We start from the raw sequence: 57,671 nt of genomic DNA, 5'->3' as shown, positions 1-57,671 counted from the left end.
ACCATCACCGTCGGTGTGTACGCGCTGGTCGGCTTCGAGGTCACCCCGGGCACCGTGATCGGTCTGCTCACGATCCTCGGCTACTCGCTGTACGACACGGTCGTGGTCTTCGACTCCCTCAAGGAGGGGTCGAAGGACATCACCAAGCAGACCCGCTGGACCTACAGCGACGTCGCCAACCGCAGCATCAACAGCACCCTCGTGCGTTCGATCAACACCACGGTCGTGGCGCTGCTGCCGGTGGCCGGCCTGCTGTTCATCGGTGGCGGTGTCCTCGGCGCCGGCATGCTGAACGACATCTCCCTGTCGCTGTTCGTCGGTCTCGCGGCCGGTGCGTACTCCTCGATCTTCATCGCCACTCCGCTGGTCGCCGACCTCAAGGAGCGCGAGCCGCAGATGAAGGCCCTGAAGAAGCGGGTGCTCGCCAAGCGCGCTGCCGCCGCTGCCAAGGGCGAGCCGGCGCAGGACGGGACGGAGGACTCCGACGAGGATTTCGGCGGGGTGCCCGGTGACGCAGCCCCCGCGGGCGCGGTCGTCGGCCAGCGCGGCCGTGGCCGCGGGCGTCCGTCGGGCAGGCGTCGATGACCGACGCCGCCACCCAGGAGCTCCTGCTCAGCCGTATCCGTGATGTGGCCGACTACCCGAAGCCGGGAGTGATGTTCAAGGACATCACGCCCCTGCTCGCGGATCCGGTCGCCTTCACGGCGCTGACCGAGGCGCTCGCCGATGTATGCGTGCGGACGCAGGCCACCAAGATCGTCGGTCTGGAGGCCCGCGGCTTCATCCTGGCGGCGCCGGTGGCGGTGCGCGCCGGGCTCGGGTTCATCCCCGTACGCAAGGCGGGCAAGCTCCCCGGAGCGACGCTCTCCCAGGCGTACGAGCTGGAGTACGGCACCGCCGAGGTCGAGGTGCACGCCGAGGATCTGGCCGCGGGCGACCGGGTCATGATCATCGACGATGTCCTCGCCACCGGCGGCACGGCCGGGGCGTCGCTGGAGCTGATCCGCCGGGCCGGCGCGGAAGTGGTCGGCGTCACGGTCCTGATGGAACTGGCCTTCCTCGGCGGCCGTGCCCGCCTGGAGCCGACTCTCGGCGGGGCTCCGCTGGAGGCACTGATCACCATCTGAACGACATCCTGATCAGCTTCTGATCAGCGGATTCCCGGCGCCGGCCGGTGGGCTTCCGTAGCCTGTCGGCCGCCGCTCGGCACAGCGTTCACCATGAGGACGGGCACCTGGGAGCACCCAGGTGCCCGTCCTCGGTCGTGCCCGGGCCCCGGTCCGAGCGCGAGCCGAACGCGCGAGGTCGATACCATGGGCTTTCCGGGCCTGACCGGGGGACCCGGAACCGCACGAGGAGTGCCCTTGCCAGACGAGGCCCAGCCCGCCGCCGCGCAGCCCGACCAGAAGGCCGACAAGGCCGCGGCAGGCCCAGTCACGCCCGACCTCGGGCAGGCACAGCAGCAGAAGCCGGCCGGTGCCGAGCGTGCACACGGTCCAGCGCCTGTCTCCGCCCCCAAGCCCGCGCCCCCCGCCGTGGCGCGCAGCGGCGGCTCGTCGAACCGCGTCCGCGCCCGTCTCGCCCGCCTCGGCGTCCAGCGCTCCTCCCCGTACAACCCGGTCCTCGAACCGCTCCTGCGGATCGTGCGCAGCAACGACCCCAAGATCGAGACCTCCACACTCCGCCAGGTCGAGCGGGCCTACCAGGTCGCCGAGCGCTGGCACCGCGGCCAGAAGCGCAAGAGCGGCGACCCGTACATCACGCATCCCCTCGCCGTCACCACCATCCTTGCCGAGCTCGGCATGGACCCGGCGACCCTGATGGCGGGGCTGCTGCACGACACGGTCGAGGACACCGAGTACGGCCTGGACACCCTGCGCCGCGACTTCGGCGACCAGGTCGCCCTGCTCGTCGACGGCGTCACCAAGCTGGACAAGGTGAAGTTCGGCGAGGCCGCACAGGCCGAGACCGTGCGCAAGATGGTCGTCGCCATGGCCAAGGACCCGCGCGTCCTGGTCATCAAGCTCGCCGACCGGCTGCACAACATGCGCACCATGCGGTACCTGAAGCGGGAGAAGCAGGAGAAGAAGGCCCGCGAGACCCTCGAGATCTACGCGCCCCTGGCCCACCGCCTGGGCATGAACACCATCAAGTGGGAGCTCGAGGACCTCGCCTTCGCGATCCTCTATCCCAAGATGTACGACGAGATCGTGCGGCTCGTCGCCGAGCGCGCGCCCAAGCGCGACGAGTACCTCGCCATAGTGACCGACGAGGTCCAGTCCGATCTGCGCGCCGCCCGCATCAAGGCCACCGTCACCGGCCGGCCGAAGCACTACTACAGCGTCTACCAGAAGATGATCGTCCGCGGCCGGGACTTCGCGGAGATCTACGACCTGGTGGGTATCCGAGTCCTCGTCGACACCGTGCGGGACTGCTACGCGGCCCTCGGCACCGTGCACGCGCGCTGGAATCCGGTCCCGGGCCGGTTCAAGGACTACATCGCGATGCCCAAGTTCAACATGTACCAGTCGCTGCACACGACGGTCATCGGACCCAACGGCAAGCCGGTCGAACTGCAGATCCGCACCTTCGACATGCACCGCCGCGCCGAGTACGGCATCGCCGCCCACTGGAAGTACAAGCAGGAGACCGTCGCCGGCACCTCCAAGGTGCGCACCGACGTGCCCCGCGCCGCCAAGGGCAGCGCAGGCCAGGACACCGTCAACGACATGGCGTGGCTGCGGCAGCTGCTGGACTGGCAGAAGGAGACCGAGGACCCGGGCGAGTTCCTGGAGTCGCTCCGCTTCGACCTGTCCCGCAACGAGGTCTTCGTCTTCACCCCCAAGGGCGATGTCATAGCGCTCCCCGCGGGCGCCACCCCCGTCGACTTCGCCTATGCCGTCCACACCGAGGTCGGCCACCGCACCATAGGCGCTCGGGTCAACGGACGGCTCGTCCCGCTCGAATCGACCCTCGACAACGGCGATCTGGTGGAGGTCTTCACCTCCAAGGCCGAAGGCGCCGGCCCCTCACGTGACTGGCTGGGCTTCGTCAAGTCCCCCCGGGCGCGCAACAAGATCCGGGCCTGGTTCTCCAAGGAGCGCCGCGACGAGGCCATCGAGCAGGGCAAGGACGCCATCGCGCGGGCCATGCGCAAGCAGAACCTGCCGATCCAGCGCATCCTGACCGGCGATTCCCTGGTCACGCTCGCGCACGAGATGCGCTACCCCGACATCTCGTCCCTGTACGCGGCGATCGGCGAGGGGCATGTGGCCGCGCAGGGCGTCGTACAGAAGCTGGTGCAGGCCCTCGGCGGCGAGGAGGCCGCCAACGAGGACATCGCCGAGTCCGTCCCGCCCTCGCGCAGCCGCGGCAAGCGCCGCTCCAGCGCCGACCCCGGTGTGGTCGTCAAGGGTGTCGAGGACGTGTGGGTCAAGCTGGCCCGCTGCTGTACGCCGGTGCCCGGCGATCCGATCATCGGTTTCGTCACGCGCGGAAGTGGCGTATCGGTTCACCGCGCGGACTGCGTCAACGTCGACTCGCTCTCGCAGCAGCCCGAACGGATTCTTGAGGTCGAGTGGGCCCCGACCCAGTCGTCCGTCTTCCTCGTCGCCATCCAGGTGGAGGCGCTGGACCGCTCCCGGCTGCTGTCGGACGTCACACGGGTCCTGTCCGACCAGCACGTCAACATCCTGTCGGCGGCGGTGCAGACCTCCCGCGACCGGGTGGCCACCTCACGCTTCACCTTCGAGATGGGCGACCCCAAGCACCTCGGGCACGTGCTGAAGGCGGTACGGGGCGTGGAGGGCGTGTACGACGTGTACCGCGTGACCTCGGCCCGCCGTCCCTGACCGGGCAGACGCCCTGCCCGGGCAGACGAAGGGGGCTCCCGGACCGAGGTCCGGCAGCCCCCTTCACCGCGACGATCAGCCGCCGAACTCCTCCAGGCCCTTCAGCGCCTGGTCCAGCAGCGCCTGCCGGCCCTCGAGCTCCTTCGCCAGCTTGTCCGCCCTGGCGTTGTTGCCCGCGGCACGCGCGGCGTCGATCTGCCCACGCAGCTTGTCCACGGCCGCCTGCAGCTGACCCGTCAGACCCGCGGCACGCGCACGCGCCTCCGGGTTCGTACGGCGCCACTCGTTGTCCTCGGACTCCTGGATCGCCCGCTCCACCGCGTGCATCCGTCCCTCGACCTTGGGACGGGCGTCGCGCGGCACGTGGCCGATGGCCTCCCAGCGCTCGTTGATGGACCGGAAGGCGGCACGCGCCGCCTTGAGGTCCGTCACCGGCACCAGCTTCTCGGCCTCGGCCGCGAGCTCCTCCTTGAGCTTCAGGTTCTCGGCCTGCTCGGCATCCCGCTCCGCGAAGACACCGCTGCGCGCGGCGAAGAAGACGTCCTGGGCACCGCGGAAGCGGTTCCACAGATCATCCTCGGCCTCGCGCTGCGCCCGGCCCGCGGCCTTCCACTGCGCCATCAGCTCGCGGTAGCGGGCGGCCGTGACACCCCAGTCCGTCGAGGCGGACAGCGACTCGGCCTCGGCGACCAGCTTCTCCTTGGTCTTCCGGGCCTCCTCGCGCTGCGCGTCCAGCGAGGCGAAGTGCGCCTTGCGGCGCTTGGAGAACGCCGAGCGCGCGTGCGAGAAGCGGTGCCACAGCTCGTCGTCGGACTTCCGGTCGAGCCGGGGCAGGCCCTTCCAGGTGTCCACCAGGGCGCGCAGCCGCTCACCGGCCGCCCGCCACTGCTCGCTCTGCGCCAGCTCCTCCGCCTCGGCGACCAGCGCCTCCTTGGCGTGCCGGGCCTCGTCGTGCTGCTTCGCCTTCTGGACCTTGCGCTCCTCGCGACGCTTGTCGACCGTCGCGACGAGCGCGTCGAGCCGGGTCCTCAGCGCGTCGAGGTCACCCACAGCGTGATGCTCGTCCACCTGCGTACGCAGGTGGTCGATGGCGGTCTGGGCGTCCTTGGCCGACAGGTCGGTGGTCTTCACCCTCCGCTCGAGGAGGCCGATCTCGACCACCAGGCCCTCGTACTTGCGCTCGAAGTAGGCCAGCGCCTCCTCGGGAGTCCCGGCCTGCCACGAGCCGACGACCTTCTCGCCATCGGCAGTACGCACGTACACGGTGCCCGTCTCATCGACGCGGCCCCACGGGTCGCTGCTCACAGCGCCTCCTCCACCTGATGCCAGTGAGGGGGTTCGCCCCCCGGGCATCGTCCACAGTTTCCTGGACGGGCCTCGCCCGCCCTTCACAACGCGAACCCGGTCCGCGCTGCACAACGCCAATCTAGGCGAACGGCCGCCCGGCTGTCCGCACCCAGCGCGGCCGAAATTGCCCGGCTCACACCTTCGGGACGGTGGCCTTCTCGATGGTGACGGCCTTCTTCGGGGCGCCGTCGCCCGCGCCGCCCTCGACTCCGGCCTTCGACACCTCGAGCACCGTGTTCAGGCCCTTGTCGTCCATGGTGCCGAACGGCGTGTACCCAGGGGCCAGTTTGGTGTCCTTGTACACGAGGAAGAACTGGCTGCCGCCGGAGTTCGGGGCACCGGTGTTGGCCATCGCCACCGTGCCGGCCGGGTAGGTGACCGTGCCGTCCGCGCCCGCCTTGCCGAGGCTCGTCAGATTCTCGTCAGGGATCGTGTAGCCGGGGTCGCCCGTGCCGTCGCCCTTGGGGTCGCCGCACTGCAGCACGAAAATGCCCTGCGTGGTCAGACGGTGACACTTCGTGCCGTCGAAGTACCCCTTGTCCGCCAACGACTTGAACGAGTTCACCGTGTGCGGGGTCTTGGCCGCGTCCATCGCGACCGTGATGTCGCCCGCGTTGGTCTTGAGCGTCAGCGAGTACTTCGCCTTCGTGTCGATCGACATGGCCGGCTCGGGGTTGTCGCTCTTCGACGGGGTGGGCTCCGGCGATGTGCTCTCGCCCGGCACGGCGCTGTTCTCCTTGTCGCCGTCCGACATGCCGATCGAGACATAGGCGGCCGCGCCGGCGAGCAGTACGACGGCCAGTGCCGAGGCGATGACGGTGTTGCGGCGCTTCGCCTTGATCTGCGCCTGTTCCCGCCGCTGCTGCTGTCGGACGAACTTCTCCCTGGCGAGCTGCCGCCGCCGCTGATCGCTGGTGACCACCGAGGTCTTCTCCTTGTACGTCGTGATGTCACATCAATGCTGACCGCCGAGCTTGCCCGTACCGTATACGGGTTGGCTGTGGGACAAGCAGCGCCGGTAGGCTCTGATCTGCTGCAATCAGCTGCGCCAGCTGCCCTTTCGACGACCGAACCGAGGACGATCGTGCTTATTGCCGGGTTCCCTGCCGGGGCCTGGGGGACCAACTGCTATCTGGTCGCCCCTGCCGCAGGCGAGGAGTGCGTGATCATCGACCCGGGCCACCAGGCCACCGAAGGCGTCGAGGAAGCGCTGAAGAAGCACCGGCTCAAGCCTGTCGCCGTCGTCCTCACCCACGGCCACATCGACCATGTCGCCTCGGTCGTCCCCGTGTGCGGCGCTCACGACGTGCCTGCCTGGATCCACCCCGCCGACCGGTTCATGATGAGCGACCCGGAGAAGGCGCTCGGACGGTCCATCGGAATGCCGCTCATGGGTGAGCTGACCGTCGGTGAGCCCGACGACGTCAAGGAGCTGACCGACGGCGCCGCGCTGAAGCTGGCCGGCCTCGACTTCTCCGTCGCGCATGCGCCCGGGCATACCAAGGGGTCGGTGACCTTCCGGATGCCCGAGTCCGCGGACGTTCCGTCCGTCTTCTTCTCGGGCGACCTGCTGTTCGCCGGCTCCATCGGACGCACGGACCTGCCCGGTGGCGACCACGCCGAGATGCTCGAGTCGCTGGCGCGTGTGTGCCTGCCGCTCGACGACTCGACCGTGGTGCTGTCCGGCCACGGTCCCCAGACGACCATCGGCCGTGAGCGCGCCAGCAATCCCTACCTGAGGGAAGTGGCCGCCGGCCTCGGGAGCGCACAGGCCGCTCCCCGACGAGGAATGTGACGAGACCTTCCGTGAGCACTTTTCAGGCCCCCAGGGGCACGTACGACCTGATTCCGCCGCGCTCCGCCAAGTTCCTGGCGGTGCGCGAGGCGATCTCCACGCCGTTGAAGAACTCCGGCTACGGCTATGTCGAGACGCCCGGCTTCGAGAACGTCGAGCTGTTCGCGCGCGGCGTCGGCGAGTCCACCGACATCGTGTCCAAGGAGATGTACGCCTTCGAGACCAAGGGGGGCGACAAGCTCGCCCTGCGCCCCGAGGGCACCGCGTCCGTGCTGCGCGCGGCGCTGGAGGCCAACCTCCACAAGGCGGGCAACCTGCCCGTGAAGCTCTGGTACTCGGGCTCGTACTACCGCTACGAGAAGCCGCAGGCGGGCCGCTACAGGCACTTCTCCCAGGTCGGTGCCGAGGCGATCGGCGCAGAGGACCCGGCGCTGGACGCCGAGCTGATCATCCTGGCCGATCAGGCCTACCGCTCGCTCGGCCTGCGCGCCTTCCGCATCCTGCTGAACTCGCTCGGGGACAAGGAGTGCCGTCCCGTCTACCGTGACGCGCTCCAGGGCTTCCTGCGGGGGCTGGATCTGGACGAGGACACGCGCCGCCGGGTCGACATCAACCCGCTGCGGGTCCTCGACGACAAGCGCGACAGCGTCCAGAAGCAGCTGGTGGGCGTGCCGCTGCTGCGTGATTACCTCTGCGACGCCTGCAAGGCGTACCACGAGGAGGTGCGCGCGCTGCTGACCGCGGCCGGTGTCCTCTTCGAGGACGACGAGAAGCTGGTGCGCGGACTGGACTACTACACGCGCACGACCTTCGAGTTCGTCCACGACGGCCTCGGCTCGCAGTCCGCGGTGGGCGGCGGCGGCCGCTACGACGGTCTGTCCGAGATGATCGGCGGCCCGGCGCTCCCGTCGGTGGGCTGGGCACTCGGCGTCGACCGCACGGTGCTTGCGCTGGAGGCCGAGGGCATCGAGCTCGAACTGCCCGCCAGCACCAGTGTGTTCGCGGTACCGCTGGGCGACGAGGCGCGCCGCGTGCTGTTCGGTGTGGTCACCGAGCTGCGCAAGGCGGGCGTCGCCGCGGACTTCAGTTACGGCGGCAAGGGCCTCAAGGGCGCGATGAAGAACGCCAACCGCAGCGGCGCGCGGTACGCGATCGTCGCGGGCGAGCGTGACCTCGCCGAGGGCGTGGTGCAGCTCAAGGACATGGAGTCCGGCGAGCAGCAGGCCGTCGCCCTGGATGTGCTGATCGAGGAGATCCGGACGAAGCTCGTCTGAGTACGGCAGTGAGCGCGGGGCCCGGGCCGGATGAACGGCCCGGGCCCCGCGGCGTCCGGCCACCGTCCGGTCCGGCCCAACGTGCCGAACCCGCACGGCAGATGGGTCGTCTCGTCGACTCGTGGCCCACCTGCATCGCCGGTTGCGTTTCCCGCCGGTCTCCGACAGGGACGACCGGGGGGACTCCTTATGTCCCTCGAACGGCGGATGCCGAGGTGCGTGGGGCAGAATGGCCGGGCCCCCACAGGCATCGAGCGATGGAAGCGATATGACGACTGCAGCGGCCGGCGATGTGTCCTCCGACCACGGGGCGCGTGATGCGCGCGGCACGGTCGGCGGCGGCAGGGCGTTCGCCTGGCTGCTGGTGATCACGGGCGCGGCCGGACTCCTCGCCGCCTGGGTCATCACGATCGACAAGTTCAAGATCCTCGAGGCCAAGATCGCCGGGACGACCTTCACCCCCGGCTGCAGCCTCAACCCCGTGGTCTCCTGCGGCAACGTGATGGAGAGCGACCAGGCGTCCGCGCTCGGGTTCCCCAACCCGATGCTCGGACTGGTCGCCTACGGGATGGTGATCTGCGTCGGCATGAGCCTGCTGGCGGGCGCTCGCTTCCGCCGCTGGTACTGGCTCACCTTCAACGCGGGCACGTTCTTCGGCGTCGGCTTCTGCACCTGGCTCCAGTACCAGTCGCTGTACACGATCAACGCACTGTGCCTGTGGTGCTGCCTGGCCTGGGTCGCCACGATCTTCATGTTCTGGTACGTGACCTCGCACAACATCCGCCAAGGGCTGCTGCCCGCCCCGGCGTGGCTGCGCGGATTCCTCGACGAGTTCACCTGGGTGCTGCCGGTCCTGCACACCGGCATCATCGGCATGCTGATCCTGACCCGCTGGTGGGACTTCTGGACCGGCTGACCGCGTTGTCAGTGGGCTGACCTAGGCTTCATGAAGTGGAGCCCGATCTCTTTACCGCAGCCGCCGAGGAACGCCAGGAGAAGGACCCGTCCGCGAGTCCCCTGGCCGTCCGGATGCGCCCGCGCACCCTCGACGAGGTCGTGGGCCAGCAGCATCTGCTGAAGCCCGGGTCGCCCCTGCGCCGTCTCGTCGGGGAGGGCAACGGCGGGCCCGCAGGCGCGTCCTCGGTGATCCTCTGGGGCCCGCCGGGCACCGGCAAGACGACCCTCGCGTATGTCGTGTCGAAGGCGACCAACAAGCGTTTCGTGGAGCTCTCCGCGATCACCGCGGGCGTCAAGGAGGTCCGGGCGGTCATCGACGGTGCCCGGCGCGCCGCCGGCGGCTTCGGCAAGGAGACCGTCCTCTTCCTCGACGAGATCCACCGCTTCTCGAAGGCCCAGCAGGACTCCCTGCTGCCCGCCGTGGAGAACCGCTGGGTGACCCTGATCGCGGCCACCACGGAGAACCCGTACTTCTCGGTGATCTCCCCGCTGCTGTCCCGCTCCCTGCTGCTCACCCTGGAGCCGCTCGGCGACGAGGACATCGGCGGGCTGCTGCAGCGGGCACTCACGGAGACGCGCGGACTGGGCGGCGCGGTCACGCTTCCGGAGGACGCCAGGGCGCACCTGCTGCGGATCGCGGGCGGTGACGCGCGCCGTGCGCTGACCGCGCTGGAGGCTGCCGCGGGCGCCGCGCTGGACAAGGGCGAGCCGGAGATCACCCTGGCGACGCTCGAGGAGACGGTCGACCGTGCGGCGGTGAAGTACGACCGCGACGGCGACCAGCACTACGACGTGGCCAGCGCACTCATCAAGTCGATCCGAGGCTCCGACGTGGACGCGGCACTGCACTATCTGGCGCGCATGATCGAGGCGGGGGAGGACCCGCGGTTCATCGCCCGCCGGCTGATGATCTCGGCGAGCGAGGACATCGGCCTCGCGGACCCCACGGCGCTGCCGACAGCGGTGGCGGCCGCGCAGGCCGTGGCGATGATCGGCTTCCCGGAGGCTGCCCTCACCCTCAGCCACGCCACCATCGCCCTCGCGCTCGCCCCCAAGTCGAATGCCGCGACGACCGCGATCTCCGCCGCCCGGCAGGACGTGCGGAACGGGCTTGCGGGCCCGGTGCCGGCCCATCTGCGCGACGGCCACTACAAGGGCGCGGCCAAGCTCGGCCATGCGCAGGGTTACGTGTATCCGCACGACGTGGCGGGCGGTATCGCGGCCCAGCAGTACGCACCGGACGCGGTCCACGGCCGCCGCTACTACGAGCCGACCCGCTACGGGGCGGAAGCGCGGTACGCCGACGTGGTGGAGAAGGTGCGCGAGCGGCTGCGCGGGGAAGGCCCGGGCGAGCAGCAGGGCTGACCGCCACGCGTCGAGTCGAGCCGCCTCGAAGCGTCAGTGCGAGGCCGCCCCGAAGAGCGTGTGCATCGCGCGGCGCAGTTCGGTGATGTCCCGCACCGGGGTGGGGAAGTCGAACCGCGCGTCGAAGCACCGCTCACCCGTGAACCGCACTCGCAGGCCGAACCGGTCCAGCGCCAGCGGCACCGCCCGCAGTCGCGGCGTGACCGCCTCCTGCGCGTCCGCCCGCCGTTCGGCCGGCGGGACCACCGTCCCGCTGCGCTCGCCGAGCAGCCCGCACAGCGCCTGCACCTGATCGTCGTGCGCGGCGTGCAGATGCTGGAGCAGTTCGGCCTCGTGCGCGACGAGCGGATCGACCGACGCGTTCGCGAAAGCCTCCGGGTCGACGCTCTCGGCGCCCCACAGATCGTCGACGCTTGCCTCGCCGACCTCCAGGCGGAGCATCATCGACCCGGGCTCGGCGAGGTCCGGCACGCAGGTCAGCCAGCCGGAGACCCAGGCGCGGCCGCGAATACGCTGGGGGACCGAGATCGGCGCGACATCGGTGATCTCCAGAACCGCGGACAGTTCGTCGTCCTGCGCGTGCGTCGCGGCGCGTACGGTCGGTGCGTCGGCGGGGAAGAGCAGGAACACCTCGCCGTCCGTCCCCACCACACGGGCCTGCGGCATCAGCTGCTCGGGCCGGGCCGACTCCAGGCCGGGGACGAGCAGCAGTGCGGAGCATGTACTCTGTACGAGAGTTCGTGTGCGCTCGGCTGCTGACGGCATCCGAGTGATTTCAAGCCCGCTGGGACGCGGCTGACCATGAGCTGATCGGACCTCCGTCACCTCGACGCCATGAGATGCGTCGGTGTTTGTTGTGCTGTCCGTGATGCGCTTGGTGTTCCCAGGGCGAGACATGCGATCTCCTTGAGTAAGGTGAGCCTAACCTAACCCACAACGGAGGTCTGGAGAACGTGCCTAACCAGTCGCGTCCCAAGGTCAAGAAGTCGCGTGCGCTCGGTATCGCCCTGACGCCGAAGGCCGTCAAGTACTTCGAGGCCCGCCCCTACCCGCCGGGCGAGCACGGCCGTGGCCGCAAGCAGAACTCGGACTACAAGGTCCGTCTGCTCGAGAAGCAGCGTCTGCGTGCCCAGTACGACATCAGCGAGCGCCAGATGGCGCGTGCCTACGACCGCGCCAAGAAGGCCGAGGGCAAGACCGGTGACGCGCTCGTCATCGAGCTCGAGCGCCGCCTCGACGCCCTGGTCCTGCGTTCGGGCATCGCCCGCACCATCTACCAGGCCCGTCAGATGGTCGTCCACGGCCACATCCAGGTCAACGGTGGCAAGGTCGACAAGCCGTCGTTCCGCGTCCGTCCCGACGACGTCGTGACCGTCCGCGAGCGCAGCCGCGACAAGCACCCCTTCCAGGTCGCGCGTGAGGGTGGCTACGCCCCCGACGGCGAGACCCCGCGCTACCTGCAGGTCAACCTGAAGGCCCTGGCGTTCCGCCTGGACCGTGACCCGCAGCGCAAGGAGATCCCGGTGATCTGCGACGAGCAGCTGGTCGTCGAGTACTACGCCCGCTGATCTGGGGGCCTCCCCGCGGTAGCCGGGGGAGTAGCTCACAGCGCTTCTGCCCGCCGCTTCCCCACCTCACCGGTGGGGAAGCCGGCGGGCTCTCGCGTTCCTGGGGTCCACCGGCGGCGGGGCCTGCATGCTGCGCCGGGGGGCCATGTGCCGTTGCGGTGGCTCCGGCACGGCCAGCGCACGCCGCACGGCCGCGTCCAGCGACAGCTCGCGCCCCTCCCGCAGACACTCCTCGAAGCGCTCGGCCCCCAGGAGCCGGCCCGCCTGCTCCGCGCACAGCGCGCGTGGTGCGCCGAAGTGGCCGGAACCGAACAGCGGCAGGCCCACCGCGTCCCACACGGGCGCCGCCGCCCCCTGCAGCACGGCGGCCTCCGCCGGATCGCCCTCGGTCGCGGTGACCAGTGCCAGCAGCTCGATCGCCAGCACCAGGCCCACCAGGTCGTTGAACCGGTGGCCGACATCGATGCACTCGGCCAGCAGTGTCCGCGCCGGACCCGGGTCACCGGCCGTCCAGGCGGCGTACGCCAGGACGTACAGCGCGTACGACCGGGTCCAGCGCTCTCCGCGTTCCTCGCAGATCTCCCGGACCTCTTCGCACAGCGCCACGGCCGCGTCCAGCCGGTCCTGGAACACCAGGGTCATCGCCAGTTCGACCCGGGCCATCAGCACATTGTTGTTGAACTCCCCGGCCTGCTCGTACGCGATCAGCGCCGATCGCAGCAGCCGTTCGGCGCGCGGCATGTCATCGCTGACCAGCGACAGACAGCCGATGCGATGGACGGCGTACGCGGCGGCCATGCGGTTGCCGGACAGTTCCGCGGCATCCCGGCACTCGTACAGCGCGCCCGCGGCCGAGGCGTTGTCACCCTGCAGCACCGCCACGTACCCGAGCACCCACAGCGCCTTCAGGCGGGACTCCTCGTGACCCGACTGGAGCTCCAGCGACCGGTCCAGCCAGTGTCTGCCCTCGGCGAGCCGGCCGCAGCCGACCCAGTAGAACCACAGCGTGCCCGCCAGATACTGGCCCAGGTGGACCTCGTCGGGGTGCTCGAGGCACAGCTCGATCGCCGCCCGCAGATTGGGCAGTGCACTGTCGGCGCAGGCGGCGACCTCCGCCTGACGCGGGCTGAACCACTCCAGCTCGCACCAGGTGGCCAGACCGATGTACCAGTCACGGTGGCGTCTGCGCAGCCGCTCGTCGTCGCCGAGGGCCTCCAGCCATTCGGCGCCGTAGGCCCGGACGGTGTCGAGCATGCGGTAGCGGACGCCTGCGCGCGTCTCCTCGCGGCCGACCACGGACTGGGCCAGCAGCTCACCGAGTACGTCGAGCACCCGGTCCGCGGGCAGCTCGGGTCCGCTGCAGATGTACTCGGCAGCCTCCAGGTCGAACTGTCCGGCGAACACCGACAGCCGCGCCCACAGCAGCCGCTCCTCGGGCGTGCACAGCTCATGGCTCCAGCCGACCGCCGTACGCAGCGTCCGATGGCGCGGCAGCGCGCCCCGGCAGCCGCCGGTGAGCAGCCCGAACCGGTCGTCGAGCCGGTCCAGCAGCTGGCCGAGGGAGAGCACGGGCAGCCGCCCGGCGGCCAGCTCCAGCGCGAGCGGGATCCGATCGAGGCGGCGGCAGATCTCCTCGACCGGATGACGGTCGGCGCCGGTGAGCCGGAACGTCGGGCAGGTACGTCTCGCCCGGTCGGTGAAGAGCTCCGCGGCGTCGTCCTCGGTCATCGCCGCCAGCGTGAAGACCTGCTCACCGGAGAGGCGCAGCGGCCTGCGGCCCACGGCGAGGACCTGGACGGCGGGGGCACGGCGCAGGATGTCCCGTACCAGCGCCGCGCACTCGTCGACGAGATGCTCGAAACCGTCCAGGACGAGCAGCAACCGGCGTCGTGCGAGATGTGCGAGCAGAACCTCGCGGGGCGGCCGGCGAGTGTGGTCGGTGATCCCCAGCGACTCCGCCACGGTATGGGCCATCAGATCGGCGTCGTGCAGCAGCGAGAGCTCGGTCAGCCACACGCCGTCGGCGTACCGATTCTGCGCTGCGGCCGCAGCGTGTGCCGCGAGCCTCGACTTCCCGGCCCCGCCGGGTCCGACCACGGTCACCAGGCGGGCGCGCGTGTCGTCCAGCGCCCGGTCGAGGGCTGCCAGCTCGTCGGCCCGCCCCACGAAGCGGTTCAGCTCGGCGGGGAGATTGCCCTGACGGGGCGGGCGGTCGCCGACGGGGGGTAAGGAGCGAGAGGAGCGTCGCATGAGACACGCAGCGTACCCACCCGTAAGCACTCCGTACAATCTGCCCGGGGCAACTGCCGTCCCGTGCACCGCTAATGCGGTATGGGGTGCCACCCCGGGCGCGATAGGGTCGGAGGGAGATTTTCTACAAGCAGGGAGCGGTGCACAGTGACCGGTGGAGAGGTTGCCGGGCTTCTGGTGGCCGTCTTCTGGGCGATCCTGGTCTCCTTCCTCGCCGTGGTGCTGGTGAGGCTGGCGCAGACGCTCAGGGCGACCACCAAGCTGGTTGCGGACGTGACCGAACAGGCCGTTCCGCTGCTGGCAGACGCCTCCGTGACGGTACGCGCGGCGCAGACCCAGCTCGACCGGGTCGATGCCATCGCATCCGACGTCCAGGAAGTCACCTCCAACGCCTCCGCGCTCTCCACGACGGTCGCATCGACCTTCGGTGGCCCCCTGGTCAAGGTCGCCGCCTTCGGGTACGGCGTACGCCGGGCGCTGGGCCGCACGAGCGACGACACCCCCGCCGCGCCGACCCGTCGCACGCTGATCGTCGGACGCACGGTGCCGGCCGCGAGGCGCGGAAAGCGGAAAGGCTGACGAACGATGTTCCGCCGCACGTTCTGGTTCACCGCCGGCGCAGCAGCCGGAGTGTGGGCCACCACCAAGGTCAACCGCAAGCTCAAGCAGCTCACCCCTGAAAGCCTTGCCGCGCAGGCCGCGAACAGGGCGGTCGAGGCGGGCCACCGCCTCAAGGACTTCGCCCTTGACGTCCGGTCGGGGATGCTGCAGCGCGAGGCGGAGCTCGGCGAGGTGCTGGGCCTGAACACATCGCCGGACCGCGAGCTCCCCGCCCAGCCGAGGCTGGGCGCGGTCGAACGCAGTGGGCCCGCGCCCATCGCCTACCTGCACAGCAAGCACGCACCGGCGAAGCCGCCGAAGGCGAAGCGCCCGCAGACCAACGATTCACCCACCGAGCACTCGTACAACCGGAATGAGGACCACTGATGGAGTCGGCTGAAATCCGCCGCCGCTGGCTGAGCTTCTTCGAGGAGCGCGGGCACACCGTCGTCCCTTCGGCGTCGCTCATCGCGGACGACCCGACTCTGCTGCTGGTCAACGCGGGCATGGTGCCCTTCAAGCCGTACTTCCTCGGTGAGACCAAGCCGCCCGCCCCGCGGGCCACCAGCGTGCAGAAGTGCGTCCGCACGCCGGACATCGAAGAGGTCGGCAAGACCACCCGGCACGGCACGTTCTTCCAGATGTGCGGCAACTTCTCCTTCGGCGACTACTTCAAGGAAGGCGCCATCAAGTACGCCTGGGAGCTGCTCACCAGCTCCGTGGCGGACGGCGGCTACGGCCTGGAGCCCGAGAAGCTCTGGATCACCGTCTACCTCGACGACGACGAGGCCGAGACGATCTGGCGCGACGTGATCGGCGTGCCTGCCGAGCGGATCCAACGCCTGGGCAAGAAGGACAACTTCTGGTCCATGGGCGTCCCCGGCCCCTGCGGACCCTGCTCCGAGATCAACTACGACCGCGGCCCGGAGTTCGGCGCCGAGGGCGGCCCCGCCGTCAACGACGAGCGGTACGTGGAGATCTGGAACCTGGTCTTCATGCAGTACGAGCGCGGCGCCGGCGAGGGCAAGGAGGAGTTCCCGATCCTCGGTGACCTGCCCTCCAAGAACATCGACACCGGTCTCGGCCTCGAACGCCTCGCCATGATCCTGCAAGGCGTACAGAACATGTACGAGACCGACACCCTGCGCGTCGTGATGGACAAGGCCACCGGGCTCACCGGTGTCCGCTACGGCGACAAGCACGACACGGACGTCTCGATGCGCGTGGTCGCCGACCACATGCGCACCTCCGTCATGCTCATCGGCGACGGCGTCACCCCGGGCAACGAGGGCCGGGGCTATGTGCTGCGCCGCATCATGCGCCGTGCCATCCGCAACATGCGCCTCATGGGCGCCTCCGGTCCGGTCGTCAAGGACCTCATCGACGTCGTGATCGACACGATGGGGCAGCAGTACCCGGAGCTCATCACCGACCGCCGGCGCATCGAGACCGTCGCGCTCGCCGAAGAGGCCGCCTTCCTCAAGGCCCTCAAGGGCGGCACGAACATCCTCGACACCGCCGTGACGGAGACCAAGGCCGCCGGCGGCACCGTCCTGGCCGGCGACAAGGCGTTCCTGCTCCACGACACCTGGGGCTTCCCGATCGACCTCACCCTCGAGATGGCCGCCGAGCAGGGCCTGTCCGTGGACGAGGACGGCTTCCGCCGTCTGATGACGGAGCAGCGCGACCGCGCCAAGGCCGACGCCAGGGCCAAGAAGACCGGTCACGCCGACGTCTCCGCCTACCGCGAGATCGCCGACGGCGCCGGTGCCACCGAGTTCACCGGATACACGGCCAACGAGGGCGAGTCCACGGTCGTCGGCCTGCTCGTCAACGGTGTCCCGTCGCCCGCCGCCTCCGAGGGAGACGATGTCGAGGTCGTCCTCGACCGCACCCCGTTCTACGCCGAGGGCGGTGGCCAGCTCGCCGACCAGGGCCGTATCAAGCTCGACTCGGGCGCAGTCATCGAGGTGCGCGACGTCCAGCAGCCGGTCCCCGGTGTCTCCGTGCACAAGGGCTCCGTCCAGGTCGGCGAGGTGACGGTCGGCGCCTCCGCCTACGCCGCCATCGACGTCAAGCGCCGCCGTGCCATCGCCCGCGCCCACAGCGCCACCCACTTGACCCACCAGGCGCTGCGCGACGCCCTCGGCCCGACGGCCGCCCAGGCCGGTTCGGAGAACTCGCCGGGCCGTTTCCGCTTCGACTTCGGCTCGCCCAACGCCGTTCCCGGCACGGTCCTCACCGATGTCGAGCAGCGGATCAACGAGGTCCTCTCGCGTGAGCTCGATGTGCACGCCGAGATCATGAGCATCGACGAGGCCAAGAAGCAGGGCGCCATCGCCGAGTTCGGCGAGAAGTACGGCGAGCGCGTACGCGTCGTGACCATCGGCGACTTCTCCAAGGAGCTGTGCGGCGGCACGCATGTGCACAACACCGCCCAGCTGGGCCTGGTGAAGCTGCTCGGCGAATCGTCGATCGGTTCCGGTGTGCGCCGCGTCGAGGCTCTGGTCGGAGTGGACGCCTACAACTTCCTCGCCAAGGAGCACACGGTCGTCGCCCAGCTCCAGGAGCTGGTCAAGGGCCGTCCCGAGGAGCTCCCGGAGAAGATCGCCGCGATGCTCGGCAAGCTCAAGGACGCCGAGAAGGAGATCGAGAAGTTCCGTGCGGAGAAGGTGCTCGGCGCCGCTGCCGGTCTCGCCTCGGGTGCCAAGGACGTCCGCGGTGTCGCGCTGGTGACGGGCACGGTGCCGGACGGCACCGCGGCCGACGATCTGCGCAAGCTGGTCCTCGACGTCCGCGGCCGGATCCCTGGCGACCGTCCTGCCGTTGTGGCCCTGTTCACCACGGCGGGTGGCCGTCCGCTGACCGTCATCGCCACCAACGAGGCCGCCCGCGAGCGCGGTCTCAAGGCCGGCGACCTGGTCCGTGCGGCCGCCAAGACCCTCGGCGGCGGCGGTGGCGGCAAGCCGGACGTCGCCCAGGGCGGCGGCCAGAACCCGCAGGCCATCGGCGAAGCCGTGGCCGCCGTCGAGCGCCTCGTCGCCGAGACCGCGTGACGGTGGGCATGCGCCGCGGCCGACGCCTCGCGATCGATGTCGGGGACGCCCGTATCGGGGTCGCCTCGTGCGACCCCGACGGGGTCCTCGCGACGCCGGTGGAGACCGTGCCGGGACGTGATGTCCCGGCCGCCCACCGGCGGCTGCGGCAGCTGGTCGAGGAGTACGAGCCGATCGAGGTCGTGGTCGGCCTGCCCCGCTCGCTCAGCGGCGGGGAGGGCCCGGCCGCGGCCAAGGTCCGTGTCTTCGCCCAGGAGTTGGCGCGGGGCGTCACCCCGGTTCCGGTACGACTGGTCGACGAGAGGATGACCACAGTGACGGCCGGCCAGGGGCTGCGCGCCTCGGGCGTGAAGTCGAAAAAGGGCAGGTCGGTCATCGATCAGGCGGCCGCTGTGATCATCCTTCAGAATGCTCTTGAGTCTGAACGGGTATCCGGTAATCCGCCCGGCGAGGGCGTCGAAGTGGTCATCTGATCGCGATACGGTAACGTTCCGCGCGGTGCGGCGGTTCGAACAGCTGCCGCACAGCAGAGAGAGGCGGGACCGACACGCGCCCTGTCTCGCGGCCGCTAGGGGATCGATGACTGAGTATGGCCGGGGCCCGGGCTCCGAACCGTGGCATCCCGAGGATCCCTTGTACGGGGACCAGGGGTGGAGAGGGCAGCAGGCCGACGGCCATGCCCCGTACGGCGGCCAGCCGCAGCAGCAGTACCCGCAGCAGCCGCAGCAGTACGGCACGCCTCAGGACCCGCATCAGCAGAGCTACGGCCACCAGCAGTACGGCCAGGATCCGTACGGTCAGGGTCAGCAGCAGTACGGTCAGCAGCCCGGGCAGCAGTACCCCCAGCAGGCCCCGCAGCAGTACGGTCAGGGCCAGCAGCAGTACCACCCGCAGGCGCCGCAGTCGTACGGCCAGGGCCAGGGCCAGGGCCAGCAGCAGTATCAGCAGCAGCAGTACACCGGCGCCTGGGACACGGGACAGCACCCGGTCATGCCGTACGGCGCCGATCCGACGGGCACCTACGCGGGACAGCCGGCACCCGGCTACGGCAGCCCGCAGGAGGCCGACTACTACGGCACTCCCCAGGCCTATCCGCCACCGGAGCCCCCGAACCGCAGGCGGCAGCCCGAACCCGACCCCGCGCCGGACTGGGACGCGGAGGACTCGCAGGCGGAGAACCACCCCTTCTTCACCGGCGCCGGCGGCCGCGACGATGACGATGACGACGAGTACGAGTACGACGACGACTCGGGCGATCGGCGTCGCGACGACGGCGGACGCGAGCGCGGGGGCAAGGGCAAGAAAAAGGGCCGCAACGGCATGGCCTGCCTCCTCGTCGCCACGGTCCTCGTCGGCGGCCTCGGCGGTGCCGCCTACTTCGGCTACCAGTTCTGGCAGGAGCAGTTCGGCGGGGCACCGGACTACGACGGCAGCGGCAGCGGTTCCGCAGCCGTGACGATTCCCAAGGGAGCCACCGGCTACGAGATCGGCAACATTCTCAAGGCCGCCGGTGTGGTCAAGAGCGTCGACGCGTTCGTGTCCGCCCAGAGCCAGAACCCTGACGGGAACTCCATCCAGGACGGTGCCTACCTCCTGAAGAAGGGCATGTCGGCGAAGAGCGCGGTCGCCCTGATGCTCAACCCGGAGAGCCGTAACGTCCTGATCATTCCCGAGGGCCAGCGCAACAGTCAGATCTACGAACAGATCGACAAGGAGCTCGAGCTCAAGGCAGGCACCACGAAATCGGTCGCGACCGCCAAGGCCAAGAACCTGGGCCTGCCCAAGTGGGCGACCGGCCACCGCGACGTCAAGGACCCGCTGGAAGGTTTCCTCTTCCCGGCCAGCTATCCGCTCCCCAAGGGAACCAAGCCCGAGGCCCTCCTCAAGGAGATGGTCGCCCGGGCCGACAAGGAGTACGAGAAGGCCGGCCTGGAGAAGAAGGCAAAGGGCCTGGGGCTCAAGAACCCGTGGGAGCTGCTCACGCTCGCGAGCCTGGTCCAGGTCGAGGGCAAGACGCACGACGACTTCCGCAAGATGTCCGAGGTCGTCTACAACCGCCTGAAGCCCACCAACACCGAGACGAACCAACTGCTCCAGTTCGACTCGGCGTTCAACTACCTCAAGGGTCAGAGCAAGATCGACCTCACCGAGGACGAGGTCAACAACAACCAGGACCCGTACAACACGTACACGCAGAGGGGTCTGACCCCCGGGCCCATCAGCAATCCGGGCAATGATGCGCTCGCGGCGGCGCTGAACCCGACGAAGGACGGCTGGCTGTACTTCGTGGCCACCGATGGCCAGAAGAAGACCGAGTTCGCCAAGACGTATGCCGAGTTCCAGCGGCTGAGGGACAAGTTCAATGACCGGAAGAACTGACGTCCGGCGAGCGGCGGTCCTCGGCTCTCCCATCACGCACTCCCTGTCGCCTGTGCTGCACCGCGCCGCCTACGCGGAGCTGGGCCTCACCGACTGGTCGTACGAGCGGTTCGAGGTGGACGAGTTCCGGCTCGCCGACTTCATGAAGAAGCTCGACAGCACATGGGCCGGGCTGTCGCTGACCATGCCGCTCAAGCGGGCGGTCATTCCGCTCCTGGACGGCATCAGCGACACCGCTGCCTCCGTGGAGGCCGTCAACACCGTCGTCATCACCGAGGACGGCAGGCGCCTCGGCGACAACACGGACATCCCCGGTATGGTCGCCGCCCTGCGCGAGCGGGGTGTGGGGAAGGTGGAGTCGGCCGCCGTCCTCGGGTCGGGCGCCACCGCCGCATCGGCGCTCGCCGCACTGTCCCGTATCTGTACGGGGCCGGTCACTGCCTACGTCCGCAGCGAGGCGCGCGCTCAGGAGATGCGTGGGTGGGGCGAGCGCCTGGGCCTCGACGTGCGCACCGCCGACTGGGCCGAGGCGCCCGGCGCCTTCGCGGCGCCGCTGGTGATCGCGACGACTCCGGCGGGGACGACCGACGCTCTCGCCACCGCCGTGCCCGACGGGCCGGGGACGCTCTTCGACGTGCTGTACGAACCCTGGCCCACCCCGCTCGCGGCCGCCTGGTCGCGGCGCGGCGGTGCGGTGGTAGGAGGACTCGACCTTCTGGTCCACCAGGCGGTGCTCCAGGTCGAGCAGATGACGGGCCGTTCGCCTGCCCCGCTGCAGGCGATGCGTATTGCTGGTGAACAAGCGCTCGAATCCCGCTAGTATCTGCGCGTTCATGCAGGAGCACGTCAACAGCACAGGGGGAGCCCGGCCATGGAAACCGGTCAGCCGCAGGCATCGATCGCCAAGAACATCTTCGAGGGCCTGATCTCGTTCCTGCCCGACTGGCTGGAGATCCCGCTGCTCTGCCTGATCGTCCTCCTCGTCGTGTTCGGCTGGATCCAATCGCTCCGGAAGAAGATCGCCGAGCGGCGGGCGGCACGGACCGGGCAGCCCGTCGTCGTGCCGTCGGCCGGCCAGGGCAGCGGAGCCGACTACCTCGGCCCGTACGCGCCGGCTTCGCCGGCGCAGGACCCGCAGCCCGCCCGCCAGGAGCCGAGCGGCGCGAACTTCCTCGGCTCGTATGCTCCGCAGCAGCGTCGCGACGGCGACTGAGACCGGGTCCCGAAGGCCGGTCCCCGGGCCCCGGGGACCGGCCTTCGGGCTGTCCACGCCCCGTCCGCCTGATGGACCGGTGGCCGGGCGATCCGCCCGGACGTGGGAGGATCGAGTCAGGCGGGGCAGGGCCGCGCTCCCCAGCTACCGCTGGGAGGTGCCCCCAGGCCGCGCCGTCGCAGTTGCAGGCGCGAGCATGAGGAGCACCGTTGAGCAGGTTGCGTTGGCTGACCGCGGGCGAGTCGCACGGACCCGCACTGGTGGCGACGCTGGAGGGTCTTCCCGCCGGTGTCCCCGTCACCACCGAAATGGTGGCGGACCACCTCGCCCGGCGCCGCCTCGGCTATGGACGCGGTGCCCGGATGAAGTTCGAGCGCGACGAGGTCACCTTCCTCGGCGGTGTGCGGCACGGTCTGACCATGGGATCGCCGGTCGCGGTCATGGTGGGCAACACGGAGTGGCCCAAGTGGGAGAAGGTCATGGCGGCCGACCCCGTCGACCCCGACGAGCTGGCCCAGCTCGCCCGTAACGCGCCGCTGACCCGGCCCCGGCCCGGCCACGCCGACCTGGCCGGTATGCAGAAGTACGCGCTGGAGGAGGCCCGGCCGATCCTGGAGCGCGCCAGCGCCCGCGAGACCGCGGCCAGGGTCGCGCTCGGCGCGGTCGCCCGCTCCTACCTGAAGGAGACGGCCGGCATCGAGATCGTCTCCCACGTCGTGGAGCTGGCCGCGGCCAGGGCCCCGTACGGCGTCTACCCGACGCCCGCCGACGTGGAGAAGCTGGACGCGGATCCGGTCCGCTGCCTGGACGCGGACGCCTCGAAGGCGATGGTCGCGGAGATCGACCAGGCCCACAAGGACGGCGACACCCTCGGTGGTGTGGTCGAGGTGCTCGCCTACGGGGTGCCCGTAGGCCTCGGCTCGCACGTCCACTGGGACCGCCGCCTGGACGCCCGGCTCGCTGCCGCCCTGATGGGCATTCAGGCGATCAAGGGCGTCGAGGTCGGCGACGGCTTCGAGCTCGCCCGGGTGCCCGGCTCCAAGGCGCATGACGAGATCGTCCCGACCGAGGACGGCATCAAGCGGACCTCCGGCCGCTCGGGAGGCACCGAAGGCGGGATGTCCACCGGTGAGCTGCTGCGCGTGCGCGCCGCGATGAAGCCGATCGCGACCGTGCCGCGGGCCCTGCGGACCGTCGACGTCGAGACGGGCGAGCCTGCCGCGGCCCACCACCAGCGTTCCGACGTCTGTGCGGTGCCCGCTGCCGGAATCGTCGCCGAGGCCATGGTCGCGCTGGTGCTCGCGGACGCCGTCGCGGAGAAGTTCGGCGGCGACAGCGTCACCGAGACCCGGCGCAACGTCCGGTCCTACCTCGACCACCTGCACATCCGGTGAGCGCGCCGCTGATCGTCCTGATCGGGCCGATGGGCTCGGGCAAGTCCACGGTCGGCGAGCTGCTCGCCGGCCGGCTCCGCGTGCCCTACCGGGACACCGACGCCGACATCGTCGCGGCCGAGGGCCGGGAGATCTCGGACATCTTCATCGAGGACGGCGAGCCCCACTTCCGTGCGCTGGAGCGCGCCGCGGTGCGGACCGCGGTCGCCGAGCACACGGGCGTGCTCGCCCTCGGCGGCGGCGCCATCCTCGACGAAGGAACCCGGGAACTGCTCGCGGGGCTGCCCGTCGCCTATCTCTCGATGGACGTCGAGGAGGCCGTCAGGCGCGTCGGGCTGAACACGGCCCGCCCGCTACTCGCCGTCAACCCGCGCCGCCAGTGGCGCGAGCTGATGGAGGCCCGGCGTCATCTGTACACCGAGGTGGCCCGGGTCGTGGTGGCCACCGACGACCGCACCCCTGAAGAGGTCGCCCAGGCGGTCCTCGACGCACTGGAGTTGCCGCATTCCCCGGGGGACGCCCCCCGGACCCCCGGCAAGGAAGAGACATCATGACGGAGCAGGCAGTGACGCGTATCCAGGTCGGCGGCACCGCGGGCACCGACCCGTACGACGTGCTCGTCGGCCGGCGGCTGCTCGGCGAGCTGCCCGGCCTGATCGGGACCAGGGCCCAGCGTGTGGCCGTCATCCACCCCGAGGCGCTCGCCGAGACCGGTGAGGCGCTGCGCGGTGACCTCGCCGCGCAGGGGTACGAGGCCGTTGCCATCCAGGTGCCCAATGCCGAGGAGGCCAAGACCGCCGAGGTCGCCGCGTACTGCTGGAAGGCGCTCGGCCAGACCGGCTTCACCCGCACCGATGTCGTCGTGGGTGTCGGTGGTGGCGCCACGACCGACCTCGCCGGGTTCGTCGCGGCGACCTGGCTGCGCGGAGTGCGCTGGATCACCGTGCCGACCACCGTGCTCGGCATGGTGGACGCGGCGGTCGGCGGCAAGACCGGGATCAACACCGCCGAGGGCAAGAACCTCGTCGGCGCGTTCCACCCGCCGGCCGGAGTGCTGTGCGACCTGGCCGCGCTCGACTCGCTTCCGGTCAACGACTACGTCAGCGGAATGGCCGAGATCATCAAGGCCGGGTTCATCGCCGACCCGGTGATCCTCGATCTCGTCGAGGCGGACCCGCAGGGGGCGCGTACGCCCGCCGGGCCGCACACCGCCGAGCTGATCGAGCGTGCGATCCAGGTCAAGGCCGAGGTCGTCTCGAGCGACCTCAAGGAGTCCGGACTGCGCGAGATCCTCAACTACGGGCACACCCTCGCCCACGCCATCGAGAAGAACGAGCGCTACAAGTGGCGCCACGGCGCGGCGGTGTCCGTCGGCATGGTCTTCGCCGCCGAGCTCGGCCGGCTGGCCGGGCGGCTCGACGACGCCACCGCGGACCGGCACCGCAGCGTCCTTGCATCCGTCGGGCTGCCGCTGACCTACCGCGGCGACCAGTGGCCCAAGCTGCTGGAGACCATGAAGGTCGACAAGAAGTCCCGCGGCAGCCTGCTGCGTTTCATCGTCCTCGACGGCCTTGCCAAGCCGACCGTCCTCGAAGGCCCCGACCCGGCCGTGCTCCTCGCCGCGTACGGGGAGGTCTCCGCGTGACCCGCCAGGTGCTCGTGCTGAACGGTCCCAACCTGGGCCGGCTCGGATCCCGCGAGCCCGATGTGTACGGCTCGACGTCCTACGCCGGCCTGGTCGAGGCGTGCCGTCAGCTCGGCAAGGAGCTCGGCTTCGACGTCGACGTGCGCGAGACCAACGACGAGGGAGAGCTGATCCGCTGGCTGCACGAGGCGGCGGACGGTTCAATTCCGGTCGTTCTCAACCCCGGTGCCTTCACGCACTATTCGTACGGGATGCGCGACGCCGCCGCTCAGCGGACCGCCCCGCTGATCGAGGTGCACATCTCGAACCCGTACGCCCGGGAGTCGTTCCGGCACACGTCGGTGGTCGCCGCGGTGGCCAGCGGCACGGTCGCCGGTTTCGGGATCGGCTCCTACCGGCTCGCTCTGCGCGCGCTGGCGGAGGAACTCGGCGGCTGACCGGCCCCCTGGCACTTTGTGCCGTTCCCGGTCGTTGCCGCAGTGGCGGCCGGGAACGGGCCGCGTGCGAGCGGTGATCCAGGGGGTACCGTTCGGGAACAAGGCGGCCGATGCCGCCCTGACCAGCGTCAGTCGCACGAGACGGAGTGGCACCGGATGCAGCACGCAGTGGGGGCTCCGCTGCCGCCGCCCCACGGACCGGGGCAGGGACCGGCCGGATGGACACACAGCGCCCAGCACCCGGGGCCGGTTCCCCACCTTCCCGCAGGGCCACCGCCGCCCGCGCCCGGCGCTCCCGCAGGGCCTTTGCCTCCGCGGCCGGCCGGGGCTCCCTCCGGACCACCGCCCCCTCCGGCACCGCCGCAGGGGCAGCCGCCGGGCCCCGGCTGGAGCGCCCCCGCCCCGTACCACCCCTCCGCGCCCTCCCGCGAGCACACGGGCCACATCCAACTGCCGCCGGGCGGGCCGGTTCCCATGCCGGCACCACCGCCCGCCGACACCGGCACCGGTGCGACCATGCTGGCCGTACTGCTCATCGGCCCGGCCGGCGCGGGCAAGACGACCGTGGCCCGGCACTGGGCCGGTACGCGCCGGGTGCCCACCGCCCACATCAGCCTCGACGACGTGCGCGAATGGGTCTGCTCGGGCTTCGCCGACCCCCAGTCCGGGTGGAACGAGAACTCCGAGGCGCAGTACCGGCTCGCACGCCGAACCTGCGGCTTCGCCGCCCGCAACTTCCTTGCCAACGGCATCTCGTGCATCCTCGACGACGCCGTGTTCCCGGACCGCCCCGTCGTGGGCCTCGGCGGCTGGAAGCGCCATGTCGGCCCCGGCCTGCTGCCCGTCGTCCTGCTCCCGGGCCTCGAGATCGTGCTGGAGCGCAATGCCGAGCGCAGCGGCAACCGCCGCCTGTCGGACGAGGAGGTGGCGGGTATCCACGGCCGGATGGCGGGCTGGTACGGATCGGGCCTGCCGATCATCGACAACTCCACGTACGACGTGGAGACCACGGCCCGCGTCCTGGACGACGTCCTGGCGCGCGCGATAGCGAGCCCTCCGAGCTGGTAGCCGCGCCCCGCTGCCGGAAAGGTGCGGGCAGGGGCACGTCCGACGCCGAGGCGCACCCCGTCCGGACGCGCTGACCGGGCCGAGCCGCCGCATCGCTCGTACGCTCGGAGAATGTCAGAGGTGTATGGCGTCCGCCGTAGCCGGCTGCGTGACCGGTGCGCCGCGACCGGTAGTGCCGCGGCCCTCGTCTCCCGGCCCGCCAACGTCCGCTACCTCGCGGGCGCTGCCCCGCCCGGTGCCGTGCTGCTGCTCGGGCCCGACGAGGACATGCTGCTGTGTCCCCGTACGCCCAGCGGCGATCCCGCCGACGGGCGGCTCGACGAGGAGGTGCGGCTGACCGCCCTGCCCACCTCGGCCAGTGACGCGGCCGTCGCCGCCGCCGAGATGGCGCGCGGCACCGGGGTGGAGTCGCTGGCCGTCGAGGAGCACCATCTGACCGTCGCCCGGCATCGCGCGCTGCGCTCCGTGGCGCCGCGGCTGCGCCTCGACGACCTCGCGCTCGCGGTCGAACAGCAGCGGATCGTCAAGGACGAGGACGAGATCGCCTGCCTGCGCATCGCCGCGGAGATCACCGACCAGGCCCTCGGCGAGCTGCTCGAATCCATCCTCGTCGGCCGTACCGAGCGGCATCTGGCGCTCGAGCTCGAACGGCGGCTCGTCGACCACGGCGCGGACGGGCCCGCCTTCGCGACCTCCGTGGCCACGGGGCCGAACGCCGGGCGGGCGGGGCACCGTCCCACCGACAGGAGGGTCGAGGAGGGTGACTTCCTCTCCGTCTGTCTCGGCGCGAACTACCGCGGCTACCGCTGTGAGATCGGCCGTACCTTCGTGATCGGCACGACGCCGGCGGACTGGCAGATCGAGCTGTACGAACTCGTCTTCGCCGCTCAGCGGGCCGGCCGCGAAGCTCTGGTACCCGGCGCGGCATACCGCGATGTGGACCGCGCCGCCCGCCAGATCCTCGACGGGGCCGGTCAAGGGGTGGCCCTCGCGGCCCGCACGGGGCACGGCGTCGGGCTCGAAATCGACGAGGACCCGCAGCTGGCCCCTGCGGCCATGGGTAAACTGGACACTTGTGTGCCGGTCACCGTCGAACCGGGGGTTCACCTCCCGGGCCGGGGCGGCGTCCGGATCGATGACACGCTCGTCGTGCGCCAGGAGGCGGACGGCGGACCCGAGCTACTCACCATCACGACCAAGGAGCTGCTCGCGCTGTAGCGCGCCACAGGCAGCCACTGGGTCGTCCACCAGCGTCAGTCCAGGAGATTCCGCAACCGTGGCTTCCACGAACGACCTCAAGAACGGCATGGTGCTCAAGCTCGACAACGACCAGCTGTGGTCCGTCGTCGAGTTCCAGCACGTCAAGCCCGGCAAGGGCCCGGCCTTCGTGCGCACCAAGCTCAAGAACGTGCTCTCCGGCAAGATCGTCGACAAGACGTTCAACGCCGGTGTGAAGGTCGAGACGGCCACCGTCGACCGCCGCGACATGCAGTTCTCGTACATGGACGGCGAATACTTCGTCTTCATGGACATGCAGACCTACGACCAGCTGCATGTCTCGCGCGCCTCCGTCGGTGACGCCGCCAACTTCCTGATCGAGGGCTTCACCGCCACCGTCGCCACGCACGAGGGCGAGGTGCTCTACGTCGAGCTCCCGGCCGCCGTCGAGCTGGTCATCCAGGAGACCGAGCCGGGTGTCCAGGGCGACCGTTCCACCGGTGGCACCAAGCCGGCCACGCTGGAGACCGGTCACCAGATCCAGGTCCCGCTCTTCATCACCACCGGCGAGAAGATCAAGGTCGACACCCGTACGAGCGACTACCTCGGCCGGGTGAACAGCTAACCGTGGCTGCCCGCAACAAGGCCCGTAAGCGTGCCTTCCAGATCCTCTTCGAGGCCGATCAGCGCGGGGCGTCCGTGCAGACCGTCCTCGCGGACTGGGTCAGGCACTCGCGGTCCGACGACCGGCAGCCACCGGTCGCCGAATACACGATGGAGCTCGTCGAGGGGTACGCGCAGCACGCGGACCGCATCGACGAACTCATCAGCACCTACTCGGTCGGCTGGACGCTCGACCGGATGCCGGTCGTCGACCGGAACATCATCCGGCTCGGCGCGTTCGAGCTGGTGTGGATGGACGAGACCCCGGACGCTGTCGTGATCGACGAGGCGGTCCAGCTCGCCAAGGAGTTCTCCACCGACGAGTCTCCGTCGTTCGTGAACGGTCTGCTGGGCCGGTTCAAGGACCTCAAGCCGAGCCTGCGCCGCGACTAGCGGTGGCCGGTCTCATCAGGCCCGAAGCAGAAGGTTGTTCGCCTTCTGCTTCGGGCCTGATGCATGCCAGGAGGCTCCGGCCGCAGCGCCCCCGGCACACCCGGAAGCGAGAGGCGAACCGTCCCGGCGTGCTCGCCCGAGCCGTGGCCAAAGCTCGGCCGCCAGAGCCCCGGCCGAGGACGGTCCCGCGATCGCTGCCGCTCCTGCGGCCGCTGCGGCGCAGCCGGACGCCGGACGGCGCCGGCGCCCGACGAGGTCGCCGTGGCGCCACGCCGGGGGAGAGGGTGCGCCTCACGACGGGGGTGGCGCCGGTGCTCGCCGTACTCCGCGGACCCGCCCGGGAAAGCCTGCTTCCCGAGGCGCTCGGCCGTCTTTACCGCGTCCGGGGACGGTCTGCAAACGGGACAGACGTCGGAGGGCGGACCCGGTCAGACCAGGCCCGCCCTCGGAGGTGACGTTTTTTCTGAAGTGATGGCGGCTGCTTCTCAGCTCTCCTCATGAGCCACGGCGCGGCGCGCGTCCGCGTCCAGCACGCCCCAGCTGATCAGCTGCTCGGTCAGGACCGAGGGCGACTGGTCGTAGATCACGGCCAGGGTGCGCAGGTCGTCCTGGCGGATCGACAGCACCTTGCCGTTGTAGTCACCACGCTGGGACTGGATCGTGGCCGCATAGCGCTGCAGCGGGCCGGCCTTCTCCTGGGGCACGTGCGCCAGGCGCTCCAGGTCCAGGACGAGCTTCGGCGGCGGCTCGGCGGCCCCGCCCGGCGTGGTGCCGGGAAGCAGTTCCTGTACCGGGACGCCGTAGAAGTCCGCCAGCTCGGCGAGCCGCTGCACGGTCACGGCACGGTCGCCGCGCTCGTACGAACCGACCACCACGGCCTTCCAGCGGCCCTGCGACTTCTCTTCCACACCGTGGAGGGAAAGGCCCTGCTGGGTGCGGATGGCGCGGAGCTTGGCCCCGAGCTGTTTTGCGTATTCGCTGGACATATAGCTCCCCGGACACTGTGTCGACGTGCGGCTCCGCCGCGCGGCTGGTCACTCACTGTGAGGTTACGCAGCGTGACTTGGGTGAGTCAAGCCGAACGGTCCGGACCGCTTTCGGCCGGCCGGGGTACCGGGGGCGGATCAGGAGCCGGCAGCGGGCCCTGGTAACGTGGAGGCCGCAATTTCCGACGTCCTTTAAGGTCCGTCCCGTGAGGCGGAGAAGGAGGTCCGTTTCATATGGACACGCACAACAGCTCCGATGTGGCCCGCCCCGTCCTCGAGGCGCCCGACATCGCGCGGGTACTGACCCGCATCGCCCACGAGATCGTCGAACGCGCCAAGGGCGCCGACGACGTGGTGCTCCTCGGCATCCCGACCCGCGGGGTCCATCTCGCCCGCCGGCTCGCCGACAAGCTCGAATCGATCACCGGCCGCAAGACGGCAGTCGGCTCGCTCGACACCACGATGTACCGGGACGACCTGCGTATGCGGCCCGCCCGCGCGCTCGCCCGCACCGACATCCCCGGTGACGGCATCGACGGCCGCCTGGTCGTCCTCGTCGACGACGTTCTCTTCTCCGGCCGCACCATCCGCGCCGCCCTCGACGCGCTCGGCGACATCGGCCGCCCCCGCGCGGTGCAGCTCGCCGTCCTCGTCGACCGCGGCCACCGTGAGCTGCCCATCCGCGCCGACTACGTCGGCAAGAACCTCCCCACGTCGCTGCGGGAGACGGTCATGGTCCAGCTCGCCGAGGAGGACGGTCGCGACACCGTGCTGCTCGGTGTGAAGGAGACCGCCCCGGCAGGCGGGCAGTAGCGCCCCCGTACGACCCACCCCTTGCGTACGGCGGGTCGCCCTGCGTGCCCGCATGTCGTCACAACCTCCACAGACCTGGAGAAAACTCCCAGATGATGCGCCACCTCATCTCGGCCGCCGACCTCACCCGCGACGAAGCCGTCCTCATCCTCGACACCGCCGAGGAGATGGCCCGGGTCGCCGACCGGCCGATCAAGAAGCTTCCGACCCTGCGCGGCCGTACCGTCGTCAACCTCTTCTTCGAGGACTCGACCCGGACCCGGATCTCGTTCGAGGCTGCCGAGAAGCGCCTGTCCGCCGATGTGATCAACTTCAGCGCCAAGGGATCCTCGGTCTCCAAGGGCGAGTCCCTCAAGGACACCGCCCAGACCCTGGAGGCGATGGGCGTCGACGCCGTCGTCATCCGGCACGGCGCCTCCGGAGCCCCCTTCCGCCTCGCCACCTCCGGCTGGATCGACGCCGCCGTCATCAACGCGGGCGACGGCACCCACCAGCACCCCACGCAGGCCCTGCTCGACGCCTTCACCATGCGCCGCCGCCTGGTCGGCAAGGACGACGGCATCGGCCGGGACCTGGACGGCAAGCGGATCACGATCGTCGGCGACATCCTGCACAGCCGCGTCGCCCGGTCCAATGTCGACCTGCTGCACACCCTCGGCGCCGAGGTCACCCTCGTCGCCCCGCCCACGCTGGTGCCGGTCGGAGTCGAGACCTGGCCCTGCGAGGTCTCGTACGACCTGGACAGCACACTGCCCAAGTCCGACGCCGTCATGATGCTGCGCGTCCAGCGCGAGCGGATGAACGCCGCCTTCTTCCCGACCGAGCGCGAGTACTCGCGCCGCTACGGCCTGGACGGCGATCGCATGGCGCGGATGCCCGAGCACGCCATCGTGATGCACCCCGGGCCCATGGTCCGCGGCATGGAGATCACCGCCGAGGTCGCCGACTCCGACCGGTGCACGGTCGTCGAGCAGGTCGCCAACGGTGTCTCCATCCGCATGGCCGTCCTGTACCTGCTTCTGGGCGGCAACGAGCCGGCCACCACCACCCGTACCGAGGAGAAGTAAGAACCATGAGCAAGATCCTTATCCGTGGTGCGAAGGTGCTCGGGGGCGACGCCCAGGACGTCCTGATCGACGGCGAGACCATCGCTCAGGTCGGGACGGGCATCAAGGCCGGCGATGCGACGGTGGTCGAGGCCGAGGGCAGGATCCTGCTGCCCGGCCTCGTCGACCTGCACACCCACCTCCGTGAGCCCGGTCGCGAGGACTCCGAGACCGTCCTCACCGGTACGCGCGCGGCCGCAAGCGGCGGCTACACGGCCGTGTTCGCCATGGCCAACACCTTCCCGGTCGCCGACACCGCCGGCGTGGTCGAGCAGGTCTTCCGGCTCGGCAAGGAGTCCGGCTACTGCGACGTCCAGCCCATCGGGGCCGTCACCGTGGGACTTGAGGGCAAGAAGCTCGCCGAGCTCGGCGCGATGCACGACTCGGCTGCCGGCGTCACCGTCTTCTCCGACGACGGCAAGTGCGTCGACGACGCCGTGATCATGCGCCGCGCTCTGGAGTACGTGAAGGCCTTCGGCGGCGTGGTCGCCCAGCACGCGCAGGAACCCCGTCTCACCGAGGGCGCCCAGATGAACGAGGGCATCGTCTCCGCAGAGCTGGGACTCGGCGGCTGGCCCGCCGTCGCCGAGGAGTCGATCATCGCCCGTGACGTCCTGCTCGCCGAGCACGTCGGCTCCCGGGTGCACATCTGCCACCTGTCGACGGCCGGCTCGGTCGAGATCGTGCGCTGGGCCAAGTCCCGCGGGATCGACGTCACCGCCGAGGTCACCCCGCACCACCTGCTGCTGACCGACGAACTGGTCCGCTCGTACAACCCCGTCTACAAGGTCAACCCGCCGCTGCGCACCGAGCGCGACGTCCTGGCGCTGCGCGAGGCGCTCGCCGACGGCACGATCGACATCGTCGCCACGGACCACGCCCCGCACCCGCACGAGGACAAGGACTGCGAGTGGGCCGCGGCCGCCATGGGCATGGTCGGCCTGGAGACGGCGCTGTCCGTCGTCCAGCAGACGATGGTCGAGACCGGGCTCCTGGACTGGGCCGGCGTCGCCGACCGGATGTCGTTCAAGCCCGCGCAGATCGGACAGGCCAAGGGGCACGGCCGTCCCGTCTCGGCAGGTGAGCCCGCGAACCTCACCCTGGTCGATCCGGCATACCGTGGAGTGGTGGACCCCGCGGGCTTCGCCTCCCGCAGCCGCAACACCCCCTACGAGGGCCGCGAGCTGCCCGGGCGCGTCACCCACACCTTCCTGCGGGGCCGGGCAACGGTCGTGGACGGGAAGCTGGCGTGACACCTGCACTGATCAATCTGGCCGCCGAGCAGAAGTCGGCGGAGGTGACCGACTGGGCCGCCCGCCTCTCCTGGGTCGCCGGACTCCTGCTCTTCATCGCCTTCGTCTACTGGCTGATGCGCCAGGGCTGGAAGTGGCGCGGCAGCCTCCAGTCGGACCTGCCCGAGCTGCCCGGCGCGCCGGAAGAGCCGGGCGAGGCGAAACTGACGATGAGCGGCCGCTACCACGGCTCGACGACCGCGGGGCAGTGGCTCGACCGGATCGTCGCCCACGGCCTGGGCGTCCGCAGCCGCGTCGAGCTCCGGCTCACCGACGCGGGCCTGGATGTCGTACGGCCCGGCGCGCAGGACTTCTTCGTACCGAGTCATGCGCTGCGCGAGGCCCGCCTCGACAAGGGCATCGCGGGCAAGGTCCTCGCCGAAGGCGGACTGCTCGTCATCACCTGGGCGCACGGCGACAAGCTGATCGACTCCGGGTTCCGCTCCGACCATGCGGCGGAGCACATCGCCTGGGTCGAGGCCCTGGCCGCCCTCATTCCGGGGACGACCCCCGGCACCCCCGAAGCCATGACCCACACGACGGAAGGCACCGCACGATGACGATCTCCACCCGGGGAGCCGGCAAAGCTCCCGCCGTACTCGTCCTGGAGGACGGCCGCACCTTCCGCGGCCGTGCCTACGGGGCCGTGGGGGAGACCTTCGGCGAGGCGGTGTTCAACACCGGTATGACCGGCTACCAGGAAACGCTCACCGACCCCTCCTACCACCGCCAGGTGGTCGTGATGACCGCGCCGCACATCGGCAACACCGGCGTCAACGACGAGGACGACGAGTCGAAGAAGATCTGGGTCGCCGGATACGTCGTTCGCGACCCCGCCCGGGTCCGCTCCAACTGGCGCTCCCGGCGCACCCTCGACGACGAACTCGTCGCCCAGTCCATCGTCGGCATCAGCGGCATCGACACGCGGGCGCTCACGCGCCATCTGCGTGAGCGCGGCGCGATGCGCGTCGGCATCTTCTCCGGCGAGGCGCTCGCCGACGACGCGACCCTGCTCGCGAGGGTGCTCGAAGCCCCCGAGATGAAGGGCGCCGACCTCTCCTCCGAGGTCGCCACCACCGAGCCGTACGTCGTCCCCGCGATCGGTGAGAAGAAGTTCACCGTCGCCGCCATCGACCTCGGCATCAAGGGCATGACGCCGCACCGCATGGCCGAGCGCGGCATCGAGGTGCACGTCCTTCCCGCCACCGCCACCGCCGACGACGTGTACGCGGTGAACCCGGACGGCGTCTTCCTCTCCAACGGCCCCGGCGACCCCGCCACCGCCGATGTGAGCGTCGTCAGGGCGGTCCTGGAGCGCAGGACCCCGCTGTTCGGCATCTGTTTCGGCAACCAGCTGCTCGGCCGCGCGCTCGGCTTCGGCACCTACAAGCTCAAGTACGGCCACCGCGGCATCAACCAGCCCGTGCAGGACCGCACGACGGGCAAGGTCGAGGTCACCGCGCACAACCACGGCTTCGCCGTCGAGGCCCCCCTCGACAAGGTCTCCGACACCCCCTACGGCCGCGCCGAGGTCTCCCACGTCTGCCTGAACGACAACGTGGTGGAGGGCCTCCGGCTCCTCGACCAGCCGGCCTTCAGCGTCCAGTACCACCCCGAGGCGGCCGCGGGCCCGCACGACGCCGCGTACCTCTTCGACCGCTTCGTATCCCTGATGGAGGCCGAGCGTGCCTAAGCGCACCGATATCCAGTCCGTCCTGGTCATCGGCTCCGGCCCGATCGTCATCGGCCAGGCCGCCGAGTTCGACTACTCCGGCACCCAGGCCTGCCGCGTCCTCAAGTCCGAGGGCCTGCGGGTCATCCTGGTCAACTCCAACCCGGCCACGATCATGACCGACCCGGAGATCGCCGACGCCACCTACGTCGAGCCGATCACCCCCGAGTTCGTCGAGAAGATCATCGCCAAGGAGCGCCCCGACGCCCTGCTGCCCACCCTCGGCGGCCAGACCGCGCTCAACACCGCCATCTCCATGCACGAGCAGGGCGTGCTGGAGAAGTACGGCGTCGAGCTGATCGGCGCCAATGTCGAGGCGATCAACAAGGGCGAGGACCGCGACCTGTTCAAGGGCGTCGTCGAAGCCGTCAACGCCAAGATCGGCCACGGCGAGTCCGCCCGCTCGGTCATCTGCCACTCCATGGACGACGTGCTCGGGGGCGTCGAGACCCTCGGCGGCTACCCCGTCGTCGTCCGCCCCTCCTTCACGATGGGCGGCGCCGGCTCCGGCTTCGCCCACGACGAGGGCGAGCTGCGCCGCATCGCCGGCCAGGGACTGACGCTCTCCCCGACCACCGAGGTGCTCCTGGAGGAGTCCATCCTCGGCTGGAAGGAGTACGAGCTGGAGCTGATGCGCGACAAGCACGACAACGTCGTGGTCGTCTGCTCCATCGAGAACTTCGACCCGATGGGCGTGCACACCGGCGACTCGATCACCGTCGCCCCCGCGATGACGCTGACCGACCGCGAGTACCAGCGGCTGCGTGACATCGGTATCGCGATCATCCGTGAGGTCGGTGTCGACACCGGCGGCTGCAACATCCAGTTCGCGGTCAACCCGGACGACGGCCGGATCATCGTCATCGAGATGAACCCCCGCGTCTCGCGGTCCTCGGCGCTCGCGTCCAAGGCCACCGGCTTCCCGATCGCCAAGATCGCCGCGAAGCTCGCCGTCGGCTACACGCTGGACGAGATCCCGAACGACATCACCGAGAAGACCCCGGCCTCCTTCGAGCCGACCCTCGACTATGTCGTGGTCAAGGCCCCGCGGTTCGCCTTCGAGAAGTTCCCGTCCGCGGACGCCACCCTCACCACCACCATGAAGTCGGTCGGCGAGGCCATGGCCATCGGCCGCAACTTCACCGAGGCACTGCAGAAGGCCCTGCGTTCCCTGGAGAAGAAGGGCAGCCCGTTCTCCTTCACCGGGGAGGCGGGCGACAAGGACGAGCTGCTGCGCGAGGCCGTGCGCCCCACGGACGGCCGTATCAACACCGTCATGCAGGCCATCCGCGCGGGCGCGAGTCCCGAAGAGGTTTTCGAGGCGACGAAGATCGACCCGTGGTTCGTCGACCAGCTCTTCCTGATCAAGGAGTACGCGGACGAGCTCGCCGCAGCCGAGAAGCTCGACCCCGAGCTGCTCGCCGAGGCCAAGCGCCACGGCTTCTCCGACGCCCAGATCGGCGAGATCCGCGGACTGCGCGAGGACGTGGTGCGCGAGGTACGGCACGCGCTCGGCATCCGCCCGGTCTACAAGACGGTCGACACCTGTGCCGCCGAGTTCGCCGCCAAAACGCCGTACTTCTACTCCTCCTACGACGAGGAGAGCGAGGTCGCGCCGCGCACCAAGCCCGCCGTGATCATCCTCGGCTCGGGTCCGAACCGTATCGGCCAGGGCATCGAGTTCGACTACTCCTGTGTCCACGCCTCCTTCGCGCTGAGCGACGCGGGCTACGAGACCGTGATGGTCAACTGCAACCCGGAGACCGTCTCCACCGACTACGACACCTCCGACCGGCTCTACTTCGAGCCGCTCACCCTGGAGGACGTGCTGGAGATCGTCCACGCGGAGTCGCTCGCCGGGCCGATCGCCGGTGTCGTCGTCCAGCTCGGCGGCCAGACCCCGCTCGGCCTCGCCCAGGCCCTCAAGGACAACGGCGTACCGGTCGTCGGCACGCCCCCGGAGGCCATCCACGCCGCCGAGGACCGCGGCGCCTTCGGCCGGGTGCTCGCCGAGGCAGGACTGCCCGCCCCCAAGCACGGCACCGCCACCACCTTCGCCGGTGCCAAGGCCATCGCCGACGAGATCGGCTACCCCGTGCTCGTACGCCCGTCGTACGTGCTCGGCGGCCGCGGTATGGAGATCGTGTACGACGAGGCGCGTCTGGAGACGTACATCGCCGAGTCCACCGAGATCTCCCCGAGCCGCCCGGTCCTCGTCGACCGCTTCCTCGACGACGCGATCGAGATCGACGTCGACGCGCTCTACGACGGCACCGAGCTCTACCTCGGCGGCGTGATGGAGCACATCGAGGAGGCCGGTATCCACTCCGGTGACTCCGCCTGTGCGCTGCCCCCGATCACGCTGGGCGGCTTCGACGTCAAGCGCCTGCGCGCCTCCACCGAGGCGATCGCCAAGGGCGTCGGCGTCCGCGGGCTGATCAACATCCAGTTCGCGATGGCCGGCGACATCCTCTACGTCCTCGAGGCCAACCCGCGCGCCTCCCGGACCGTCCCCTTCACCTCGAAGGCGACCGCGGTGCCGCTGGCCAAGGCCGCCGCCCGCATCTCGCTGGGCGCGACCATCGCGGAACTGCGTGCCGAGGGCCTCCTCCCGGCGCACGGCGACGGCGGCACGCTCCCCATGGACGCCCCGATCTCCGTCAAGGAGGCGGTCATGCCGTGGTCGCGCTTCCGCGACATCCACGGCCGCGGCGTCGACACCATCCTCGGCCCGGAGATGCGCTCCACCGGCGAGGTCATGGGCATCGACTCGGTCTTCGGCACGGCGTACGCCAAGTCGCAGGCCGGTGCGTACGGCCCGCTGCCCACGAAGGGCCGCGCGTTCATCTCGGTCGCCAACCGCGACAAGCGCTCGATGATCTTCCCGGCCCGTGAGCTGGTCGCCCACGGCTTCGAGCTGCTCGCCACCTCAGGCACGGCCGAGGTGCTCAAGCGCAACGGCATCCACGCCACCATCGTGCGCAAGCAGTCCGAGGGCGAGGGCCCGAACGGCGAGCGGACCATCGTCCAGCTGATCCACGACGGCGATGTCGACCTCATCGTCAACACCCCGTACGGCACCGGAGGCCGCCTCGACGGCTACGACATCCGTACGGCTGCGGTGGCCCGCTCCGTACCGTGCCTGACGACGGTCCAGGCGCTCGCCGCCGCCGTCCAGGGCATCGACGCGCTCAACCACGGCGACGTGGGCGTGCGTTCACTCCAGGAACACGCCGAACACCTGACCGCGGCCCGCGACTAGCAACCGAGAGGGGGACACCGGAAACGGTGTCCCCCTCCTCATGAGGACACCGCTGAGATGTACAAATTCTTCTTCAACCTGGTCTTCAAGCGGATGGACCCCGAGGAGGCCCACTACCTGGCCTTCCGCTGGATCCGGCTCGCGGTCCGCATCCCCGTGCTGCGCACCTTCGTCGCCGCCGCCCTCGCCCCCCGCTACAAGGAGCTGCGCACCGAGGCACTCGGCCTGCGGATGCACGGCCCCTTCGGGCTGGCGGCCGGCTTCGACAAGAACGCCGTCGCCATCGACGGCATGGCGATGCTCGGCTTCGACCACATCGAGATCGGCACGGTCACGGCGCAGCCCCAGCCCGGCAACCCCAAGAAGCGCCTCTTCCGGCTGGTACCGGACCGTGCGCTGATCAACCGCATGGGCTTCAACAACGAGGGTTCGGCAGCCGTCGCCGCGCGCCTCGCCGCCCGCAAGGCGGCCCTCGGCAAGAAGCACAGCCGGACCATCGTCGGTGTCAACATCGGCAAGACCAAGGTCGTCCCGGAGGCCGAGGCCGTCGGCGACTACGTCACCTCCACCGAGCGCCTGGCCGCCCACGCCGACTATCTCGTCGTCAACGTCAGCTCACCCAACACCCCAGGGCTGCGCAACCTCCAGGCGACCGAGTCGCTGCGCCCCCTGCTCACCGCCGTACGCGAGGCCGCCGACCGCGCGGTCACCGACCGCCGGGTCCCGCTGCTCGTCAAGATCGCCCCCGATCTCGCCGACGAGGACGTCGACGCCGTCGCCGATCTCGCGGTCGAGCTGGGCCTGGACGGCATCATCGCCACCAACACCACGATCGCGCGCGACGGACTGGGCCTGAAGTCCTCGCCCGAGCTGATCAAGGAGACCGGTGGCCTGTCCGGCGCTCCCGTCAAGGCACGCTCTCTGGCGGTGCTGGGCCGTCTGTACGCCCGCGTCGGGGACCGGATCACGCTCGTCGGCGTGGGCGGCATCGAGAACGCCGAGGACGCCTGGCAGCGCATCCTGGCCGGGGCCACGCTCGTCCAGGGCTACAGCGCCTTCGTCTACGAGGGCCCGTTCTACGCCCGCGCGATCCACAAGGGCCTCGCCGTCCGCCTGGCGGCCAGCCCGTACGCCACCCTCGCCGAGGCGGTAGGGGCCGCCGCCCCGAAGAACCACGCGTGAGCGGACCGGGAGGCGTCCTGCGGCTGCCGCCGGCGGCGCCCCCGGCAAGGCCGCCGCTTCACCGCGCGCGTGCGCGACCATCCACGGAGGAACTGCCATGACCGACATCACCGAGCCCTTCGGCGCCCGCCTGCGCCGTGCCATGGACACCCGCGGCCCGCTGTGCGTGGGCATCGACCCGCATGCGTCCCTCCTGTCCGCCTGGGGCCTGAGCGACGACATCGCGGGCCTGGAGACGTTCACGCGTACGGTCGTGGACGCACTGGCCGACCACGTCGCCGTCTTCAAGCCGCAGAGCGCGTTCTTCGAGCGCTTCGGCTCGAAGGGCATCGCCGTGCTGGAACGGGCTGTCGCGGATCTCCGCGCGGCCGGCGGGCTGGTCGTCATGGACGCCAAGCGCGGGGACATCGGCTCGACCATGGCCGCATACGCCGAGACCTTCCTGCGCAAGGACGCGCCGCTGTTCTCGGACGCCCTGACGGTCTCCCCGTATCTCGGGTACGGCTCGCTGAAGCCGGCCGTGGAGCTGGCCCGGGAGAGCGGCGCCGGTCTGTTCGTGCTGGCCCTGACCTCCAACCCGGAGGGCGCGGAGGTCCAGCGGGCGGTGCGTGAGGACGGCCGTTCGGTCGGCGCGACCATGCTGGGTCACCTCGCCGCCGAGAACGCCGGCCGGACCCCTATGGGCTCGTTCGGCGCGGTGGTCGGCGCGACGCTCGGGGACCTTGCCTCCTTCGATCTGGACATCAACGGCCCGCTGCTGGCCCCGGGGATCGGAGCTCAGGGCGCGAATGCCGCGGATCTTCCGGCGGTGTTCGGCCCGGCGGTGCGCAATGTCGTTCCGAATGTCAGCCGTGGCGTCCTGCGCCACGGTCCGGACGCGGCGGCGCTGCGCGATGCGGCTCTGCGGTTCGCGGACGAGGTGCGCGAGGCCGTCGCCTCCGCGTGATCCAGGGGCGGGATCCGGCGCCCTTGACGGAATCTTGGCTCAAATGTCGGTCGTTATGGCGGAAATGTCCTGGTCGGTCGATGCTGACCAGGACTTTTCGTCTGTTCTCGCTGACGAGAGCGGTCATGGCCGCTAGTCTCCGACCAGAGCGAACATGCAGCGCAGGTGATCTGCGTTGTTCGTTGCTCGCCTGGTGCGGGGCTACCCAGCTTCCTCACCGGTCCGTATCCGACAGTTCGACATCCGAGGTGACGTAGGCGTGGCTCTTCCGCCCCTTACCCCTGAACAGCGCGCAGCCGCGCTCGAAAAGGCCGCCGCGGCTCGCCGGGAGCGGGCCGAGGTCAAGAATCGACTCAAGCACTCCGGCGCCTCGCTCCACGAGGTCATCAAGCAGGGCCAGGAGAACGACGTCATCGGCAAGATGAAGGTCTCCGCCCTGCTCGAGTCCCTGCCGGGCGTGGGCAAGGTCCGCGCCAAGCAGATCATGGAGCGGCTCGGCATCTCCGAGAGCCGCCGCGTGCGGGGTCTCGGCTCCAACCAGATCGCCTCCCTCGAGCGCGAGTTCGGCGGCGGCGCCGCCTGACGTTCCCGGGCACTCCCGAGAACCTGGATAATCGCTGCATGGCAGCAGAGGTACGTCCGCGGCTGACCGTGCTCTCCGGCCCCTCCGGGGTCGGTAAGAGCACGGTCGTCGCCCATATGCGCAAGGTCCACCCCGAGGTCTGGCTCTCGGTGTCGGCCACCACCCGTAAGCCGCGCCCAGGCGAGCGCCACGGCGTCCAGTACTTCTTCGTGACCGACGACGAGTTCGACAAGCTCGTCGCCAACGGAGAGCTTCTGGAGTGGGCCGAATTCGCGGGCAACCGCTACGGCACGCCGCGCCGTGCGGTTCTCGACCGCCTGGAGGCGGGCGAACCCGTGCTGCTGGAGATCGATCTCCAGGGTGCCCGCCAGGTCAAGGAGTCCATGGCGGACTCCCAGCTGGTCTTCCTGGCCCCGCCGAGCTGGGACGAACTGGTCCGCAGGCTCACCGGTCGGGGTACCGAGTCCCCCGAGGTCATCGAGCGCCGGCTGGCGGCCGCCAAGGTGGAGCTCGCCGCCGAAGCCGAGTTCGATACGACCCTGGTCAACACCTCCGTCGAGGACGTAGCCCGTGAGCTGCTAGCCTTGATGGCAGTTGTTTGATCTTTTGTCCGATCTTTTTTGCAAGTTCTTCGGAAGGCTAGAGCGTGTCCTCTTCCATCACTGCGCCCGAGGGCATCATCAACCCGCCGATCGACGAGCTGCTCGAGGCCACTGACTCGAAGTACAGCCTCGTGATCTACGCGGCCAAGCGCGCGCGTCAGATCAATGCGTACTACTCGCAGCTCGGGGAGGGCCTGCTCGAGTACGTCGGTCCGCTCGTGGACACCCACGTCCACGAGAAGCCCCTCTCGATCGCCCTGCGTGAGATCAACGCGGGTCTGCTGACCTCCGAGGCCATCGAGGGCCCGGCCCAGTAGGCGTCAACAGTTCTTCACCACAGGCCCGGCGGAACATCCGCCGGGCCTGTGGTGCGTACCGGGGGGTCCCGGGGAGCCTTCCCCCAGGGTGATGCAGCATGGAGTCGTACGGAACGTGTCGTACGCATCCGAGTGCGGGGAGACGCAGTGGACAAGCCGAAGGTCGTTCTGGGTGTCAGCGGAGGCATCGCCGCGTACAAGGCCTGCGAGCTGCTGCGGCGGTTGACCGAGTCCGGCCATGACGTCCAGGTCGTCCCGACCGCGTCGGCGCTGCAGTTCGTCGGTGCCGCCACCTGGTCGGCGCTGTCCGGCCGCCCCGTCTCGACCGAGGTCTGGACCGATGTGCACGAGGTCCCGCATGTGCGCATCGGTCAGGGCGCCGATCTCGTCGTGGTCGCCCCCGCCACCGCCGACATGCTGGCCAAGGCCGCTCACGGCCTCGCTGACGACCTGCTGACGAATACGCTGCTCACCGCGCGGTGTCCGGTCGTCTTCGCGCCGGCGATGCACACCGAGATGTGGGAGCACCCCGCCACCCAGGAGAACGTCGCCACGCTGCGCAGCCGCGGCGCCCTGGTCGTGGAGCCCGCCAGCGGCCGCCTCACCGGCGTCGACACCGGCAAGGGCCGGCTTCCCGAGCCGGGCGAGCTGTTCGAGGTCTGCCGCCGGGTCCTCGCCCGCGGCGTCACCGACCCCGACCTCGCCGGCCGCCATGTCGTCGTCAGCGCCGGCGGCACCCGCGAGCCGCTCGACCCTGTCCGGTACCTGGGCAACCGCTCCTCCGGCAAGCAGGGCTACGCCCTGGCCCGTACCGCGGCCGCTCGTGGCGCGCGCGTCACCCTGATCGAGGCGAACACCGGCATCCCGGACCCGGCGGGCGTCGATGTCGTCCATGTCGGCACCGCCGTGCAGCTGCGCGAGGCCGTGCTCAAGGCGGCCGCGGACGCCGATGCCGTGGTGATGGCCGCGGCGGTGGCGGACTTCCGCCCGGCCGCGTACGCCGAGGGCAAGATCAAGAAGAAGGACGGGCAGGAGCCCGCGCCCGTCGCCCTGGTCCGCAACCCGGACATCCTCGCCGAGATCTCCGCCGATCGCGCCCACCCCGGCCAGATCGTCGTCGGCTTCGCCGCCGAGACCGACGATGTGCTGGCCAACGGCCGGGACAAGCTGCGCCGCAAGGGCTGTGATCTGCTCGTCGTCAACGAGGTGGGCGAGCGCAAGACTTTCGGGTCCGAGGAGAACGAAGCCGTCGTGCTCGCCGCCGACGGCGCCGAGACCCCGGTGCCCTACGGCCCGAAGGAGTCACTGGCCGACACGGTCTGGGATCTGGTCGCACCACGGCTCGGATGAACTCTGGGTGTCGTCCCGGCGCTGAAGAAATTCGGAGAAAACTGGCGAATTGCTCCCGGAACCGGCGTCGGCCACGTACCGTTTGCCATTGGACCGCAGGCAGATGCCCTTCCAAGCCGCGAGACGGGTTGTCCGGTGGCGGAGCGCGACCCGTAAACTGGTCGCGGAACGTCGTGGGGCGCAGCCCCCTGCCGGTCCGCCAATGATCAGCCAGCAGCCGCTGCAACCCCAGGGAGCGATGTGTCCCGCCGTCTCTTCACCTCGGAGTCCGTGACCGAGGGTCACCCCGACAAGATCGCCGACCAGATCAGCGACACCATTCTCGACGCGCTTCTGCGCGAGGACCCGACCTCCCGGGTCGCCGTGGAGACCCTCATCACCACCGGCCTCGTGCATGTCGCCGGTGAGGTCACCACCAAGGCGTACGCCGACATCCCCACGCTCGTGCGGAACAAGATCCTCGAGATCGGGTACGACTCCTCGAAGAAGGGCTTCGACGGCGCGTCCTGCGGCGTCTCGGTCTCCATCGGCGCCCAGTCGCCCGACATCGCCCAGGGTGTCGACACGGCGTACGAGAACCGGGTCGAGGGTGACGACGACGAGCTCGACCGGCAGGGCGCGGGCGACCAGGGCCTGATGTTCGGCTACGCGTGCGACGAGACGCCCGAGCTGATGCCGCTTCCCATCTACCTGGCGCACCGGCTCTCCCGTCGCCTGTCCGAGGTCCGCAAGAACGGGACCATCCCGTACCTGCGCCCCGACGGCAAGACCCAGGTCACCATCGAGTACGACGGCGAGAAGGCCGTCCGCCTCGACACGGTCGTCGTCTCCTCCCAGCACGCCTCCGACATCGACCTGGACTCGCTGCTCGCCCCGGACATCCGCGAGTTCGTCGTCGAGTACGTGCTCAAGGAGCTCGTCGACGACGGCATCAAGCTCGACACCGAGGGCTACCGTCTGCTGGTGAACCCGACCGGCCGCTTCGAGATCGGCGGCCCGATGGGCGACGCCGGCCTCACCGGCCGCAAGATCATCATCGACACGTACGGCGGCATGGCCCGCCACGGCGGCGGCGCGTTCTCCGGCAAGGACCCGTCCAAGGTGGACCGTTCGGCCGCCTACGCCATGCGCTGGGTCGCCAAGAACGTGGTGGCCGCCGGTCTCGCCGCCCGCTGCGAGGTCCAGGTCGCGTACGCGATCGGCAAGGCCGAGCCCGTGGGTCTGTTCGTGGAGACCTTCGGCACCGCGACGGTGGACGTCGACAGGATCGAGCAGGCCATCGCGGACGTCTTCGACCTCCGCCCGGCCGCGATCATCCGCGACCTCGACCTGCTGCGCCCGATCTACGCCCAGACCGCGGCGTACGGCCACTTCGGCCGCGAGCTCCCCGACTTCACCTGGGAGCGCACGGACCGCGTGGACGCGCTGCGCCAGGCCGCCGGCCTCTGAGCCGTACCGCTTCGTACGAGGGCCCCGGACCACCTGGTCCGGGGCCCTCGCGCGCAGGCCGCTCAGGCCCTGTCCGGGCGATCTTGTCGGGCCCGCGACGACAGCTGCGGCACCTCGCCGTGTTGTCGGCGCCCATGTACGTCCAGTACGAGGGTGATCTCCCCCGGCCTCCGGCCGGGCGGTGCCCCTGCCGCCTTGCGATGCGTCCCCTCGGCCCTGGGGGGCCTGGGGAGACCCCATGCCTCGGCCCTGGGGGGCCTGGGGAGACCCCATGCCTCGGCCCTGGGGGGCCTGGGGAGACCTCACGCATCTGACGCCGCAGGCTGGTCCTCGAAGATCGCCCGGACAGGGCCTAGAGCCAGCCGCGGCGCTTGAACAGGCGGTAGAGGCCGTAGACCGCGGTGGCCATCAGCAGGATGACCGCCGGATACGCCCAGGGCTGCTTCAGCTCCGGCATGTACTCGAAGTTCATTCCGTAGATCCCCGCGACCATCGTGGGAACCGCCGCCATCGCAGCCCAGGCCGAGATCTTGCGCATGTCGTCGTTCTGCCGCACGCCCATCTGCGCGAGATGGGCGGAGAGGATGTCCGACAGCAGCCGGTCCAACCCGTCCACCTGCTCGTTCGCCCGCGTCAGATGGTCGCTGACATCGCGGAAGAACGGCTGCGCGTGCTCGTGCACGAACGGCACGCCCGCACTCGCCAGACGGACCATCGGCGCCGCCAGCGGACCGGACGCCCGGCGGAACTCCAGCAGCTGGCGCTTGAACGTGTAGATCCGCGCCGCTGTGTTGCGCAGCTCCCCGCCCGTCGGGGCGAAGACGTCCGCCTCCATCTCCTCCAGGTCCACCTGGAGCTCGTTCGCCACGTCGATGTAGTGGTCGACGATGGCGTCGCTGACCGCGTACAGGACAGCCGTGGGGCCGTGTCGGAGCACCATCGGATCGGCCTCCATCCGCAGCCGCACCGAATGCAGCGGCGTGCCCTCGCCGTGCCGGACCGTCACCACGAAGGAGTCACCGATGAACACCATCACCTCCTCGCTGGTGACCGTGTCGCTCTCCGGCTCGTACACGACGGGCTTCAGGACCACGAACAGCGAGTCGTCGTACACCTCCAACTTGGGGCGCTGATGCGCCCGCAGCGCGTCCTCCACGGCCAGCGGGTGCAGACCGAACTCGCTGCTGACGAGATCGAACTCCTTCTCGGTCGGCTCGTGCAGCCCGATCCACAGGAAGGCGTCTCCGCTCGCGCGCGCTTCCTCCAGCGCGTCCGAGAGGTCGTCGGGGCCCTCGGTACGCCGCCCGCCCCGGTAGATGGCACAGTCCACGATCACGGCGCGCATTCTTCCGCGCTCGGCGCCTCGGCGCACCCCGGCGGGCACCCCCTAGGCTGACGGGCATGGCCACGCTGATCCTCGTACGCCACGGACGATCCACCGCCAACACCTCTGGAGTGCTCGCCGGCTGGACGCCGGGCGTCCTCCTCGACGAGCGCGGCGCCGAACAGGCCGCCGCCCTGCCCGAGCGCCTGGCCCGGGTACCCCTGGTCGCCGCCGTCACCAGCCCCCTCGAGCGCTGCCGGCAGACCCTGCAGCCCCTGCTGGACGCCCGGCCGGAACTGGAGCCGGTGAGCGACGAGCGCATCGGGGAATGCGACTACGGGGACTGGTCGGGGCGCAAGCTCGCCGAGCTCGCCGACGAGGCGCTGATGGAGGTGGTTCAGCAGCACCCGACCGCGGCGGCCTTCCCCGGGGGCGAGTCGATGCGGGCCATGCAGGCGCGCGCCGTCGACGCGGTACGGGACTGGAACGCGCGCATCGACGCACAGTACGGCGAGCACGCCGCCTATGTGATGTGCTCGCACGGAGACATCATCAAGTCCATCGTCGCCGACGCCCTCGGCATGCATCTCGATCTCTTCCAGCGCATCCATGTCGAACCGTGTTCCATCACGGCGATCCGCTACACCCGTACCCGTCCCTTCCTGCTGCGTCTCGGTGACACCGGGAACTTCGCCTCGCTCGTGCCGCCTGAGAGGGGCGAGGCCGAAACGGGCGGTGACAGCGGGGCCGCAGTCGTCGGAGGCGGCGCGGGCGCACCGTGATCCGTTCGCGCAGTAGGGTGGACGGGCCGTAATGCTGAAGTCCCCGCGACCGCAGTCTCTACCGACCCTTCCCAAGGGAGACAGAACGTGTCCCGTCAGGTGTTCCTCTACGACCCGCCGGAGCGTTTCGTGGCCGGTACGGTCGGGCTGCCTGGGCGCCGTACGTTCTTCCTGCAGGCTTCCGCCGCTGGACGCGTGACCAGCGTCGCCCTGGAGAAGACCCAGGTGGCCGCGCTTGCCGAGCGGATCGACGAGCTGCTGGACGAGGTGGTGCGCCGCACCGGCGGTAACGCCCCGGTGCCGGCCATGGCTCCCGCCGACGTCGCCGACACCGCTCCGCTCGACAACCCGGTCGAGGAGGAGTTCCGGGTCGGCACGATGGCGCTGGCCTGGGACGGCGAGGAACAGCGCATGATCGTCGAGGCGCAGGCGCTCGTGGAGCTGGACGTGGACTCCGAGGAGGACCTTGCGGAGGCCGAGGAGCGGCTGCTTCAGGACGAGGAGAACGGCCCGCCGATGCTGCGTGTGCGGCTGACCGGGGCACAGGCCCGGGCATTCGCCAAGCGCGCGCTGGACGTCGTGAACGCCGGCCGGCCGCCGTGCCCGCTGTGCAGCCTGCCGCTCGATCCGGAAGGACACGTATGCCCGCGCCAGAACGGATACCGACGGGGCGCCTGACGGCGGTGGATCTGCTCACCAAGGGGGAGCTCACCGTACGGGGACGGGTCCGCGAGGCATCCAACGCGGTGCTGTACTGCTCGGTTTCGTACGACGGTCAGGAAGCCCACTGCGTCTACAAGCCGATCGCGGGCGAGCGCCCGCTGTGGGACTTCCCGGACGGCACGCTCGCGCACCGCGAGGTCGCGGCGTACGAGCTCTCCGAGGCGACCGGGTGGGGCCTGGTGCCGCCCACCGTGCTGCGCGACGGCCCGTACGGCCAGGGCATGGTCCAGCTGTGGATCGAGGCCGATCCCGAGGCGTCGCTGCTGGCGCTCGTGGAGGACGAGGAGCCCGGCGCCGGCTGGAAGGCTGTCGGCTTCGCCGACATCGGCGATGGACGCACCGCCCTGCTGGTCCACGCGGACGACGAGCGGCTGCGGCGGCTCGCCGTGCTCGACGCGGTGATCAACAACGGCGACCGCAAGGGCGGCCATCTGCTGCCGACGCCCGACGGCGCGCTGTACGCGATCGACCACGGCGTCAGCTTCAACGTGGACGACAAACTGCGCACCCTGCTGTGGGGATGGGCGGGGGAGCCGCTGACCGCGGACGCGCTCGAGGCGCTCGGCACGGTGGCCCGGTCCCTGGCCGAGGGCGCGCCGCTCGCCACCCGACTGGAGCAATTGCTCACCGCGGACGAGGTGCGTGCGCTCAAGGACCGGGTCGAGGCCCTGCGGGGCACGGGGAAGCACCCTGTCCCGTCGGGTGACTGGCCGGCGATTCCCTGGCCTCCCGTATAGCCAGGAACGCAGCACACGCCGCGCCCAGGCGCAAGAATGCCCAACCGGCCAAGATCAGTGATCCGGTTCGTATGTGGAACTGGCGTCCGGTTACGCTCATGACATGCATGCCTGGCCCGCTTCTGAGGTCCCCGCCCTGCCCGGCAAGGGCCGCGACCTCCGGATCCACGACACCGCGACCGGTGGTCTGGTGACCCTCGACCCCGGTCCCGTCGCCCGTATCTACGTCTGCGGCATCACACCGTACGACGCGACCCACCTGGGTCACGCGGCGACCTACAACGCGTTCGACCTTGTGCAGCGCGTGTGGCTCGACACCAAGCGGCAGGTTCACTACGTCCAGAACGTGACGGACGTGGACGATCCCCTGCTCGAGCGCGCGATCCGCGACGGGCACGACTGGACCGAGCTCGCCGAGCGCGAGACCGCCCTGTTCCGTGAGGACATGACCGCACTACGGATGCTGCCCCCGCAGCACTACATCGGCGCCGTCGAGGCGATACCCGGCATCGTGCCGCTCGTCGAGCGGCTGCGGGACGCAGGCGCCGCCTACGAGCTCGAGGGCGACGTCTACTTCTCGGTCGAGGCCGACCCGCACTTCGGCCAGGTGTCGGGACTCGACGCCGAAGCCATGCGGCTGCTGTCCGCCGAGCGCGGCGGTGACCCGGACCGGACCGGCAAGAAGAACCCGCTCGACCCCATGCTGTGGATGGCCGCCCGCGACGGCGAGCCGAGCTGGGACGGCAGCTCGCTCGGCCGCGGCCGCCCCGGCTGGCACATCGAGTGCGTGGCGATCGCCCTCGACCACCTCGGCATGGGCTTCGACGTGCAGGGCGGCGGCTCGGATCTGGTCTTCCCGCACCACGAGATGGGGGCCTCGCACGCTCAGGCCCTCACCGGCGAGCACCCGTTCGCCAAGGCGTACGTCCACGCCGGCATGGTCGCCCTGGACGGCGAGAAGATGTCCAAGTCCAAGGGCAACCTGGTCTTCGTCTCCAAGCTCCGCCGCGACGGCGTGGACCCTGCCGCCATCCGCCTCGCCCTGCTCTCGCACCACTACCGGGCGGACTGGGAGTGGACGGACTCCGTGCTCGAGGAAGCGGTGGAGCGGCTCGGGCGCTGGCGCGCCGCCGTCTCCCGGCCTGACGGGCCGTCCGCCGACGCGTTGGTCGAGGAGATCCGCGGCGCGCTCGCCGACGACCTCGACGCCCCGGCCGCACTCGCGGCCGTGGACCGCTGGGTCGCGGCCCAGCATGCCGAGGGCGGCGCGGACGAGGGCGCCCCCGGCCTGGTCTCCCGCTCCGTGGACGCACTGCTCGGCGTGGCCCTGTAGGTTCCCGCGGTGCCGGGGCGGGCCCGAGCCCGCTCCGGCACCCTTGCCTCCGCTTCGGGGTTCATGCTGCGGGGGCCACTCGTCGTGTGGTGGGGTGTGGGGCGTTCGTCGATGACGAGTCGGAAGGACGCACCATGGAACGTTCCTTCGCACGCAGAGAATTACTGGGCACGGCCGCCGCTGTCGGCGCGACCGCACTGCTCGGACCACTGGCCGGCTCCGCACGGGCGGCGGACGGATCCGCCGAAGGGCCCTGGCCCACCCGCTTCCTCCTGCCGAACGGCTTCCAGCCCGAGGGCATCACGATCGGACGCAGCCCGTACGCCTACTTGGGCTCGCTCGGCACCGGCGATGTGTACCGGGCGAGTCTGGCCACCGGACGCGGCCGGATCGTGAGCAAGGGGCCCGGCGCCGGCCACTCGGTCGCCGGGCTGAAGATCGACCGGTACGAGCGGCGGCTGTTCCTCTCCGGCGGCTTCAGCCGGGAGATCCGGGTCGCCGACGCCCGCTCCGGGGACATCGTCCGGAACTTCCCCGTGGGCGCCGCGAACTCGATGGTGAACGACGTGATCCTCACCCCGGGCGCCGCCTGGTTCACGGACTCCTTCCAACCTCAGCTCTACCGGCTGCCGTTGGACCGGCGGGGCGAGCCAGACCGGGCGGTGGAGACGGTGCCGCTGGGCGGAGAGTGGGAGCAGGGCACGGACTTCACGGCGAACGGCATCGAGCGAACCCCGGACGGGCGCGCCCTGCTGGTCGTGAACACCGTGGTCGAGGGCGGCTCGCTGATGCGGGTCGACCCGCGCACGGCCACGGCCCGCAGGGTCGACCTCGGCGATCTCAGGATCCCCTTCGGTGACGGCCTGTTGCTGCTCGGCCGTCACCTGTACATCGTCCAGCAGCAGCGCAACCAGGTCGACGTGGTCCTGCTGAACGACGTGGGCACCAGGGGCACGGCGATCGGGCGGATCACCGACCCGGAGCGTTTCCGCATCCCGACCACAGCCGCGGCCTTCGGTGGCCGGATCTATCTGCCCAACGCCCGCTTCGATGTCGGGCCGACCCCGGAGACCGAGTACGACGTGGTGGCGGTCGGCCAGGTGTGAGGGGCGCGGATGCGGGAGCGGGGTGGTACCGGCCGGCACCACCCCGCTGCTCGTACTGCTCGGCGCTCCTACCGCTCAGTCGTCGGACGCATCGGGTGCGTCCTCGTCGCCCTCCGCGTCCGGCCCGGCTCCGGGCCCGCTCTCCGGCGGTGAACCAGGTTCCGGACGCGGTGGCTTGGGCGGCCGGGTGCGCCCGCTGGAGGTGTCCCGCAGATACGAGTCGCCGCCCTCGGTGGCATGACCGCCCGGCGCCTGGCCGTGGCCGCCGTCGCGCCGCCGCAGATAACGCTCGAACTCGCGGGCGATGGCCTCACCGGACGCCTCCGGGAGCTCCGCGGTGTCCCGCGCCTCCTCCAGCGTCTGTACATACTCCGCCACTTCGCTGTCCTCGGCGGCCAGTTGGTCCACGCCCAGCTGCCAGGCCCGTGCGTCCTCGGGGAGTTCACCCAGCGGGATGCGCAGGCCGATCAGGTCCTCGAGCCGGTTGAGCAGCGCCAGTGTCGCCTTCGGGTTGGGCGGCTGCGACACGTAGTGCGGCACCGCCGCCCACAGGCTGACCGCGGGAACGCCCGCGTGCGTGCACGCCTCCTGCAGGATGCCGACGATGCCGGTCGGGCCCTCGTACCGGGTCTCCTCGAGATCCATGGTCCGCGCCAGATCCGGGTCCGAGGTGATCCCGCTGACGGGCACCGGCCGGGTGTGCGGGGTGTCGCCCAGCAGCGCGCCCAGGATGACCACCATCTCGACTCCCAGCTCATGGGCGAAGCCGAGGATCTCGTTGCAGAACGAGCGCCAGCGCATGGACGGTTCGATACCGCGGACCAGCACCAGGTCGCGCGGCTTGTCACCGCCGATCCGGACCACGGACAGCCGTGTGGTGGGCCAAGTGATCTTCCGTGCACCGCCGTCCAGCCACACCGTGGGCCGGTTGACCTGGAAGTCGTAGTAGTCCTCGGCGTCGAGCGCCGCGAACACCTCGCCCTTCCACTCCCGGTCCAGATGCGCGACCGCGGTGGAGGCGGCGTCGCCGGCGTCGTTCCAGCCCTCGAACGCGGCCACCATGACCGGGTCGATCAGCTCGGGAACCCCCTCGAGCTCGATCACCCAGTGCCTCCTTCCGAAGTTCCCTTTCGTACACGCCAACCTTACGGCTTACGGGGCCCCGCTCCGCAGCCCTCCTGCACGGCGGGGTGAAGTTCCCCCACGCAGGCATATGCCGCGGCGTCCGGGCCTCTGACCGGCCGATTCATCCGAGCTGTGCAGGGGAAATCGGTACCGGCGCGGAGCTCGCTCCGCCTCTGGCGCCCGGACGGGGACGGAGAGCGGATGTCGGGGAGAGGTCCGATGTCCTTCTCGCCCCGGTCGGCACGAGGCGGCGCGTCAGGGTCGAGCGGCGTGCACGACGAGGTCAGAGAGTGGACCTCAGTCCCTGCTCCGCGCTCGCCACATGCACCGTGGCCCACGACCTCGCCGCCTCTCCGTCACGGTCACGCAGCGCCGCCAGGATCGCGCGGTGTTCGTCCAGGGTGCGGCTGACCGCGCCCTCCCGGGTGAGTCCGCGCCACACCCGGACCCGCGCCGTCGGCCCCGACAGCCCCTCCAGCAGCGAGCACAGCACCAGGTTCCCCGAGCAGCGCGCGATCGAACGATGGAACTCCAGATCCGCGGCTGCCAGCTCCTCCACCGACGGGTCGGTACCCAGCGCGTCCAACTGTGCGGCGAGCTCGGCCAGTTCGTCGTCGGTGATCCGTGCCGCCGCCATCGCCGTCGCGGCCGCCTCCAGGATGCGGCGCACGGCGAGGAACTCCGGCGCCGTGTCGTCGCTGTGGAAGTCGACGACGAAGCCCAGCGCCTCGAGCAGCAACTGCGGATCCAGGCTTGTGACATACGTACCGTCGCCCTGCCGGACGTCGAGGATGCGGATGAGGGAGAGTGCGCGCACCGCCTCGCGCAGCGAGTTGCGCGACAGGCCGAGCTCGGCGGCGAGTTCGCTCTCCTTGGGGAGTCGGTCGCCGGGGCGCAGGGCGCCCGAGACGATCATTTCCTTGATCTTCCCGATGGCCTCGTCGGTGACAGCCACAGCGACCTCCAGACATCCGATGTATCACCCCATTATGTGCACCGGAGTCCTGCACGAGCCTGCCGCGGACCTGAGGAACCGGAGAGGCACCGGACACGAGAAAGGGGCGGCATCCCCGTGGGCCGCCCCTTTCACCTGCTGCTACTTACCGAGGATGTCCTCGACCTTGGCGCGGATCTCGTCCGTCGCGAGACCACGGATCGTCAGCGTCGTACGGCGGCGCAGCACGTCGTCCGCCGTCTCGGCCCACTCGTGGTCACGCGCGTACACGACCTGCGCCCAGATCTCGGGCGCGTCCGGGTGGACGCGCTCCGCCAGCGCCGGGTTCTCGTTGGCCAGGCGCGCGATGTCGAAGGACAGCGAGCCGTAGTGGGTGGCCAGATGACGGGCGGTGTCGGCGGCCATCCGCGGACCGGGCGCGGGCCCGTCCACGAGCAGCCGATGGGCGACCGCGCGCGGGTTTGCTATGCCCGGCAGCGGAAGCTTCTTGGGCAGGTGCGCGATCGGCTCCATGTCGTCCGCGAGCGGCCGGCCCGGCAGCTCGGCCAGCTTGGTCATCACCGTACGGCCGATGTGGCGGAACGTCGTCCACTTGCCGCCGGCCACCGACAGCATGCCGCCGCTGCCCTCGGTCACGACCGTCTCCCGCTTGGCCTTCGAGGTGTCGCCGGGACCGCCGGGCAGTACCCGAAGTCCTGCGAAGGAGTACGTGATCAAGTCGCGTGACAGCTGCTGGTCGCGGATCGAGAACGCGGCCTCGTCCAGGATCTGCGTGACGTCCTTGTCGTTGACCGAGACATCCGCCGGATCGCCCTCGAACTCCTCGTCGGTCGTACCGAGCAGCAGCATGTCCTCCCACGGGAGGGCGAAGGTGATGCGGTACTTGTCGATCGGGGTGGCCAGCGCGGCCTTCCAGGGGGAAGTGCGCTTGAGGACCAGGTGCGCACCCTTGGAGAGACGGATGGAGGGAGCGGCGTTCGGGTCCTCCATCCTGCGCAGGTGGTCGACCCATGGGCCGGTGGCGTTGAGCACCAGGCGGGCCGTGACACCGAACTCGGCGCCGTCGGTGCGGTCCTTGAGCTCGGCACCGGTGACCCGGCCCTTGGTGAAGCGCAGGCCCGTGACCTCGGCGTGGTTGAGGACGGCCGCGCCCGCCTGGACGGCCGCACGGACCGTCATCAGCGCCATCCGGGAGTCGTTCATCTGGTCGTCGCCGTACACGGCCACGGCCTTCAGGTTCTCCGTACGCAGCTCGGGCACGTCACGCGCGGCCTTGGATGCGGAGATGACATGACCGACGCCGTCCCCGAACGCGGAGAGCGCGGAGTAGGCGAAGACGCCTGCGCCGAGCTTGGCCGCGCCGTGCGGGCCGCCCTTGTAGACCGGCAGGTAGAAGGTGAGCGGGTTCGAGAGGTGCGGCGCCACCTGACGGGAGACCGCACGCCGCTCGAAGTGGTTCTCGGCGACCAGTTTGACCGCGCCGGTCTGCAAGTAGCGCAGACCGCCGTGCAGCAGCTTGGAGGAGGCGGAGGAGGTGGCGCCGGCGAAGTCGCCGGCGTCCACCAGTGCCACCCGCAGCCCGGACTGAGCCGCATGCCAGGCAGTGGAGATGCCCAGGATGCCGCCGCCGATCACCAGGAGGTCAAAGGTCGCCCTGGAAAGCTGCTCCCGAGTTTCGGCCCGGCTCGGGTGAGAGCCGGAGGCCGGGTGCGTCCCGAGGGCCGGGACGCTCTGCAGGGTGGTCATCTCGTATTACTCCTCGTCCTCGATCCAGCCCATGGTCCGCTCGACGGCCTTGAGCCAGTCCTTGTACTCGCGTTCACGCTTGTCAGCGTCCATGCGGGGGGTCCACTCGGCGGCCCTGCGCCAGTTGGCACGCAGAGCCTCGGTGTCCGGCCAGAAGCCGACGGCCAGGCCGGCGGCGTAGGCGGCGCCGAGGCAGGTCGTCTCGGCCACCATCGGGCGCACCACAGGGGCGTCCAGGAAGTCCGAGAGCGTCTGCATCAGCAGGTTGTTGGAGGTCATGCCGCCGTCGACCTTGAGTGCGGAGAGCTCGACGCCGGAGTCCTTGGTCATGGCGTCGGTGATCTCGCGGGTCTGCCAGGCGGTGGCCTCGAGAACGGCGCGCGCAATGTGCGCCTTGGTGACGTACCGGGTCAGGCCGGCGATCACACCGCGGGCGTCGGAGCGCCAGTACGGGGCGAACAGTCCGGAGAAGGCCGGTACGAAGTACGCGCCACCGTTGTCCTCGACCGACGACGCGAGCGTCTCGATCTCGGCGGCGGTGCTGATCAGGCCCATCTGGTCGCGCATCCACTGCACCAGCGAACCCGTGACGGCGATGGACCCCTCGAGGGAGTACACCGGCGCCTGGTCGCCGATCTTGTAGCCGACGGTGGTGATCAGGCCCGAGTACGAGTTGATGATCTTGTCGCCGGTGTTCATCAGCAGGAAGGTGCCGGTGCCGTAGGTCGACTTGGCCTCGCCCTCGGCGAAACAGGTCTGGCCGAACAGCGCGGCCTGCTGGTCGCCGAGCGCGGAAGCGACCGGGATGCCGTCCAGGACGCCGCCCCTGACGTGCCCGTACACCTCGGCGGAGGAGCGGATCTCCGGCAGCACGGTCGCCGGAACCTCCATGGACTGCAGGATCTTCTCGTCCCACTCCATGGTGTGCAGGTTCATCAGCATGGTGCGGGAGGCGTTGGTGACGTCGGTGACGTGGTGACCGCCGTCGACACCGCCAGTGAGGTTCCAGATGACCCAGGAGTCCATGGTGCCGAAGAGGATGTCGCCGCGCTCGGCGCGCTCGCGCAGCCCCTCGACGTTGTCCAGCAGCCAGCGGACCTTGGGACCGGAGAAGTAGCTCGCCAGAGGCAGGCCGGTCTCGCGGCGGAAGCGGTCCTGGCCGACGTTGCGGCCGAGCTCCTTGCAGAGGCTGTCGGTGCGGGTGTCCTGCCAGACGAGGGCGTTGTGGACGGGCTCACCCGTGTTCTTGTCCCAGAGGACGGTGGTCTCGCGCTGGTTGGTGATGCCGATGGCCAGAACGTCGGAGGGGGTGATGCCACCCTTCTCGATGGCGCCCTGCACCACTTCCTGGACGTTGGTCCAGATCTCGGCGGCGTTGTGCTCGACCCAGCCCGGCTTCGGGAAGATCTGCTCGTGCTCCTTCTGGTCGACCGAGACGATCCGGCCGTCCTTGTCGAAGACGATGCAGCGGCTGGAGGTGGTGCCCTGGTCGATGGCCGCGATGAACGGGCCGGCGTGTGCGTCAGTCACGGTTGCTCCTGTGGTCTGTGAGGAGGACGTACGGCTTAGGCGAACGCGATGTTGTAGATACCCGCGGCAATCGCAGCACCCACGAGCGGGCCGACGACGGGAATCCATGCGTAGCCCCAGTCGGAACCACCCTTGTTGGGCAGCGGGAGCAGGGCGTGCACGATGCGCGGGCCCAGGTCACGAGCAGGGTTGATGGCGTATCCGGTCGGACCGCCGAGCGAGAGGCCGATGCCGACGACGACGAGCGCGACAATCAGACCGCCGAGGACGCCGAGCCCCTTGCCGCTGTCGTTGAGGCCCTGGGTGAGGACCGCGAGGACGAGCACGGCGGTGCCGATGATCTCGGTGGCGAGGTTCTGCCAGACCACGCGGACCTCGGGGCCGGTCGAGAAGACACCGAGCACCGGACCGGCGTTCGGGGCGGCCTTCTCGCTGACCAGGCCCTCCTCGTGAGGCGGCGCGGCGAGGATCTCCGGGTCCGTCAGGTGGGCCTTGAACTGGCCGTAGTACGCGACCCAGGCCAGGAAGGCACCGAGCATGGCACCGACCAGCTGGCCCGCGAAGTAGACGGGGACGTTGTTCCAGTCCCCGCTCGTTATCGCGATACCGAGCGTGACCGCCGGGTTGAGGTGGGCACCGGACAGGGGGCCTGCGATGTAGACCGCGGTCAGGACCGCGAAGCCCCACCCGAAGGTGATGGCCAACCAGCCGGCGTTCTGCGCCTTCGAGCGCTTGAGCACGACGGCGGCGACTACGCCGGCGCCGAGCAGGATGAGTACGGCGGTACCAATGATCTCGCCGATGAAGATGTCGGAGCTGGACACCCGCGACTCCTTGTCCTTCGTCCAGGGGAAGGCGAACCAACGGGTCCCACCGTGGTTCGCGCCCTCGGGGGTGAGAGCGATGCCCTCGGGATGAGAGCGTTGCCGGCCCTTGGCGTTGCCACACTCTAGCGCGTATTGCCGTTAGGTGTTCGACAATGCCGACCGATGAACGGCAGTTTTGTCCTCCGGTTAAGACGGCGTCAAGGGTTGTGACGCCGATAACCCGATCGTTACTTACGATGGAACAAAACGGTCAAAACCGCCCGGCGCCCAGATCCCGTGAAACGGCGCGCGCGCAGTCCCGCACCGCCGCGACCAGCTCGGAACGCAGCTCCTCGCCCTGGCAGACCCGCTCCACGGCACCCGTGATGGCAACGGCGCCCACCGGCATCCGGCGCCGGTCGTGGATGGGCGCGGCGACGGCTGCCACGCCCTCCCAGGTCTCTTCCACATCTGCTGCCCAGCCGCGTGCCCGCGTGTGGTCCAGAAGCGACTCGAACTCGGTCAGATCCGTGACCGTGCGCGGCGTGAACGCCTTGAAGTCGACCTCGAGCGCCTCGGTGTGAGCGACCGGGTCGTAGGCCACCAGGACCTTGCCCAGCGCCGTGGAGTGCAGTGGCTGCATGGCCCCCACCTCCAGGACCTGGCGGCTGTCGTCGGGCCTGAAGACGTGGTGGACGATGAGCACGCCGTGCTGGTGCAGCACTCCCAGGTGCACGCTCTCGCCGCTGGAGCGGGCGAGATCGTCCGTCCAGACCAGGGCGCGTGCCCGCAGCTCGTGGACGTCCAGATAGCTGTTGCCCAGCCGGAGCAGCTCGGCTCCGAGCTGGTAGCGGCCGGAGGCGGCGTCCTGCTCGACGAAGCCCTCGGCCTGGAGCGTGCGCAGAATCCCGTGGGCCGTGCCCTTGGCCAGGTCCAGCGACGAGGCGATGTCGGACAGTCCCAGCCGGCGTTCTCCGCCCGCGAGCAGACGCAGCATGGCCGCGGCCCGCTCGAGTGACTGGATGCTCTTCGCCATCGTCTCGGCCTTTCTCACCTGTGGTTCGACAATGCTGAACACTATCGGCCGATGTCGACCTTGGTCATCGGTGACGAGTATCTCTCCGATGGTCAGACTGCAGAAACCCTCGGTACAACTTGCCGTCCGCCCCGTGGGACGCCCCCGCCCGCGGCGGGAAGCACGGCTACCCTGACTTCGTGCGCCTTCCACCGGGAGACGCAAAGCCGACAGCCGTCGCATCCCAGGGAGTACATCCATGGCCTCGTTGCCGACCCCTTCCGCTGACAGCCGGACCCGAATCGAAGCTCTGCGTGAGGCGCTGGCCACCCGTGTGGTGGTGGCGGACGGTGCGATGGGCACGATGCTTCAGGCGCAGGATCCGACGCTGGAGGA

53 protein-coding genes (1 of these 53 running past the window's edge) are annotated in these 57,671 nt (G+C 70.1%); 41 read left to right on the top strand and 12 right to left on the bottom strand.

What is annotated here, in order from left to right; translation table 11 throughout:
• The 3 genes from secF to ABZ208_RS32145 form a co-directional block, all read left to right on the top strand.
• On the top strand, positions 1–585 hold the 3' portion of the coding sequence (secF, locus tag ABZ208_RS32155) for a protein translocase subunit SecF (RefSeq protein WP_356912976.1). 525 nt of this gene lie to the left of the window's left edge; 585 of the gene's 1,110 nt are visible here — the last part of the coding sequence; its start codon lies beyond the left edge, outside the window; it ends in the stop codon at positions 583–585.
• Entirely contained in the window at positions 582–1,127 is a 546-nt protein-coding gene (locus ABZ208_RS32150; protein ID WP_356912975.1) for an adenine phosphoribosyltransferase, read from the top strand. The genes secF and ABZ208_RS32150 overlap by 4 nt, the downstream gene beginning before the upstream one ends.
• Positions 1,128–1,364: 237 nt before the next feature.
• A complete protein-coding gene (locus ABZ208_RS32145) occupies positions 1,365–3,851 on the top strand; it encodes a bifunctional (p)ppGpp synthetase/guanosine-3',5'-bis(diphosphate) 3'-pyrophosphohydrolase (protein WP_356912974.1) in 2,487 nt (828 codons plus the stop codon).
• Positions 3,852–3,926: 75 nt separating this feature from the next.
• Here the strand turns inward: ABZ208_RS32145 and ABZ208_RS32140 are convergent, their stop codons facing one another.
• Together ABZ208_RS32140 and ABZ208_RS32135 are read right to left on the bottom strand one after the other, a co-directional pair.
• Positions 3,927–5,156 (bottom strand): DUF349 domain-containing protein, encoded by a 1,230-nt coding sequence (locus tag ABZ208_RS32140; RefSeq protein WP_328402814.1) that lies wholly within the window; start codon positions 5,154–5,156, stop codon positions 3,927–3,929.
• A gap of 175 nt (positions 5,157–5,331) precedes the next feature.
• Positions 5,332–6,120: a peptidylprolyl isomerase gene (locus ABZ208_RS32135; RefSeq protein ID WP_356912973.1), complete on the bottom strand. Its 789-nt coding sequence runs from the start codon at positions 6,118–6,120 to the stop codon at positions 5,332–5,334.
• A 162-nt stretch (positions 6,121–6,282) separates the two neighbouring features.
• On the opposite strand from ABZ208_RS32135, the gene ABZ208_RS32130 reads away from it, so the two are divergent.
• The 4 genes from ABZ208_RS32130 to ABZ208_RS32115 all read left to right on the top strand — a co-directional run bounded on the left by ABZ208_RS32130 (position 6,283) and on the right by ABZ208_RS32115 (position 10,589).
• Positions 6,283–6,993 carry an MBL fold metallo-hydrolase gene (locus ABZ208_RS32130; RefSeq protein ID WP_356912972.1) on the top strand — a complete coding sequence of 237 codons (711 nt, stop codon included), beginning with the start codon at positions 6,283–6,285 and terminating at the stop codon, positions 6,991–6,993.
• A gap of 11 nt (positions 6,994–7,004) precedes the next feature.
• Positions 7,005–8,267 (top strand): histidine--tRNA ligase, encoded by a 1,263-nt coding sequence (hisS, locus tag ABZ208_RS32125; RefSeq protein WP_356912971.1) that lies wholly within the window; start codon positions 7,005–7,007, stop codon positions 8,265–8,267.
• Between the two features lie 268 nt (positions 8,268–8,535).
• The gene (locus ABZ208_RS32120; RefSeq protein WP_356912970.1) at positions 8,536–9,183 is read left to right on the top strand and encodes a vitamin K epoxide reductase family protein; all 648 of its coding nucleotides are present in this window, start codon (positions 8,536–8,538) and stop codon (positions 9,181–9,183) included.
• Positions 9,184–9,218: 35 nt separating this feature from the next.
• Positions 9,219–10,589, top strand: a complete 1,371-nt coding sequence (locus tag ABZ208_RS32115; protein WP_356912969.1) for a replication-associated recombination protein A — start codon at positions 9,219–9,221, stop codon at positions 10,587–10,589.
• 33 nt (positions 10,590–10,622) lie between these two features.
• Here the strand turns inward: ABZ208_RS32115 and ABZ208_RS32110 are convergent, their stop codons facing one another.
• Positions 10,623–11,354, bottom strand: a complete 732-nt coding sequence (locus ABZ208_RS32110) for a DUF2470 domain-containing protein (RefSeq protein ID WP_356912968.1) — start codon at positions 11,352–11,354, stop codon at positions 10,623–10,625.
• A gap of 188 nt (positions 11,355–11,542) precedes the next feature.
• On the opposite strand from ABZ208_RS32110, the gene rpsD reads away from it, so the two are divergent.
• On the top strand, positions 11,543–12,157 hold the full coding sequence (gene rpsD / locus ABZ208_RS32105) for a 30S ribosomal protein S4 (protein WP_356912967.1): 615 nt from the start codon (positions 11,543–11,545) through the stop codon (positions 12,155–12,157).
• A gap of 66 nt (positions 12,158–12,223) precedes the next feature.
• Here rpsD and ABZ208_RS32100 read toward each other — a convergent pair whose 3' ends face one another.
• Positions 12,224–14,407 (bottom strand): AAA family ATPase, encoded by a 2,184-nt coding sequence (locus ABZ208_RS32100; RefSeq protein ID WP_356912966.1) that lies wholly within the window; start codon positions 14,405–14,407, stop codon positions 12,224–12,226.
• Positions 14,408–14,554: 147 nt separating this feature from the next.
• Between ABZ208_RS32100 and ABZ208_RS32095 the strand changes: the two genes are divergently transcribed.
• The 15 genes from ABZ208_RS32095 to nusB all read left to right on the top strand — a co-directional run bounded on the left by ABZ208_RS32095 (position 14,555) and on the right by nusB (position 28,473).
• Entirely contained in the window at positions 14,555–14,986 is a 432-nt protein-coding gene (locus tag ABZ208_RS32095; RefSeq protein ID WP_328402832.1) for a DUF948 domain-containing protein, read from the top strand.
• Between the two features lie 6 nt (positions 14,987–14,992).
• Positions 14,993–15,394, top strand: a complete 402-nt coding sequence (locus ABZ208_RS32090) for a DUF6167 family protein (protein WP_356912965.1) — start codon at positions 14,993–14,995, stop codon at positions 15,392–15,394.
• The gene (alaS, locus tag ABZ208_RS32085; RefSeq protein WP_356912964.1) at positions 15,394–18,063 is read left to right on the top strand and encodes an alanine--tRNA ligase; all 2,670 of its coding nucleotides are present in this window, start codon (positions 15,394–15,396) and stop codon (positions 18,061–18,063) included. Before ABZ208_RS32090 ends, alaS begins: the two co-directional genes overlap by 1 nt.
• 8 nt (positions 18,064–18,071) lie before the next feature.
• Positions 18,072–18,536 carry a Holliday junction resolvase RuvX gene (gene ruvX, locus ABZ208_RS32080; RefSeq protein WP_356912963.1) on the top strand — a complete coding sequence of 155 codons (465 nt, stop codon included), beginning with the start codon at positions 18,072–18,074 and terminating at the stop codon, positions 18,534–18,536.
• A 106-nt stretch (positions 18,537–18,642) separates the two neighbouring features.
• Positions 18,643–20,442, top strand: coding sequence for an endolytic transglycosylase MltG (mltG, locus tag ABZ208_RS32075; protein WP_356912962.1), 1,800 nt, complete (start codon positions 18,643–18,645; stop codon positions 20,440–20,442).
• Positions 20,426–21,262 carry a shikimate dehydrogenase gene (locus ABZ208_RS32070; protein WP_356912961.1) on the top strand — a complete coding sequence of 279 codons (837 nt, stop codon included), beginning with the start codon at positions 20,426–20,428 and terminating at the stop codon, positions 21,260–21,262. The genes mltG and ABZ208_RS32070 overlap by 17 nt, the downstream gene beginning before the upstream one ends.
• Before the next feature lie 51 nt (positions 21,263–21,313).
• Positions 21,314–21,655, top strand: a complete 342-nt coding sequence (locus ABZ208_RS32065; RefSeq protein ID WP_356912960.1) for a hypothetical protein — start codon at positions 21,314–21,316, stop codon at positions 21,653–21,655.
• A gap of 209 nt (positions 21,656–21,864) precedes the next feature.
• Positions 21,865–23,049, top strand: a complete 1,185-nt coding sequence (gene aroC, locus ABZ208_RS32060; protein ID WP_356912959.1) for a chorismate synthase — start codon at positions 21,865–21,867, stop codon at positions 23,047–23,049.
• Between the two features lie 29 nt (positions 23,050–23,078).
• Positions 23,079–23,603, top strand: coding sequence for a shikimate kinase (locus tag ABZ208_RS32055; protein ID WP_356912982.1), 525 nt, complete (start codon positions 23,079–23,081; stop codon positions 23,601–23,603).
• A complete protein-coding gene (aroB, locus tag ABZ208_RS32050) occupies positions 23,600–24,694 on the top strand; it encodes a 3-dehydroquinate synthase (protein ID WP_356912958.1) in 1,095 nt (364 codons plus the stop codon). The genes ABZ208_RS32055 and aroB overlap by 4 nt, the downstream gene beginning before the upstream one ends.
• On the top strand, positions 24,691–25,131 hold the full coding sequence (aroQ, locus tag ABZ208_RS32045; RefSeq protein ID WP_328402852.1) for a type II 3-dehydroquinate dehydratase: 441 nt from the start codon (positions 24,691–24,693) through the stop codon (positions 25,129–25,131). Before aroB ends, aroQ begins: the two co-directional genes overlap by 4 nt.
• Positions 25,132–25,287: 156 nt before the next feature.
• Positions 25,288–26,199, top strand: coding sequence for a Pro-rich N-terminal domain-containing protein (locus ABZ208_RS32040; RefSeq protein ID WP_356912957.1), 912 nt, complete (start codon positions 25,288–25,290; stop codon positions 26,197–26,199).
• A gap of 111 nt (positions 26,200–26,310) precedes the next feature.
• Complete coding sequence (locus ABZ208_RS32035; RefSeq protein WP_356912956.1) at positions 26,311–27,417, top strand: aminopeptidase P family protein; 1,107 nt, start codon at positions 26,311–26,313, stop codon at positions 27,415–27,417.
• A gap of 58 nt (positions 27,418–27,475) precedes the next feature.
• Positions 27,476–28,042, top strand: a complete 567-nt coding sequence (efp, locus tag ABZ208_RS32030; RefSeq protein ID WP_328402858.1) for an elongation factor P — start codon at positions 27,476–27,478, stop codon at positions 28,040–28,042.
• Positions 28,043–28,044: 2 nt separating this feature from the next.
• Positions 28,045–28,473, top strand: a complete 429-nt coding sequence (gene nusB, locus ABZ208_RS32025) for a transcription antitermination factor NusB (RefSeq protein WP_328402860.1) — start codon at positions 28,045–28,047, stop codon at positions 28,471–28,473.
• A gap of 485 nt (positions 28,474–28,958) precedes the next feature.
• On the opposite strand, the gene bldD is transcribed toward nusB, so the two are convergent.
• Positions 28,959–29,459 (bottom strand): transcriptional regulator BldD, encoded by a 501-nt coding sequence (gene bldD, locus ABZ208_RS32020; RefSeq protein WP_005319862.1) that lies wholly within the window; start codon positions 29,457–29,459, stop codon positions 28,959–28,961.
• A gap of 234 nt (positions 29,460–29,693) precedes the next feature.
• Between bldD and pyrR the strand changes: the two genes are divergently transcribed.
• The 13 genes from pyrR (at position 29,694) to metK (ending at position 44,093) form a co-directional block, all read left to right on the top strand.
• Positions 29,694–30,272 (top strand): bifunctional pyr operon transcriptional regulator/uracil phosphoribosyltransferase PyrR, encoded by a 579-nt coding sequence (gene pyrR, locus ABZ208_RS32015; RefSeq protein ID WP_356912955.1) that lies wholly within the window; start codon positions 29,694–29,696, stop codon positions 30,270–30,272.
• A gap of 92 nt (positions 30,273–30,364) precedes the next feature.
• Positions 30,365–31,339: an aspartate carbamoyltransferase catalytic subunit gene (locus ABZ208_RS32010; protein ID WP_356912954.1), complete on the top strand. Its 975-nt coding sequence runs from the start codon at positions 30,365–30,367 to the stop codon at positions 31,337–31,339.
• Positions 31,340–31,344: 5 nt separating this feature from the next.
• Positions 31,345–32,631 carry a dihydroorotase gene (locus ABZ208_RS32005; RefSeq protein ID WP_356912953.1) on the top strand — a complete coding sequence of 429 codons (1,287 nt, stop codon included), beginning with the start codon at positions 31,345–31,347 and terminating at the stop codon, positions 32,629–32,631.
• Positions 32,628–33,230, top strand: coding sequence for a hypothetical protein (locus ABZ208_RS32000; RefSeq protein WP_356912952.1), 603 nt, complete (start codon positions 32,628–32,630; stop codon positions 33,228–33,230). Before ABZ208_RS32005 ends, ABZ208_RS32000 begins: the two co-directional genes overlap by 4 nt.
• Positions 33,227–34,363, top strand: a complete 1,137-nt coding sequence (gene carA / locus ABZ208_RS31995) for a glutamine-hydrolyzing carbamoyl-phosphate synthase small subunit (protein ID WP_356912951.1) — start codon at positions 33,227–33,229, stop codon at positions 34,361–34,363. Before ABZ208_RS32000 ends, carA begins: the two co-directional genes overlap by 4 nt.
• Positions 34,356–37,664, top strand: a complete 3,309-nt coding sequence (gene carB, locus ABZ208_RS31990; protein WP_356912950.1) for a carbamoyl-phosphate synthase large subunit — start codon at positions 34,356–34,358, stop codon at positions 37,662–37,664. Before carA ends, carB begins: the two co-directional genes overlap by 8 nt.
• Before the next feature lie 57 nt (positions 37,665–37,721).
• Complete coding sequence (locus ABZ208_RS31985; RefSeq protein WP_356912949.1) at positions 37,722–38,846, top strand: quinone-dependent dihydroorotate dehydrogenase; 1,125 nt, start codon at positions 37,722–37,724, stop codon at positions 38,844–38,846.
• A 97-nt stretch (positions 38,847–38,943) separates the two neighbouring features.
• Positions 38,944–39,792 (top strand): orotidine-5'-phosphate decarboxylase, encoded by an 849-nt coding sequence (pyrF, locus tag ABZ208_RS31980; RefSeq protein ID WP_356912948.1) that lies wholly within the window; start codon positions 38,944–38,946, stop codon positions 39,790–39,792.
• A 259-nt stretch (positions 39,793–40,051) separates the two neighbouring features.
• Positions 40,052–40,375, top strand: coding sequence for an integration host factor (locus ABZ208_RS31975; protein WP_005319887.1), 324 nt, complete (start codon positions 40,052–40,054; stop codon positions 40,373–40,375).
• Between the two features lie 38 nt (positions 40,376–40,413).
• Positions 40,414–40,977 carry a guanylate kinase gene (gene gmk, locus ABZ208_RS31970; protein WP_356912947.1) on the top strand — a complete coding sequence of 188 codons (564 nt, stop codon included), beginning with the start codon at positions 40,414–40,416 and terminating at the stop codon, positions 40,975–40,977.
• 44 nt (positions 40,978–41,021) lie between these two features.
• Positions 41,022–41,294 (top strand): DNA-directed RNA polymerase subunit omega, encoded by a 273-nt coding sequence (rpoZ, locus tag ABZ208_RS31965; RefSeq protein ID WP_005319902.1) that lies wholly within the window; start codon positions 41,022–41,024, stop codon positions 41,292–41,294.
• Between the two features lie 147 nt (positions 41,295–41,441).
• The gene (coaBC, locus tag ABZ208_RS31960) at positions 41,442–42,644 is read left to right on the top strand and encodes a bifunctional phosphopantothenoylcysteine decarboxylase/phosphopantothenate--cysteine ligase CoaBC (RefSeq protein ID WP_356912946.1); all 1,203 of its coding nucleotides are present in this window, start codon (positions 41,442–41,444) and stop codon (positions 42,642–42,644) included.
• Positions 42,645–42,884: 240 nt separating this feature from the next.
• Positions 42,885–44,093 (top strand): methionine adenosyltransferase, encoded by a 1,209-nt coding sequence (gene metK, locus ABZ208_RS31955; protein WP_356912945.1) that lies wholly within the window; start codon positions 42,885–42,887, stop codon positions 44,091–44,093.
• 352 nt (positions 44,094–44,445) lie between these two features.
• Here the strand turns inward: metK and corA are convergent, their stop codons facing one another.
• Positions 44,446–45,438, bottom strand: a complete 993-nt coding sequence (corA, locus tag ABZ208_RS31950) for a magnesium/cobalt transporter CorA (RefSeq protein WP_356912944.1) — start codon at positions 45,436–45,438, stop codon at positions 44,446–44,448.
• A gap of 56 nt (positions 45,439–45,494) precedes the next feature.
• Between corA and ABZ208_RS31945 the strand changes: the two genes are divergently transcribed.
• The 5 genes from ABZ208_RS31945 (at position 45,495) to ABZ208_RS31925 (ending at position 50,098) form a co-directional block, all read left to right on the top strand.
• Positions 45,495–46,199, top strand: coding sequence for a histidine phosphatase family protein (locus ABZ208_RS31945; RefSeq protein ID WP_356912943.1), 705 nt, complete (start codon positions 45,495–45,497; stop codon positions 46,197–46,199).
• An 87-nt stretch (positions 46,200–46,286) separates the two neighbouring features.
• Positions 46,287–46,877, top strand: coding sequence for a DUF3090 domain-containing protein (locus ABZ208_RS31940; protein ID WP_328402489.1), 591 nt, complete (start codon positions 46,287–46,289; stop codon positions 46,875–46,877).
• On the top strand, positions 46,841–47,659 hold the full coding sequence (locus ABZ208_RS31935; RefSeq protein WP_356912942.1) for an SCO1664 family protein: 819 nt from the start codon (positions 46,841–46,843) through the stop codon (positions 47,657–47,659). The genes ABZ208_RS31940 and ABZ208_RS31935 overlap by 37 nt, the downstream gene beginning before the upstream one ends.
• A 103-nt stretch (positions 47,660–47,762) precedes the next feature.
• Positions 47,763–48,992 carry a cysteine--1-D-myo-inosityl 2-amino-2-deoxy-alpha-D-glucopyranoside ligase gene (gene mshC / locus ABZ208_RS31930; RefSeq protein ID WP_356912941.1) on the top strand — a complete coding sequence of 410 codons (1,230 nt, stop codon included), beginning with the start codon at positions 47,763–47,765 and terminating at the stop codon, positions 48,990–48,992.
• Positions 48,993–49,126: 134 nt separating this feature from the next.
• Positions 49,127–50,098 (top strand): superoxide dismutase, encoded by a 972-nt coding sequence (locus ABZ208_RS31925; RefSeq protein ID WP_356912940.1) that lies wholly within the window; start codon positions 49,127–49,129, stop codon positions 50,096–50,098.
• Between the two features lie 75 nt (positions 50,099–50,173).
• On the opposite strand, the gene ABZ208_RS31920 is transcribed toward ABZ208_RS31925, so the two are convergent.
• The 6 genes from ABZ208_RS31920 to ABZ208_RS31895 form a co-directional block, all read right to left on the bottom strand.
• Complete coding sequence (locus ABZ208_RS31920) at positions 50,174–51,202, bottom strand: PAC2 family protein (protein WP_356912939.1); 1,029 nt, start codon at positions 51,200–51,202, stop codon at positions 50,174–50,176.
• A 304-nt stretch (positions 51,203–51,506) separates the two neighbouring features.
• A complete protein-coding gene (locus ABZ208_RS31915) occupies positions 51,507–52,178 on the bottom strand; it encodes a FadR/GntR family transcriptional regulator (protein ID WP_356912938.1) in 672 nt (223 codons plus the stop codon).
• A gap of 141 nt (positions 52,179–52,319) precedes the next feature.
• The gene (locus ABZ208_RS31910) at positions 52,320–53,924 is read right to left on the bottom strand and encodes a glycerol-3-phosphate dehydrogenase/oxidase (RefSeq protein WP_356912937.1); all 1,605 of its coding nucleotides are present in this window, start codon (positions 53,922–53,924) and stop codon (positions 52,320–52,322) included.
• A gap of 6 nt (positions 53,925–53,930) precedes the next feature.
• The gene (glpK, locus tag ABZ208_RS31905; RefSeq protein WP_356912936.1) at positions 53,931–55,454 is read right to left on the bottom strand and encodes a glycerol kinase GlpK; all 1,524 of its coding nucleotides are present in this window, start codon (positions 55,452–55,454) and stop codon (positions 53,931–53,933) included.
• Positions 55,455–55,489: 35 nt separating this feature from the next.
• Positions 55,490–56,278: an MIP/aquaporin family protein gene (locus ABZ208_RS31900; protein WP_356912935.1), complete on the bottom strand. Its 789-nt coding sequence runs from the start codon at positions 56,276–56,278 to the stop codon at positions 55,490–55,492.
• Between the two features lie 253 nt (positions 56,279–56,531).
• A complete protein-coding gene (locus tag ABZ208_RS31895; RefSeq protein ID WP_328402505.1) occupies positions 56,532–57,296 on the bottom strand; it encodes an IclR family transcriptional regulator in 765 nt (254 codons plus the stop codon).
• Positions 57,297–57,671 lie beyond the last annotated feature (375 nt).

The organism is Streptomyces sp. NPDC006208, from assembly GCF_040613775.1.
In the GTDB taxonomy this organism is placed as follows: domain Bacteria; phylum Actinomycetota; class Actinomycetes; order Streptomycetales; family Streptomycetaceae; genus Streptomyces.
This window is presented reverse-complemented; position numbering and strand designations above follow the sequence as displayed.

What these genes read in the sequence shown, in the direction of transcription:
- ABZ208_RS32065 (WP_356912960.1), top strand. Translation starts at nt 21,314, where the DNA reads ATGGAAACCGGTCAGCCGCAGGCATCGATCGCCAAGAACATCTTCGAG.
- ABZ208_RS31985 (WP_356912949.1), top strand. Translation starts at nt 37,722, where the DNA reads ATGTACAAATTCTTCTTCAACCTGGTCTTCAAGCGGATGGACCCCGAG.
- gmk (WP_356912947.1), top strand. Translation starts at nt 40,414, where the DNA reads ATGGCAGCAGAGGTACGTCCGCGGCTGACCGTGCTCTCCGGCCCCTCC.
- ABZ208_RS32070 (WP_356912961.1), top strand. Translation starts at nt 20,426, where the DNA reads ATGACCGGAAGAACTGACGTCCGGCGAGCGGCGGTCCTCGGCTCTCCC.
- pyrF (WP_356912948.1), top strand. Translation starts at nt 38,944, where the DNA reads ATGACCGACATCACCGAGCCCTTCGGCGCCCGCCTGCGCCGTGCCATG.
- ABZ208_RS31910 (WP_356912937.1), bottom strand. Translation starts at nt 53,924, where the DNA reads ATGACCACCCTGCAGAGCGTCCCGGCCCTCGGGACGCACCCGGCCTCC.
- ABZ208_RS32035 (WP_356912956.1), top strand. Translation starts at nt 26,311, where the DNA reads ATGTCAGAGGTGTATGGCGTCCGCCGTAGCCGGCTGCGTGACCGGTGC.
- pyrR (WP_356912955.1), top strand. Translation starts at nt 29,694, where the DNA reads ATGGACACGCACAACAGCTCCGATGTGGCCCGCCCCGTCCTCGAGGCG.
- ABZ208_RS31935 (WP_356912942.1), top strand. Translation starts at nt 46,841, where the DNA reads ATGCCCGCGCCAGAACGGATACCGACGGGGCGCCTGACGGCGGTGGAT.
- mshC (WP_356912941.1), top strand. Translation starts at nt 47,763, where the DNA reads ATGCATGCCTGGCCCGCTTCTGAGGTCCCCGCCCTGCCCGGCAAGGGC.
- carA (WP_356912951.1), top strand. Translation starts at nt 33,227, where the DNA reads ATGACGATCTCCACCCGGGGAGCCGGCAAAGCTCCCGCCGTACTCGTC.
- ABZ208_RS32150 (WP_356912975.1), top strand. Translation starts at nt 582, where the DNA reads ATGACCGACGCCGCCACCCAGGAGCTCCTGCTCAGCCGTATCCGTGAT.
- bldD (WP_005319862.1), bottom strand. Translation starts at nt 29,459, where the DNA reads ATGTCCAGCGAATACGCAAAACAGCTCGGGGCCAAGCTCCGCGCCATC.
- ABZ208_RS32100 (WP_356912966.1), bottom strand. Translation starts at nt 14,407, where the DNA reads ATGCGACGCTCCTCTCGCTCCTTACCCCCCGTCGGCGACCGCCCGCCC.
- ABZ208_RS32010 (WP_356912954.1), top strand. Translation starts at nt 30,365, where the DNA reads ATGATGCGCCACCTCATCTCGGCCGCCGACCTCACCCGCGACGAAGCC.
- ruvX (WP_356912963.1), top strand. Translation starts at nt 18,072, where the DNA reads ATGCGCCGCGGCCGACGCCTCGCGATCGATGTCGGGGACGCCCGTATC.
- ABZ208_RS32055 (WP_356912982.1), top strand. Translation starts at nt 23,079, where the DNA reads ATGGGCTCGGGCAAGTCCACGGTCGGCGAGCTGCTCGCCGGCCGGCTC.
- aroB (WP_356912958.1), top strand. Translation starts at nt 23,600, where the DNA reads ATGACGGAGCAGGCAGTGACGCGTATCCAGGTCGGCGGCACCGCGGGC.
- ABZ208_RS31945 (WP_356912943.1), top strand. Translation starts at nt 45,495, where the DNA reads ATGGCCACGCTGATCCTCGTACGCCACGGACGATCCACCGCCAACACC.
- ABZ208_RS32005 (WP_356912953.1), top strand. Translation starts at nt 31,345, where the DNA reads ATGAGCAAGATCCTTATCCGTGGTGCGAAGGTGCTCGGGGGCGACGCC.
- ABZ208_RS32110 (WP_356912968.1), bottom strand. Translation starts at nt 11,354, where the DNA reads ATGCCGTCAGCAGCCGAGCGCACACGAACTCTCGTACAGAGTACATGC.
- ABZ208_RS32120 (WP_356912970.1), top strand. Translation starts at nt 8,536, where the DNA reads ATGACGACTGCAGCGGCCGGCGATGTGTCCTCCGACCACGGGGCGCGT.
- ABZ208_RS32090 (WP_356912965.1), top strand. Translation starts at nt 14,993, where the DNA reads ATGTTCCGCCGCACGTTCTGGTTCACCGCCGGCGCAGCAGCCGGAGTG.
- corA (WP_356912944.1), bottom strand. Translation starts at nt 45,438, where the DNA reads ATGCGCGCCGTGATCGTGGACTGTGCCATCTACCGGGGCGGGCGGCGT.
- ABZ208_RS32040 (WP_356912957.1), top strand. Translation starts at nt 25,288, where the DNA reads ATGCAGCACGCAGTGGGGGCTCCGCTGCCGCCGCCCCACGGACCGGGG.
- mltG (WP_356912962.1), top strand. Translation starts at nt 18,643, where the DNA reads ATGACTGAGTATGGCCGGGGCCCGGGCTCCGAACCGTGGCATCCCGAG.
- ABZ208_RS31895 (WP_328402505.1), bottom strand. Translation starts at nt 57,296, where the DNA reads ATGGCGAAGAGCATCCAGTCACTCGAGCGGGCCGCGGCCATGCTGCGT.
- ABZ208_RS31925 (WP_356912940.1), top strand. Translation starts at nt 49,127, where the DNA reads ATGGAACGTTCCTTCGCACGCAGAGAATTACTGGGCACGGCCGCCGCT.
- alaS (WP_356912964.1), top strand. Translation starts at nt 15,394, where the DNA reads ATGGAGTCGGCTGAAATCCGCCGCCGCTGGCTGAGCTTCTTCGAGGAG.